General features: G+C 71.3%; 51 protein-coding genes and 1 tRNA gene (1 of these 52 running past the window's edge). 23 read left to right on the top strand and 29 right to left on the bottom strand.

Annotated features, from left to right (window positions below):
- Together eccCa and ACNTMW_RS20170 are read left to right on the top strand one after the other, a co-directional pair.
- On the top strand, positions 1–2013 hold the end of the coding sequence (gene eccCa, locus ACNTMW_RS20175) for a type VII secretion protein EccCa (RefSeq protein WP_426635241.1). The gene continues 2028 nt to the left of window position 1, outside the view; the window shows 2013 of its 4041 coding nt (coding positions 2029–4041); the start codon falls outside the window, past its left edge; the stop codon is at positions 2011–2013.
- A 16-nt stretch (positions 2014–2029) separates the two neighbouring features.
- Positions 2030–3115, top strand: a complete 1086-nt coding sequence (locus ACNTMW_RS20170) for a hypothetical protein (protein ID WP_426635240.1) — start codon at positions 2030–2032, stop codon at positions 3113–3115.
- Positions 3116–3298: 183 nt separating this feature from the next.
- On the opposite strand, the gene ACNTMW_RS20165 is transcribed toward ACNTMW_RS20170, so the two are convergent.
- Positions 3299–3514, bottom strand: a complete 216-nt coding sequence (locus ACNTMW_RS20165; protein WP_426634264.1) for a winged helix-turn-helix domain-containing protein — start codon at positions 3512–3514, stop codon at positions 3299–3301.
- Between the two features lie 246 nt (positions 3515–3760).
- On the opposite strand from ACNTMW_RS20165, the gene ACNTMW_RS20160 reads away from it, so the two are divergent.
- Positions 3761–3976 (top strand): hypothetical protein, encoded by a 216-nt coding sequence (locus ACNTMW_RS20160; protein ID WP_426635239.1) that lies wholly within the window; start codon positions 3761–3763, stop codon positions 3974–3976.
- Positions 3973–4275, top strand: coding sequence for a hypothetical protein (locus ACNTMW_RS20155; protein ID WP_426635238.1), 303 nt, complete (start codon positions 3973–3975; stop codon positions 4273–4275). Before ACNTMW_RS20160 ends, ACNTMW_RS20155 begins: the two co-directional genes overlap by 4 nt.
- A gap of 222 nt (positions 4276–4497) precedes the next feature.
- On the opposite strand, the gene ACNTMW_RS20150 is transcribed toward ACNTMW_RS20155, so the two are convergent.
- Positions 4498–4824, bottom strand: coding sequence for a hypothetical protein (locus ACNTMW_RS20150; protein WP_426635237.1), 327 nt, complete (start codon positions 4822–4824; stop codon positions 4498–4500).
- Between the two features lie 795 nt (positions 4825–5619).
- On the opposite strand from ACNTMW_RS20150, the gene ACNTMW_RS20145 reads away from it, so the two are divergent.
- On the top strand, positions 5620–6651 hold the full coding sequence (locus ACNTMW_RS20145) for a hypothetical protein (RefSeq protein WP_426635236.1): 1032 nt from the start codon (positions 5620–5622) through the stop codon (positions 6649–6651).
- Positions 6652–7048: 397 nt separating this feature from the next.
- Here ACNTMW_RS20145 and ACNTMW_RS20140 read toward each other — a convergent pair whose 3' ends face one another.
- On the bottom strand, positions 7049–8137 hold the full coding sequence (locus ACNTMW_RS20140) for a hypothetical protein (protein ID WP_426635235.1): 1089 nt from the start codon (positions 8135–8137) through the stop codon (positions 7049–7051).
- A gap of 365 nt (positions 8138–8502) precedes the next feature.
- Here ACNTMW_RS20140 and ACNTMW_RS20135 point away from each other — a divergent pair, with 365 nt between their 5' ends.
- From ACNTMW_RS20135 to ACNTMW_RS20125, 3 genes are all read left to right on the top strand, one after another.
- Positions 8503–8745: a hypothetical protein gene (locus tag ACNTMW_RS20135; protein ID WP_426635234.1), complete on the top strand. Its 243-nt coding sequence runs from the start codon at positions 8503–8505 to the stop codon at positions 8743–8745.
- Positions 8746–8935: 190 nt separating this feature from the next.
- The gene (locus ACNTMW_RS20130) at positions 8936–9859 is read left to right on the top strand and encodes a tyrosine-type recombinase/integrase (protein ID WP_426635233.1); all 924 of its coding nucleotides are present in this window, start codon (positions 8936–8938) and stop codon (positions 9857–9859) included.
- Positions 9860–10271: 412 nt separating this feature from the next.
- Positions 10272–10421, top strand: coding sequence for a hypothetical protein (locus tag ACNTMW_RS20125; protein WP_426635232.1), 150 nt, complete (start codon positions 10272–10274; stop codon positions 10419–10421).
- Between the two features lie 139 nt (positions 10422–10560).
- On the opposite strand, the gene ACNTMW_RS20120 is transcribed toward ACNTMW_RS20125, so the two are convergent.
- From ACNTMW_RS20120 to ACNTMW_RS20110, 3 genes are all read right to left on the bottom strand, one after another.
- Positions 10561–10637 (bottom strand) — tRNA-Met (locus ACNTMW_RS20120).
- 138 nt (positions 10638–10775) lie between these two features.
- On the bottom strand, positions 10776–13766 hold the full coding sequence (locus ACNTMW_RS20115) for a UPF0182 family membrane protein (protein ID WP_426635231.1): 2991 nt from the start codon (positions 13764–13766) through the stop codon (positions 10776–10778).
- Between the two features lie 181 nt (positions 13767–13947).
- Entirely contained in the window at positions 13948–14970 is a 1023-nt protein-coding gene (locus ACNTMW_RS20110) for a YlbL family protein (RefSeq protein ID WP_426635230.1), read from the bottom strand.
- Between the two features lie 138 nt (positions 14971–15108).
- On the opposite strand from ACNTMW_RS20110, the gene ACNTMW_RS20105 reads away from it, so the two are divergent.
- The gene (locus ACNTMW_RS20105; RefSeq protein WP_426635365.1) at positions 15109–16365 is read left to right on the top strand and encodes a zinc-dependent metalloprotease; all 1257 of its coding nucleotides are present in this window, start codon (positions 15109–15111) and stop codon (positions 16363–16365) included.
- Positions 16366–16445: 80 nt separating this feature from the next.
- Here the strand turns inward: ACNTMW_RS20105 and ACNTMW_RS20100 are convergent, their stop codons facing one another.
- Together ACNTMW_RS20100 and ACNTMW_RS20095 are read right to left on the bottom strand one after the other, a co-directional pair.
- Positions 16446–17066 carry a hypothetical protein gene (locus ACNTMW_RS20100; RefSeq protein ID WP_426635229.1) on the bottom strand — a complete coding sequence of 207 codons (621 nt, stop codon included), beginning with the start codon at positions 17064–17066 and terminating at the stop codon, positions 16446–16448.
- A 22-nt stretch (positions 17067–17088) separates the two neighbouring features.
- On the bottom strand, positions 17089–17649 hold the full coding sequence (locus ACNTMW_RS20095; RefSeq protein WP_426635228.1) for a M48 metallopeptidase family protein: 561 nt from the start codon (positions 17647–17649) through the stop codon (positions 17089–17091).
- 416 nt (positions 17650–18065) lie between these two features.
- Here ACNTMW_RS20095 and ACNTMW_RS20090 point away from each other — a divergent pair, with 416 nt between their 5' ends.
- The 3 genes from ACNTMW_RS20090 to ACNTMW_RS20080 all read left to right on the top strand — a co-directional run bounded on the left by ACNTMW_RS20090 (position 18066) and on the right by ACNTMW_RS20080 (position 20895).
- Entirely contained in the window at positions 18066–18221 is a 156-nt protein-coding gene (locus ACNTMW_RS20090; RefSeq protein WP_426635364.1) for a DUF5679 domain-containing protein, read from the top strand.
- Positions 18222–18503: 282 nt separating this feature from the next.
- Positions 18504–19574 (top strand): hypothetical protein, encoded by a 1071-nt coding sequence (locus tag ACNTMW_RS20085; RefSeq protein WP_426635227.1) that lies wholly within the window; start codon positions 18504–18506, stop codon positions 19572–19574.
- 4 nt (positions 19575–19578) lie between these two features.
- A complete protein-coding gene (locus tag ACNTMW_RS20080; RefSeq protein WP_426635226.1) occupies positions 19579–20895 on the top strand; it encodes an ABC1 kinase family protein in 1317 nt (438 codons plus the stop codon).
- Between the two features lie 225 nt (positions 20896–21120).
- On the opposite strand, the gene ACNTMW_RS20075 is transcribed toward ACNTMW_RS20080, so the two are convergent.
- The 4 genes from ACNTMW_RS20075 to ACNTMW_RS20060 all read right to left on the bottom strand — a co-directional run bounded on the left by ACNTMW_RS20075 (position 21121) and on the right by ACNTMW_RS20060 (position 24487).
- Positions 21121–21276 (bottom strand): hypothetical protein, encoded by a 156-nt coding sequence (locus tag ACNTMW_RS20075; RefSeq protein WP_426635225.1) that lies wholly within the window; start codon positions 21274–21276, stop codon positions 21121–21123.
- 97 nt (positions 21277–21373) lie between these two features.
- Complete coding sequence (locus tag ACNTMW_RS20070; protein WP_426635224.1) at positions 21374–21754, bottom strand: WhiB family transcriptional regulator; 381 nt, start codon at positions 21752–21754, stop codon at positions 21374–21376.
- A 118-nt stretch (positions 21755–21872) separates the two neighbouring features.
- Complete coding sequence (locus ACNTMW_RS20065) at positions 21873–22178, bottom strand: hypothetical protein (RefSeq protein ID WP_426635223.1); 306 nt, start codon at positions 22176–22178, stop codon at positions 21873–21875.
- Between the two features lie 167 nt (positions 22179–22345).
- Positions 22346–24487, bottom strand: coding sequence for an ATP-dependent DNA helicase UvrD2 (locus ACNTMW_RS20060; protein WP_426635222.1), 2142 nt, complete (start codon positions 24485–24487; stop codon positions 22346–22348).
- Positions 24488–24564: 77 nt separating this feature from the next.
- On the opposite strand from ACNTMW_RS20060, the gene ACNTMW_RS20055 reads away from it, so the two are divergent.
- Complete coding sequence (locus ACNTMW_RS20055; protein WP_426635221.1) at positions 24565–24810, top strand: mycoredoxin; 246 nt, start codon at positions 24565–24567, stop codon at positions 24808–24810.
- 11 nt (positions 24811–24821) lie between these two features.
- On the opposite strand, the gene nudC is transcribed toward ACNTMW_RS20055, so the two are convergent.
- From nudC to dapE, 10 genes are all read right to left on the bottom strand, one after another.
- A complete protein-coding gene (gene nudC, locus ACNTMW_RS20050; RefSeq protein WP_426635220.1) occupies positions 24822–25817 on the bottom strand; it encodes an NAD(+) diphosphatase in 996 nt (331 codons plus the stop codon).
- A gap of 10 nt (positions 25818–25827) precedes the next feature.
- Positions 25828–27150 (bottom strand): M16 family metallopeptidase, encoded by a 1323-nt coding sequence (locus ACNTMW_RS20045; protein WP_426635219.1) that lies wholly within the window; start codon positions 27148–27150, stop codon positions 25828–25830.
- Positions 27147–28466, bottom strand: coding sequence for a M16 family metallopeptidase (locus ACNTMW_RS20040; RefSeq protein ID WP_426635218.1), 1320 nt, complete (start codon positions 28464–28466; stop codon positions 27147–27149). Before ACNTMW_RS20040 ends, ACNTMW_RS20045 begins: the two co-directional genes overlap by 4 nt.
- A gap of 160 nt (positions 28467–28626) precedes the next feature.
- Positions 28627–29361 (bottom strand): hypothetical protein, encoded by a 735-nt coding sequence (locus ACNTMW_RS20035; protein ID WP_426635217.1) that lies wholly within the window; start codon positions 29359–29361, stop codon positions 28627–28629.
- Between the two features lie 619 nt (positions 29362–29980).
- Positions 29981–30172, bottom strand: coding sequence for a hypothetical protein (locus ACNTMW_RS20030; RefSeq protein ID WP_426635216.1), 192 nt, complete (start codon positions 30170–30172; stop codon positions 29981–29983).
- Between the two features lie 96 nt (positions 30173–30268).
- The gene (locus tag ACNTMW_RS20025; RefSeq protein WP_426635215.1) at positions 30269–33601 is read right to left on the bottom strand and encodes an ATP-dependent helicase; all 3333 of its coding nucleotides are present in this window, start codon (positions 33599–33601) and stop codon (positions 30269–30271) included.
- Positions 33602–33884: 283 nt separating this feature from the next.
- Entirely contained in the window at positions 33885–37022 is a 3138-nt protein-coding gene (locus ACNTMW_RS20020) for an ATP-dependent helicase (RefSeq protein WP_426635363.1), read from the bottom strand.
- 91 nt (positions 37023–37113) lie between these two features.
- On the bottom strand, positions 37114–37659 hold the full coding sequence (locus ACNTMW_RS20015; protein WP_426635214.1) for an LOG family protein: 546 nt from the start codon (positions 37657–37659) through the stop codon (positions 37114–37116).
- On the bottom strand, positions 37659–38558 hold the full coding sequence (locus tag ACNTMW_RS20010; RefSeq protein ID WP_426635213.1) for an LOG family protein: 900 nt from the start codon (positions 38556–38558) through the stop codon (positions 37659–37661). The genes ACNTMW_RS20015 and ACNTMW_RS20010 overlap by 1 nt, the downstream gene beginning before the upstream one ends.
- 38 nt (positions 38559–38596) lie before the next feature.
- Positions 38597–39658, bottom strand: coding sequence for a succinyl-diaminopimelate desuccinylase (dapE, locus tag ACNTMW_RS20005; RefSeq protein ID WP_426635212.1), 1062 nt, complete (start codon positions 39656–39658; stop codon positions 38597–38599).
- 116 nt (positions 39659–39774) lie between these two features.
- Here dapE and dapD point away from each other — a divergent pair, with 116 nt between their 5' ends.
- Positions 39775–40740 carry a 2,3,4,5-tetrahydropyridine-2,6-dicarboxylate N-succinyltransferase gene (dapD, locus tag ACNTMW_RS20000; protein ID WP_426635211.1) on the top strand — a complete coding sequence of 322 codons (966 nt, stop codon included), beginning with the start codon at positions 39775–39777 and terminating at the stop codon, positions 40738–40740.
- Positions 40741–40761: 21 nt separating this feature from the next.
- Here dapD and ACNTMW_RS19995 read toward each other — a convergent pair whose 3' ends face one another.
- The gene (locus ACNTMW_RS19995) at positions 40762–41193 is read right to left on the bottom strand and encodes a hypothetical protein (protein WP_426635210.1); all 432 of its coding nucleotides are present in this window, start codon (positions 41191–41193) and stop codon (positions 40762–40764) included.
- A gap of 55 nt (positions 41194–41248) precedes the next feature.
- Positions 41249–41893: an SIMPL domain-containing protein gene (locus ACNTMW_RS19990; RefSeq protein ID WP_426635209.1), complete on the bottom strand. Its 645-nt coding sequence runs from the start codon at positions 41891–41893 to the stop codon at positions 41249–41251.
- 119 nt (positions 41894–42012) lie between these two features.
- Here ACNTMW_RS19990 and ACNTMW_RS19985 point away from each other — a divergent pair, with 119 nt between their 5' ends.
- Positions 42013–43029 carry a prephenate dehydrogenase gene (locus ACNTMW_RS19985; protein WP_426635208.1) on the top strand — a complete coding sequence of 339 codons (1017 nt, stop codon included), beginning with the start codon at positions 42013–42015 and terminating at the stop codon, positions 43027–43029.
- Between the two features lie 21 nt (positions 43030–43050).
- On the opposite strand, the gene dapC is transcribed toward ACNTMW_RS19985, so the two are convergent.
- Together dapC and fdxA are read right to left on the bottom strand one after the other, a co-directional pair.
- The gene (dapC, locus tag ACNTMW_RS19980) at positions 43051–44214 is read right to left on the bottom strand and encodes a succinyldiaminopimelate transaminase (protein ID WP_426635207.1); all 1164 of its coding nucleotides are present in this window, start codon (positions 44212–44214) and stop codon (positions 43051–43053) included.
- Between the two features lie 5 nt (positions 44215–44219).
- Positions 44220–44546 carry a ferredoxin gene (gene fdxA, locus ACNTMW_RS19975; protein WP_426635206.1) on the bottom strand — a complete coding sequence of 109 codons (327 nt, stop codon included), beginning with the start codon at positions 44544–44546 and terminating at the stop codon, positions 44220–44222.
- An 88-nt stretch (positions 44547–44634) separates the two neighbouring features.
- Here fdxA and ACNTMW_RS19970 point away from each other — a divergent pair, with 88 nt between their 5' ends.
- Complete coding sequence (locus tag ACNTMW_RS19970) at positions 44635–45594, top strand: GNAT family N-acetyltransferase (RefSeq protein WP_426635205.1); 960 nt, start codon at positions 44635–44637, stop codon at positions 45592–45594.
- An 8-nt stretch (positions 45595–45602) separates the two neighbouring features.
- On the opposite strand, the gene ACNTMW_RS19965 is transcribed toward ACNTMW_RS19970, so the two are convergent.
- From ACNTMW_RS19965 to mshB, 3 genes are all read right to left on the bottom strand, one after another.
- Positions 45603–46067, bottom strand: a complete 465-nt coding sequence (locus tag ACNTMW_RS19965) for a hypothetical protein (RefSeq protein WP_426635204.1) — start codon at positions 46065–46067, stop codon at positions 45603–45605.
- Between the two features lie 202 nt (positions 46068–46269).
- Complete coding sequence (locus ACNTMW_RS19960; RefSeq protein WP_426635203.1) at positions 46270–46725, bottom strand: hypothetical protein; 456 nt, start codon at positions 46723–46725, stop codon at positions 46270–46272.
- Entirely contained in the window at positions 46722–47582 is an 861-nt protein-coding gene (mshB, locus tag ACNTMW_RS19955; RefSeq protein ID WP_426635362.1) for an N-acetyl-1-D-myo-inositol-2-amino-2-deoxy-alpha-D-glucopyranoside deacetylase, read from the bottom strand. The genes ACNTMW_RS19960 and mshB overlap by 4 nt, the downstream gene beginning before the upstream one ends.
- Positions 47583–47809: 227 nt before the next feature.
- Here mshB and ACNTMW_RS19950 point away from each other — a divergent pair, with 227 nt between their 5' ends.
- The 7 genes from ACNTMW_RS19950 (at position 47810) to ACNTMW_RS19920 (ending at position 57619) form a co-directional block, all read left to right on the top strand.
- A complete protein-coding gene (locus ACNTMW_RS19950) occupies positions 47810–49912 on the top strand; it encodes a S9 family peptidase (RefSeq protein WP_426635361.1) in 2103 nt (700 codons plus the stop codon).
- Between the two features lie 144 nt (positions 49913–50056).
- Positions 50057–50356 carry a 4a-hydroxytetrahydrobiopterin dehydratase gene (locus ACNTMW_RS19945; protein ID WP_426635202.1) on the top strand — a complete coding sequence of 100 codons (300 nt, stop codon included), beginning with the start codon at positions 50057–50059 and terminating at the stop codon, positions 50354–50356.
- A 155-nt stretch (positions 50357–50511) separates the two neighbouring features.
- A complete protein-coding gene (locus tag ACNTMW_RS19940) occupies positions 50512–51948 on the top strand; it encodes a TldD/PmbA family protein (protein WP_426635201.1) in 1437 nt (478 codons plus the stop codon).
- A gap of 67 nt (positions 51949–52015) precedes the next feature.
- Entirely contained in the window at positions 52016–53410 is a 1395-nt protein-coding gene (locus ACNTMW_RS19935; RefSeq protein WP_426635200.1) for a TldD/PmbA family protein, read from the top strand.
- 419 nt (positions 53411–53829) lie between these two features.
- Positions 53830–54636 (top strand): hypothetical protein, encoded by an 807-nt coding sequence (locus tag ACNTMW_RS19930; protein WP_426635199.1) that lies wholly within the window; start codon positions 53830–53832, stop codon positions 54634–54636.
- An 8-nt stretch (positions 54637–54644) separates the two neighbouring features.
- Positions 54645–56546, top strand: a complete 1902-nt coding sequence (locus tag ACNTMW_RS19925; protein ID WP_426635198.1) for a fumarate reductase/succinate dehydrogenase flavoprotein subunit — start codon at positions 54645–54647, stop codon at positions 56544–56546.
- Positions 56546–57619 (top strand): succinate dehydrogenase/fumarate reductase iron-sulfur subunit, encoded by a 1074-nt coding sequence (locus ACNTMW_RS19920; RefSeq protein WP_426635197.1) that lies wholly within the window; start codon positions 56546–56548, stop codon positions 57617–57619. Before ACNTMW_RS19925 ends, ACNTMW_RS19920 begins: the two co-directional genes overlap by 1 nt.
- Positions 57620–57671 lie beyond the last annotated feature (52 nt).

Raw genomic sequence — 57671 nt, 5'->3', positions numbered from 1 at the left:
CAGGAGAGCCGCACCGTGCTGGGCGTGCCCGACGCGTACACGCTGCCGCCACTGCCCGGTTCGGGGTACCTGAAGGTTGACACGACCGTCTTCGAGCGGTTCAAGGCGGCGTACGTGTCCGGCCCGTACAAGCCGCCCGCGGGCGCGGAAGCCGTCGACGCCGCACCCCGAGCCTCGCCCTTCTACCTGTACAACGACGTGCAGCAGTGGCTGGACCGGGCCGCGGGTGAGCCGCGGCCGGCCGCCGACGGCGACGAAGGTCCCGTCGTCGCGTCCACCCTGGACGTCGTGGTACGGCGGCTGCGGGAGAACGGCAGCCGGGCACACCAGATCTGGCTGCCGCCGCTGCCCGCCGCCCTGCCGTTGGACGCCGTCACCGGTCCGCTGGTCACCGATCCGACGTATGGGCTGACCGTGGCCGACCCCGAGCGGCGGGGTACCCTGCGCGTCCCGCTGGGCCTGCTCGACCGGCCGACCGAGCAGAAGCAGGAGCCGTTCGTCCTGGACCTGTCCGGCAGCGGCGGGCACCTGTGCGTCCTCGGCGCACCGCAGACCGGCAAGTCGACCCTGCTGCGGACGCTCATCACCTCGGCCGCGCTGACCCATACCCCGCAGGACCTGGCCTTCTACTGCGTCGACTTCGGTGGCGGCACGCTCGGCTCACTGGCCGGCCTCCCGCACGTGGCCGGGGTCGCCGGGCGGCTGGACGCCGACCGGGTACGCCGTACGGTGGCCGAGGTCAGCGTCCTGATGGGCGAACGCGAGCGGCTCTTCGCCGAACAGGGCATCGACTCCACCGAGATGATGCGGCGCAGGCACCGCGAGGGCCGGCTACCCGAACTCGCCACCGCCGACATCGTCCTGGTGATCGACAACTACCCGGTGCTGAAGGCCGACTACGAGGACCTGGCCGAGATCGTCCAGGACATCGGCTCGCGCGGTCTCGGCTACGGCGTACACCTCGTCCTGACCTCCGGCCGCTGGGCCGACCTGCGGATGCAGCTCCAGGCCGTCATCGGCAGCCGGATCGAACTGCGCCTCAACGACCCGCTCGACACCACGATAAAGAAGAAGGCCGCCGAGAGCCTGCGCGCCGACACCCCCGGCCGCTGTATCAACACCGACGCGTTGTTCGCGCACGTCGCCCTGCCCCGCATCGACGGTAAGGGCGACCCCGCCACCCTGCAGGCCGGCCTCGACGGCCTGGTCCAGCGGGTCGCGGGCGCGTGGACCGGCGACCGCGCCCCGGCCATCCGGATGCTGCCGACCATGGTCACCTACAACGAGGTGGCCAAACAGGTCGGCGCCGACGACGACCGGATCCGCCTCGGCGTCGACGAAACCGAACTGCGGCCGGTCCTGCTCGACCTCTTCCGCGGCGACCAGCACCTGCTGGCCTTCGGCGACGCGGCCAGCGGCAAGACGTCCCTGCTACGACTGCTCGTACACGACCTCGTCAGCCGGTACACCGACGACCAGGTGGTCTTCGCCGTCGTCGACATCCGTCGCACCCTGCTCGACGTCGTTCCCGAGCCCTACCTCGGCGCGTACGCCGGCACCGCCAACACGGCCGCCGGGCTGGTCAACGGCGTCGCCGGCGAGCTGCGCACACGCCTGCCCCCGGACGACGTGAGCGTCCGGCAACTGCGCGACCGGTCCTGGTGGAAGGGGCCCGAAGTGGTCGTGCTCGTCGACGACTACGACCTGCTCCCCGGCGGGTCGCCCGGCATCCTCGCGCCGTTCCTGGAATTCCTCCCCCAGTCCCGCGACGTCGGTTTCCACCTCGTCGTGGCCCGGCGCAGCGGCGGCGCCGGGCGGGCCGCGTTCGAACCCGTACCGCAGCGGATGCGCGAGGTCGGCTGCGCCGGACTGCTGATGTCCGGGGACCGGCAGGAGGGGCAGCTCTGGCCGCAGAGCTACCTGTCGGTACAACCGCCGGGGCGTGGCTACCTCGTCCGCAAGAACCGCAGGCCGACCCTGGTGCAACTCGCGTACGTCGAACCCACCGTCTGACAACGGAGAGGCTGCCGTGCAAACGATCGGTCCGTACCGGGTACTGAGACCCCTCGGTTCGTGTCAGGCCGGCAAGGTCTGGTTGGGAGCCGACGCCGCCGGCCGCGAGGCGACGATCGCCGTGCTCGACGCCGCCGTGGCCCGGGACGACCAGTGGCGGCAGGCGTTCGGCGCGACGGGCAGGTCGCTGGCGGCGGCGCGGGCGATCCGCGTCGTCAACGTGGACCTCGCCGCGCCGGCGCCGTGGCTGGCCTGCGCACCCGACGTCGGCCAGGGTGCCGTCGAGGTGTTCACCGCGCTCGGTCAGGAGTACCACCCGGTCACCGAGGACGCGCGGGGCGACAGCCCCTCCCCCGCGCCGACGGTGGGGTCAGCCACGGGACGGCCGGCCGCGCCGGGGTCGGGGTCGGGGTACCGGCCGCCCGGTGGCTGGGTCGGTGTCCTCGCCCTCCTGATCCTCCTGCCGGGCGTGGGGAGCGGAATCATCGCGAGCACGATCGAGCCGCGCGGAGTGGCTGCGACCTCGAGCGGTTCCCCGCCCACCCGCACGACGCCCACCCCGTTCGTGACCCCGAGCCCGACCCGGCCGGGCGTGGAGCCGCCCAGGGAGGGCACCTGGCCGGCGGCCTGGCCGACCTTCGGCAGCGCGGACACCGCCCGGACGCTGCCCAAGCTCCCCGGGCTCGACCGCTCGTTCCAGGTACCGGCCACCTGGCGGTGCGACCAGGCCGCGCGGGCCACCGGGTTCGCGCGGTACACCTGCACCGACACGTCCGACACGTCCGGCGCGGACAACCGGACCGGCGGGGAGCTGCTCGTCCGGGACTGCCCGCAGCCGTGCGACTCCAACCGGCGGGTCCAGCTCCGGCGGGCCGAGGAGGCGTGGGGGCTGCAGTGGGTACGCGCGGGCAGCTACACCAGCTGGGCGGAGACCGGCCAGCTCGACGGGGCGCCGCGGTACGGCCTGGTCTTCGTCGCGTACTGGCGCAGCGCGCCGGACGGGCCGATCGACCGTGAGGTCGTCCTCCGGATGTCGGGACCGCCCGACCGGGTCAACGACATCCGGAAGATCGCGAACTCCATCCGGCGCGAGATCACCTGAGCGGCCGCGACGTGGCCGAGCGGCTACCGGAGCCAATCGGCCGACGGGCGGTGGCGCCGGAGACCGTCCGCTTCGAACTCTGGCGGCCCGTTTTCCCTGGTACCGGGGAGGATGAGCCTCTGACCTCTAGGTACCAGCGCAGGGGCACTCCTCGTGCGGTCGAAGGTCGCCCGTGTCAGTGCGTCAGTGCTTCTTCACGTACACCGCCACGCCGGCCTGGGTCTCGGTCAGCCCCTCGGCGCGCAGCAGCATCATCGCCTTGCCGATGACCGTGTCCGAGCACTGATACTCGCGCATCAGCTCGGCCCGGCTCGGTAGGCGGGATCCGGGCGGATACTCGCCGTTCTTGATCTTTCCCCGGAGGTCGTCGGCGACCTCTTCGTAGCGCTGTTTGGGCATGGTGACACTCCCCGGTTGGCGGGGATATTCGATCACTGTGCCACCTTCTCCCGCAACCGCTACCGATCGATGGTTCGTCCTCCAACCGGTTGACCTCCAACCGGTACCAATCGTAGGTTGGTAGCGACCGCCCCGGTTGGCGCCGGGTGGTCAACCGGTCCAGGGCGGGAATCCCTCCCAAGACTCCCTGCCCTGGACCCCCGGCAACCCCTCACCTATCCCCCGGCGCACCGGGAAGGCCTGGCAATGGACCAGCGCACAGACATCGAACAGACGCTGCGCGAGCACCACCGCCGAGCGCTGCGACGGTGGCGCTGCCGCTGCGGTCGACTGTGGCCCTGCACCGCCTGGCAGCTCGCTGCCGAACAGCGCTTCGACCTCAACTGCCGCGCTCGGCTGAATGACGTCATTGCCCAGATGGGCAACGACGGTGGGCCACCACTCATGGAGGACAACCGGTGACCGCTGACTCTGCACCCTTTGAACACGTGCTGTCGACGGCGCTCGAGTACGTCCTCACGCTCGACGAAGGCGACGGCAAGCCCACCCTGGCCGTCCGCGACGGCCAGACCGTGGTCGCCCGAATCTCCGGGGCCGACGACCACGACGAGACGCTGGCCGGCATCCGCAAGCTAGTCAACGGCCTGTGGCTACTACAGACCACCGTCGTCGGACAGAAGTACCGGCAAGAGCGCCAGGCTCACCGGACAACCGCCGATTCTGCGGCCGTCGACAGCGACGGTCAGCCGGAAGACATGTAGGACACCGGCTCCCAAACCTCGGCCAAACCACAACGGTCTTGAGAACCGCCAGACGGTCCCCGTCCTCGCGAGTTCGAATCCCACGCCCTCCGCCCCATCTGCACCCCAGCCGCCTGGCCTCCTGGTATTCGTGTTCGTCGCTCACGCCGACGTCCCGTCGTGTCTCACCCGGTCCCGCGATCGACCAGGTACTCGGGGGTGCGACGGGGAGACACATGTGCCTCAGTCAGCTCTCTTGAGCCGGAAGCGTGCCGAGTCGCCCTCGATGACTAGGTTGAAGAGAGGAACTGGCGCGCCGTCAGGGTCGGTCAAGGTCAAGGTTTCCAGGATGATCCTGGACGCACGACCACTGCGCTCGAAGTCTCCAGTCCGCAGGCCTTCGGATGCGTCCTCAAACAGTGCACGGAGGTCCTGCTCGAAGAAGTCCCGAGGATGGAACTGGCCCTCGGTCCTGAACATGGCGTAGAAGTGTGCGCCGCGAATCTCGCCGACGAGCTCCTGGCCGCGGTACAGCCGCCAGACATCTCCATCGCGCTCCGCCTGGCCCATGTCTCCATACCCTATTGACTGCCTCCTTGCTGCCCACTACGCAGGTTGCGCGGAGGTACTGGCGAGGTTGGACCGGGCGATTGTGGTGGCAATCCTGGCAGCGATCCCGCACCGACCGCCCGCCTCAACGGTGTCGGCGCTGACCACTCACCACTACGTGAAACGGCCCGCCGGATGATCTCCGGCGGGCCGTCTTCCCTGGTAGCGGGGAGAGGATTTGAACCTCTGACCTCTGGGTTATGAGTAGCCCGCGAGCTATCTCATCCGTGCCGCGATAACCCACCTGAGCTGCACAAAGGCTCAGATCCGCCTCGAGTCGCCGCAGTCGTTCCGGCCGATAGCCGCTCGTCTTGGTCACACGTCTGGTCACGCTGCCGACGATCCCCTCACACACTTTCGAGGTCTGTGGGACGACCAGCCGGCGTACGCGCGGCGAGCCGGAGGTCCAGACGCGACGCGACGCGCTCATGCGACGCCTCGATTGCCACCAGCACACTCGGCACACATCCGTTCCCCACCTTGACCTCGAGGCGTTGCGATACGCACTTCTCCACGTCACGCCCACCTTCGCTCGCGCTCAGCCCCGCGCAGGGAGGCCGACCATGAGCGCACCCTGTCAAGAAATAGTCGTAGATCCGACAATTCATTATCCCGCGCGTCTCCACCAGCGCAAACAAGCACACATGTAGCGCTCCGCGTCGGCATCATCCCTGCGAGCCTTGTCAATCCGTACTCAGCCAGACACACTGAGCAAACTGAAGGCACCCGACTACTAAGTGGGACGGGGGTGGCGAGATGAGAACACACAACCTCGACAGCTGGCTCCACAACTTATTTGAGCAGAGCGCCAGCGAGGAATTCAACCAAGTTGCGAATGCCGAGCAGCAGGCGTTGGTCTGGCTCGAACATTTAGCACATGACATACAGTCAGCGCGCGATACACACTATCAGAGCGCCACGAACGAACCTCCGCCAGATACCAGGCAGAGGTTTCAAAACGAGAGGCAGTCAGATAATCCCCGCCCCAAGCATCAAAAGCGGGCCAGAATTTTCACCCCCACCGCCGAAGCGCTTGCGATAATTGCACGCCTGGTTGTTCACCTTACCCGCGTCAATGCTACGAGCATGCGCATTATTACGCTAACTAAAGTCGATCTCGCAAGCGGCCTGATCGTCCTCATGCTGGCCGCGTCCCTCACCGGATGGACACTCACGAACGACTTACAACACCTCCACATCGCCGTTGTCCTCCCCTCGGGAATGCTGACGGTGTGGTTTCTAGGGCGATGCGCATTAGTAGCAACCAGCCGGCTGTATAACCGCCGCGCCTTACGTCTAAACAAGCTGTATCTATACCGGGGCGCCCGATATGCAGTTGATGATCTGGTCGACAGAGAACTGCCACGACTACTCCGCTGGCAAAGGCTCTCTGAACGATTCGGCCAGACGGTCCTTGCGGACCGGATCATAACGGAGATTACGTCTCTTGACGCGTTACGTAGAGACGTCAGCACGCTCAGCGCCGATGATCTCGATTGGGCATTGCGCGCCGAACTGGAGCATCCAGAGTCGGTACCGAAAGCGCGGTACGGTCGTGACCTAGTTGTGGGCACACTGACGCCGTTCATAAGGCCGCTTTATCGAAAGTACAACGACTTGAAGACCCGGATCAGGGCAAGCGTTGTCTCGCTGGACACTGCGCGTGTGCTCGCATCAAGCGATACGACACTCGCGCTACAAGCCTGGCGGGAAATCGAAGATGAACTCGGGCGTTTCTATAGTGAACTTGGCCCACCACCAGGCTACCAGGACCGGGAAAATGTCTGATACAGCGGCCCCTCCATGGAGCGACCTGCCAAGCATAAAAAAGGCTGAAGCATGGGACAGGGCGGTTGAGGGATCAGGGAAGGTACTCTTCAAGGAAATACAAAGGAACATACGCCACAAACGAAATATGGCACGACTTGAGGTGGCTATACAAATCATACGGCTAATTATGTCGGTTGTTCCCATTGGCGCTGCGTTGGTTGCCACCCTCGCGCTAGTTTGGCTCGCAAGGTATTTTGTCGACCACAATGCACCTGCCGAAGGGGCCACAATTGTCGGGTCCAGCCTGGCTGCGGTCGTGACAGCATTCCTTGGAAATAAGATGATACAGCGCAAGGCGAAGAAGTAATCAGGTCTGCACCAGACAGCGACTACAGCAACGGCGGCTATGCTCTAGTTACTCGGGCCCATGAATGCCACTTTCCCTGCTGTCACCGTCGCCGCCGTCGAAAGCCGCTCTTGATGCGTCAGAACCAGCACGCTCACGCAACCACCTGCGCCTTTCCTCGCGTGCTTGCTTGCGTACCGCAAGCCGAAACAGCTCGTCCTTATCATCTCTCAGCTCAGCCGATACCTCTTCGGGGGAATCCGGATACTCCCGCACAAACTCGATGGCGACACTGAAATAGCTTCGCGGGTCAAAGACGGCATACGCATCCTGAGGCTTTACTCGACGGAGCGGCATACCCTCAGTGCGAATCCTAGCCCCACATTCTGGCTTGTCGGAATCAGCCGGATAGAACCAGAGAAGCGATTCGCAGAATTCGGCCTCACGCTTACGCTTACTAAGAATTTCGACCCACGTATCAACCTGCTTACTTGCCAAAACCTGAAAGATTGCATAGTCGCCAGGATAGAGGAGGTATGCGCCTTGGACATCCCGAGGGGGCACAGCTATCTCTTCATCCGTAAAGGGGTGCCGCCCAGCGTAGAACTGGACATCGTACGCGATAACTCGGGCGGGATCACTCCCAAAATTGTGCAGAAACCCATGCGACACAAAGAAGGCGTCCCAGGACCAGTGAGGCCAATGCTCTAGCAGAAGAGCATCCTCGTTTGGTGACGGCGTCAGCGGAACGGGTAAGTCGCCCCTACTTTCAGCTATTTCCGCGAATCCATTCTTGCGAAAGATCACTACCGCTATGCGCGGCAACGCCGCATCAATTCGAGCGCGCGCCACCTCTAACGCGGATAGCTGCGAGGTTTGATACGCCGTGCTAGCTTCCGCACCTGCCGTAGCCGCTTGCTCCATGGCCGCAATCGCTTGCTGCTCTGCGGATTCGGCCTGACGAGCAGCGTGATTGACTTGTAGCTCCGCAGCCGCTGCACTCCTCTCGCTAGCACGCATGCTCTTACGCGAGATAAAGGCCGCCCATAACGAGATAAGCATCGCCAAAACAGCTGACGTTACTGGCAGCGTTTGCTCATCTAAGAAGCCCCACAAGAATCGGAAAATCCGAGCGAGCTCACCCGATAGCGCAGGCATGGCTAGTGCTTTTCGCTCCGCCGCATGAGTCCAGTGTGCAGACACCCGCATATTAGTCAACCATACTGGTCCACGTTCATCAATCGATGTTAGCGTGGTAGTCAGTTCCACTCGTGGTCGAACTACGCGGCTGGTTGGTTCGGCAACCAGCGCCTTGCGAAAGCGGGGGGCCTCAGCCTGCCCTCATCACCAGGCTGCCCAGGCATCCGTGATGATGCGCCGCATGTCTGACCTGACGGGCCGCCAACCGAGGTTGAGATGCCCCGCCGCTGCTCGCCGCCTGCCGACCACCCGAGCCGGCCGCCGCCCCGATCGGCACGCCAACCCCCACCTGCGGGGGGCGGGGCATCTCAGATCCGGTCGCGTTGCTCCCCGCGCACCTGGGCGCCGTCGCCCGCGCCCCCGAGGGCCGGCGCCGCACCACGCTCTACGGCGCGGCCCGCGGCGTCGCCCGCATGGTCGCCGCCGGAGCACTGACCTGCGCCGACGCGCACGCCACCCTCTATGCCGCCGGGCGCGCGGCCGGACAGAACGACCGGGACACCCGCGCCGCCATCGCCGGCGGATTCCGCGCCGAGTCCGTCGCCACTGAAGGGATCGCCGCATGACCCGACCACACCGGATTATCGAGGGCACCGCCATCCTCGTGAACTACGTCGACTACCGGGACGCGTACGTGCTGCCGAACATCGGCAAGCGGCGGCTGCAGGATATCGACGTACCGGCGCTCGACGCCCTATACCGGCACCTGCTCAGCGCAGGTCGCCGCAAACGGGATACCAACACGATCATGTACGAGTGCTGGTCGGCCGCCGCCGGGCCGGCGTGGATCCCAAGCCAAAGGAGATCGCCGGCAACTGCAAGTTATCGGTCTACGCGGCGCAACATGCGGTGTATCGGTACCGGTACCGGCGCGGCCGAGTGCCGGTAGCGACGACACCCGACCTGGCACCCAAGACGGTCAAGAACGTGCACCGGATGCTGCACCGGGCACTGAGCGACGCGGTGGCCTGGCGATATCTGGACTACAACCTGGCCGCGCACGCGAGCCTGCCCCGCGAGAGCAGACGCAGCAAACGCAGGCGGGGCACGACCTGGGCGCCCGATCAACTGGCAGCTTGGTTGAAGGTGGCCGTCGACGACCGGGACGCCGCCATGTGGGTACTCGTCGCGACCACGGGCATGCGACGGTCGGAGCTGGCGGGTGCCGAACGCGCTTTACTCAACCTCGACGCGGGAACGCTGGAGCTGGGCGACACGCGAGTCGTGGTCGACGGCAAGGCAATCGACTCGGACGGCAAGACCGAGATCGGCAACCGCACTATCTCGCTCGACGCGTTCACCGTCGCTTACCTGCGTCGGCACCTGACCATGCTGGACGAAGAACGGCAGGGATTCGGCGCAGGCTATCAAGACCACGGCAAGCTGTTCTGCCACCCGGATGGCCGACTGCTACACCCGGCCGCGTCGACCAGTCGGTTGAACCGCCTGGTCGACGCGGCCGGAGTGCCGTCCATCCGGCTCCACGACGTGCGGCACACGTACGCGACGCTGGCGCTCGGCGCAGGCGTGGATATCAAGATCGCCAGCGACCGGATCGGCCACGCCTGGATCGACGTGACGGGGCGGATCTATGGCCATCGGAGCAGCGGTCATGACCGGCAGGTGGCGGAGCTGATGGCACGGCTCATCTTTGGGAAGCAGCGAGATTCGCACTTATAGCAAGAACTCACAAATGACAGCGAATGGCACCCGGGAGCGCCCGGGTGCCATTCAATTTCCCGTAGCCCATCCAGCTCTGAACAAGACAGCTCGGGAGCATATTGGCTGGTCATTGAGTTGATCACGACTCTACCCGATTCCCTCTAACGAGTCGCGACTTGATCCGTTACCGGGAATCGCGTCAAGTTTAACCTTGACAGCCTCGCCGGATCAGCATTCAGGCGGGATCGGCGTGTCGTGCGTGGACGGTCGGCTGCAACACGTAGCTTCGGGCGTGCGCCAGATGTGATCCGTAAATGCGCACGAACCGTTAGCCCATCCAGCTCTAAACGCAGAAAGGAGACCGATGTCTCTAACGATCGTCCCCGCAGACCCCCACGTCCCATCACGGCCCCTTGACGGACAGCCGACTGTGCTGGTGATCGTGATCGTCCTGTGCTTCGCGATCGCGTACCCGGTGGTAACCGACTGGTCGGGGGTCAGCACGAGCGTCGTGGAGATGACGCTAGCCGCAATCCCCGGGATCCTGCTCGCCGCCTACGGCCGGCGGCACCGCAGGTGACGTAGCGCAGGCCGCCCCGCTCGGCACGGGTCATCCGCTCTCCGGGTGGGGCGGCCTGGTAGCAGAGCCGCTGGCTACAGGCTGGCTACACGAGACGCGAAAACGCCCCCTCAGATGATCTCTGAGGGGGCGTTTTCCCTGGTAGCGGGGAGAGGATTTGAACCTCTGACCTCTGGGTTATGAGCCCAGCGAGCTACCGAGCTGCTCCACCCCGCGTCGCTTCGTAAACGTTAGCGCACCCGGCTCGCGATCACCAAATCGGATTCCGGTGGCCCCGCCCACACCTTCGGATCTTGGTAAGTCCCGACCTCCGAGCGGGGTGGAACTTACCAAGATCCGAAGGGCGTGACACCGCTACGGGCTCGTGGACGGCGACGCGCCGGCCGACGGGGTCGGCGTCGGGGACCCCGCCGCCGGGGCGGTCGTCCCACCGGCCGCCTGCTGCGCCGCCTGGTACTGCTTCACCGCGTCGTCGAGCGCCTTCAACGCCTGCCCGTACTTGTCGAAGTCGCCGCTCTGCTGCGCGGCCCGCAGGTCGGTGATCGCCTGCTGGATCTTGGCAGCCGCCTCGGACACCGCACCGGAAGCCGGCGACGGGGACGTGGGCGTGGGCGTGGACGGCTGCCCGGTCGCCGGCGGGGTCGTCGACGGCGGCGCCTGGCCGCTCGCCTGCCTGATCAGACTGTCGATCGCGGCCTGCAGGGTGTCCTCGTACGCCACGTACTTGCCGAAAGTGACGAGCACCTTGCGCATCGACGGGTACGAGTTCTCGTTCGTACTGCGGATATAGAGCGGTTCGACGTACAGCATGCCGCCGTTGACCGGAAGCGACAGCAGATTGCCGTAGACCGGCTTGGAGTTCTGGTTGCGGAACTGCGTCAGGTCCTTGGTCACTTCCGGCGTGCTGGTCATGTTCTGCTGCACCTGGACGGGGCCCGCGGTGGGCGCGCCCTCCGGCATCTGCAGGAGCTGGAGCTGCGGCTTCCCGTCCACGAGCGACGCCGACAGCAGCGCCGCCAGGTTGTTGGGCCGGCTCCTCGGGGTCATCACCGCGGTGAGCTGGAACCGGGGCTGTTCCTGCCCGGGGAACTGGGCAACCAGGTAGTACGGCGGCTGCTTCTGCCCGCGCTGCGCGCTGTCCGGCGACGGGTCGTCCGGCACCTGCCAGAAGTTCGGCCCGGAGAAGAACTGGTCGGGCGCGGTCACGTGGTACCGGGCCAGCAGGTCACGCTGCACCTTGAACTGGTCCTCCGGGTACCGGAAGTGCTTCTCCAGCTCCGCCGGGATGTTCTTGCGGGGTTCGACCAGCTTGCCGCCGAACGCCTGGTTCCACGCCTTGAGGACCGGGTCGGACTCGTCGTAGGCGTACAGCTTCACCGTGCCGTCGTAGGCGTCCACCGTGGCCTTGACCGAGTTACGCAGGTAACTGATCTCCTCGCGGGCCTGCGCGAAGGTGCCGGTGCCGGTCTGCGCGTCGCTGGTGGCGTCGCGCAGGTCGACCCGCTGCGAGTACGGGTACGTCGACGAGGTGGTGTAGCCGTCGAGGATCCAGACCACCCGCCCGTTCACCACAGCCGGGTACGGATCGCCGTCCATCTTCAAAAACGGCGCCACCTTCTCGACCCGCTCGCGCGGGGTGCGCACGTACATCAGCTTCGAGTCCTCGTTGAACACGCTCGACAGCATGAAGTTCGTCTCGCGGTACTTGGCGGCGTAGAGCAGGCGGCGCCAGTAGGCGCCGATGGCGACCCCGCCCTTGCCGTCGTAGGTGAAGTACTGGTCGTCACCGCTGGTCGGCCGGTCGAACTCGGTGTTCTTCCCGGCGCCACCGACGACGGCGTACTCGCTCATCCGCTCGCCGTAGTAGATGCGCGGCTGGGCCGTGCTGATCTGCTCGGTCGGCGTCGAGCACGCCTCGCTGCCGCCACCGGCCGCCGGCTTCTTGTCGTCCTTGGTGCCGTCGTTGAGGAAGCCGGAGACGAACAGCGGCTGCCCGCTACAGACCACCCTGTTGGCCGGTGCGGCCACGAACCCGTACCCGTGCGTGTAGACGGTGTGCTTGTTCTGCCAGTTGCTCTGCTGCGCGCTCAACTTGCCGTAGTTGATCTCCCGGACGCCCACCACGTAGTCCTGGGTGGCGCCCTCGAACGGGTACCGGTCGATGTCGAGCTTCTCGCCGAAGTCGTAGAAGCCGCGTGCCTGCTGCAACTGGGTGTACGTGTCGGAGACGACCGCCGGGTCGAGCAGCCGGATGTTGGGCACGGTCCCCTTGTCCGCGGCGAGCTCGGCCGACGGCGTGGTGTTCGCCGAGTCGTAGCCGTTCACCGTCACGTCGGTGAGCCCGTACGCGCGTCGGGTCGCGTCGATGCTGTGCTGGATGTACGGCGGTTCCTTGCTCAGCGGGCTCGGCTTCACGGTGAACGACTGCACCGCGTACGGGTAGATGCCGCCGATCGCGACCGCCGAGATGACGAGCAGGCCCATCGCCACGCCCGGCCACAGCAGGCTGCGCATCCAGGCGTTGGAGAACACGATGATCGCGACGGCGACGACCACCGAGATCCAGGCGAGGATCTCCTTGGCCGGCAGCAGCGCGTTGATGTCGGTGTACCCGGCGCCGGACACGTCGGCGCTGTCGTTGTGGCCGAGCAGCAGGCCGCGCCGGTCGAGGAAGTACGCGACGGCCTTCAGCAGCACGAACACCGCGACGAGCGTGGTCAGGTGGGCGCGGGCGACCGCCGTCATCCGGTCGCCGGCGCCCTGCAACCGGACGCCGCCGAACAGGTAGTGCATCGCCAGCGCACCGAGCACCGAGACGACCACCGCGGTGAAGGCGGCGCCGAGCAGGTAGCGCCAGAACGGGTACTCGAAGACGTAGAAGCCCACGTCGACTCCGAACACCGGGTCGGTGACCCCGAACTTCTGCGCGTTGGCGAACAGCATCCACTGCTGCCAGCGCCCCTGGGCCGACAGGCCGGCGAACAACCCGACCAGCGCGGAGAACCCGGCGATCCAGGTGCCGACGCGGGGCGCCAGCAGCAGCCGGTACCGGTCGAGGGTCTGCTGTTCGAGCGAGTGCGGGCGCAGCAGCGGGCGCAACCGGTAGGCCAGGTACAGGTTCAGCGCGACGATCGCGGCCATGCCGACGCCGAACAGCACGAACAGCACCAGTCGCGTGGTCAGGATCCCGGCGAAGATCTGCCGGTAGCGCACCTCGTCGAACCAGAGCCAGTCCGTCCACGTGTTGATCACGCGATCGAACAGCGCGAACAGGATGAACAGCGCGGCCAGCACGACGACCGTGACCCGGCCCCGGCGGTTCACTCTCGACAAGGGGGTACGCATTACCACGGTTGACTCCGCACGCTCGCGTCATGAAACGCCACCAGCGTACGCACTCCTGTCACGATCAGCGCCCGCCCCGCGCCGGTCGGGTCGCGCGAGCCGGCCTCATCCGGGCGCGAACCGCCCCCAACCGGGCACAAGCCACCCGCGACATGCCGCTCTCGCCCGGGATGTGACCCGCTCAGCGCGTGCAGAGCGCCGGCTGCCGGTGCTCCCGTACGGCCTGGAGCGCGGCGAGCGCGTCGTCCACAGTGGCGACCTTCGCCAGCGGCAGCCCGGGTACCGCGTTGGCCATCGCCTCCGCGCAGTTGCCCGCGGGGGTGAGGAAGACGGTGGCGCCGTCGCGCTTGGCGGCGACGAGCTTCTGCGGGATGCCGCCGATCGAGCCGACCTTGCCGGCGTCGTCGATCGTCCCGGTACCGGCGATCACCTTGCCGCCGGTGAGGTCGGTCGGATCGAGCTTGTCGATGATGCCGAGGGTGAACATCAGCCCGGCGGACGGACCGCCGATCTTGTCCAGGTCGATCTTCAACTGGAACGGGTGCGGCTGCTTCGACTCGACGGTGACCCCGATGCGCGGGTTGCCGTCCTCGGCACGCGGCGTGATCGTCGCCGTACCGGCCGCACCGGCGCGGGTGTAGGCGACGGTACGGGCCGTGCCCGCCGGCTTCGCCCGGATCAGCTCGGTCAACGTGGCCGCCGTGGTCACCGGCGAGCCGTCCACCGCCGTGATGACGTCACCCGTCTGGAGTACGCCGGCGGCCGGCGTGTCGGGCCTGACCTCGGCGACGGTGACCTGCACCGGGTACCCGAGCTTGGTCAGCGCGGCCGTCTCGGCGCTGGTCTGTGAGTCTTTGAACTCCTGTGCGTTCTGCTGGTCGACCTGCTGCTCGGTCTGGTCCGGCGGGTAGATCAGCTCGCGCGGCACCACCGCGTAGTCGTGCTGGATCCATCCCTTGACCGCTTCGAACAGCGTCAGGTTCGAGGTGACGCTCACCGTGGTCAGGCGTAGCTGCCCGGTCGAACTGCTGACCGGGGCGCCGGTGACGCTGATGACGTCGTGCTTGTCGGCCTGCCCCAGGGTGTTCACCGTCGGACCCGGCCCCAGCGCCACGTAGGGTACCTGGATCGCGAAGAATGCCTGCCAGAGCAGCAGGACCAGCAGGACACCGCCGAGCAGGACGGTGGCACCACGACGTCTCATGGCGGCGAGCCTATCCGGCACGCTCTGCGGTGACCGCGAGCAGGCGTCGCGTACCGTGGAACCGTGCCCGCAGATACCCCGTTCGGATTCGGCCTGCCCGGCGGTGGCGACCTCCCGGATCCCAACGACCCGCAGCAGATGCAGCGATTCCTCAGCCAGCTGCAACAGCTCTTCGCCACGCCCGGTGGCGGGCCGGTCAACTGGGACCTCGCCCGCCAGGTCGCCCAGGCTTACCTCACCGGCGTGCCCGGCGGCGGCGCCGGACAGTTGCCGTTCGGGATGACCCTACCGGCGGGCACCGGCGCGCCCACCCCGCCCGCGTCCGGAGAGGGACCGGTGGGCGACCCCGCCGTCAGCCCGGCCGAGCGCGGCGCCGTCGCGGAGGCGCTCCGGCTGGCCGATCTGTGGCTGGAGCCCGAGTCGGCGCTGCCGTCGGGCATCGCCGCGACCGCCGCGTGGACCCGCTCGGAGTGGATCGGCGCGACCCTCGACGTGTGGCGCAAGCTGTGCGACCCGGTCGCGGAGCGCATGGTCGCCGCGATGGCCGACCTGATCCCCGAGGAGGTGCGCGGCCAGCTCAGCCCGATGACCTCGATGGTGACGTCGCTGGGCGGCGCGCTGTTCGGCGGCCAGCTGGGCACCGCACTCGGCTCGCTCGCCGCCGAGGTGCTCTCCGCCGGCGACATCGGGCTTCCGCTCGGACCGGCCGGCACGGCCGCGCTGGTCCCGGCCAACATCGAGCGGTACGGCGAGGGCCTGGAGATCAACGCCGACCAGGTACGGCTGTACGTGGCCCTGCGCGAGGCGGCCCACCAGCGGCTGTTCGGGCACGTCCCGTGGCTGCGCGGGCACGTGCTCGCCGCGGTCGAGGCGTACGCGGCCGGCATCCGGGTCAACCGGGAGGCCATCGAGGAGGCCATGAACCGGTTCGACCCGACCAACCCGGAGGGCATGCAGGAGATCGCACTCGAAGGCGTGTTCGCGCCGGCCGACAGCCCGCAGCAGAAGGCGGCGCTGGCCCGGCTGGAGACCGCCCTCGCCCTGATCGAGGGCTGGGTCAGCCACGTCGTCGAGCGGGCCGCCGGCGACCGGTTGCCCGACGTCGTCCGCCTCGCCGAGGCCTTCCGCCGCCGGCGGGCCGCCGGTGGGCCGGCCGAGCAGACCTTCGCCGCCCTGGTCGGCCTCGAACTGCGGCCGCGCCGGCTGCGCGAGGCCACCGCGCTGTGGGCGGCGCTGACCGAGCACCGGGGGGTGTCCGGCCGGGACGCGCTGTGGGGCCACCCCGACCTGCTGCCCGACGAGGAGGCGTTCGCCGACCCCGACACGTACGCCCGGTCGCCGCTGGACCTCAGCGATCTGGAGAACGAATTCGGCGACGACGCGCCCGATTCCTGACCTCCGCGATCGTGGACAACGACCGGTCTGGCCCGCGGTGCGACCTGTCGCCGGCGGCCCGGACCGGTCGCCCGTGGGGCCTATGACCCCGTCAGGTGTCCACGATCTCCGGCGGAGAGCAGGGTCCGGGTCGCCTCCCAGCCTTCGAGCGCCGGGTCGAGCCGGGCGAGGTCGGCCGGCGTGCGCAGCCGGTGCCAACCGGGCGTGACCGCCACCACCGCCCGGCGCGGCGCCACCTCGCGGAGGTCCTCGGGCCGGCCGGTGTCCAGGTCCACCGCGGGCAGCCAGTCGGGCACCGGCAACCGGCTCGCCACGCCCAGCAGCCCGCCGCCGGCCGCCGGCGCCACCGCGACCGTCCGGCTGGTCAGCGGCTGGAGCAGCTTGCCGATCAGCATCCCGGGCAGATCGGGGGCGTCCGCCACGAGAACCGCGCCCAGCTCATAGCCGTCGGCGGCGGCCGCTCGCAGGGCGTGGGCCGGGGTGGCCGCGGGGAGTTCGTACACCGGCGTGCCGGGCCAGGACACCTCCGCCGCCAGGGACCGGTCGCCCGGACCCACCGCGATCGCCGGTTCGGCCGCGGCGAGCGTACTGAGCAGGTCGACCACGTCCTCCGCCAGCGCCCGCCGCCACGTCGCCCGGTCGATGCCCGGCGGGGCCCAGCTCACGTCGTGGAGCAGGGCGATCACGACCCGGCGGCTCATGCCGCCACCCATTGTCGTCCGGTCATTCGTCGTCACTCATCCCGAGGCAGGCGGCGGCGGACACCCCCTCAAGATAGCCGCGGGCCCGCTCGGTCCTGGGGTACCGGGCGACCAGCGCCCAGAAGCCGGTGCTGTGGCTGGGCACCACCAGGTGGGCGAGTTCGTGCAGCAGCACGTAGTCGACCACCCAGTCGGGCATCTCCTGCACCCGGTGCGAGATGCGGATCGTGCCGTCGGCCGGGGTGCACGAACCCCACCGGCCGTTCTGGTTGGTCACCCACCGCACGCTCACCGGCCGCGCCGCGGCGGGGTGGTCGCCGAGGTAGCGGGCGGCCAGCCGCTCCGCCCGCGTCTGGAGGGCCGCATCGGTACGCCGGCTGCGCTGCTCGCGCGCGTCCAGGCGCTCCAGCATCCGGTCGACCCACTCGCGCTCCTCGGCGCGGGAGAACTGGGCGGGGATCAGGACGACGACCCGCTCACCCTCGCGGTACGCGGACACGGTCCGCCGGCGGCGCTGGCTGCGTCGCACTTCGACAACCGGCTTGCGCAGGACGTTCTCGCGCAGCCCGGGGGTAGTGCCCACGTGGGCACGCTAGCCGGCCTCTGCCCATGGGGCGCAAGAGTCAATTCTCCGGCAGCTGCCCGGATGAGGACGTTTACAGCTATCTTGCCGGAAAGATTCCTAGGGAGCGACTCGCCGTGCGGCACGCCTGATTCACCGGCGCGTCACCGGTTGTCCACTGCCACCCACACCCTTACCCACAGAGTTATCCACAAGCTGTGGACAATAATCAGTCGGCGTGTCTCGCATAACCACACTTTCCACGGGACTCCGACAAGGCAGACTCACGTGGTCGACTCGCTCATCGGGGGTCGACGTGGTACCGCTGCCCACCGCTGAGCCGGTGGGGGTGGCGGAACCCCGTCGACGGGTCCGAGCGGGCGGTTCGGCGGACAAGACCGTCGGCGAACCGTGCCGGCGGGAACAATGAGGAGGGCATCGTGGCCGAGACCTACAACGGCTACTGCGTCAAGTGCAAGGAAAAGCGTGACTTCCAGGGCGAGGTCGCCGTATCCAAGACCGGCATGAAGATGGCGAAGGGCGCCTGCCCGGTTTGCGGTACGACCGTCAACCGGATCCTGGGCAAGGCCTGACGCTTCCGGTAGCCGGACGGGGGGGCTACGACTGGTCCGGCCCGCGTACCAGCGGGTCCGGACCGGTCCCCGGCCGGCCGACGACAGAAACGACCCGGCCCGGTCCCCCGCCGGCCGGTGACGCAAACCGCCGGGAGCCTCCCGGCCGATGATTGAAATCCGACACCTCGTCTCACCCCGTGTGGACAACCCGCGGTCCCGCTGTGGACCACGCCCCCACGCCGCCACCCGGCTGTGGACAACCACCCCGGCCCGGCCGCCCGCGCCACCACCATCAGGCGCATGGACCGACCGACGCTGCTGCCGCACCTGCGCCCGCTCTGGCGCGACCGCACCACGCTCCAACTCGGCACCGACCCCGACCGCGCGGTCGTCGTCGAGTTCTCCCCACCCGTCTCCGCCCGGATCCTCGGCCTGCTCGACGGCGCCCGCACCGAACGGGCGGTCCTCGCCGACGCCGCCACCCTCGGCATCCCGCCCGAGCAGGTCACCGCGGTACTCACGGCGCTGCGCCAGGCCGGTGTCCTGATCGGCGCCCGGGCGCTGCTGCCGACCGGGCTGCCGGACGCCCAGCGCCGCCGACTGGCCGGCGAGGCGGCGGCACTGGCCATGCGCGGCCCCGCCGCGGGCACCGGTACCCCTGCCCAACTGCTCCGCCGGCGCCTCGCCGCCCGGGTCCTCGTCACCGGGCAGGCCCGACTGGCCGCCCCGATCGCCGCGACCCTGGCCGCGTCCGGCGTGGGCCACGTCGGGGTACGGGTACCCGGCCCGGTCACCGTCCACGACGTGATACCCGGTGGCCTGTCCCCGTCCGACGTCGGCCGGCCCGCCGCCGAGGCGGTCACGGCCGCGGTCGTGCGTGCCGCACCGGACGTCGACGTGACGGCGCTGCGCCCCGGGGAGGCAACCTTCGTCGTCCGGGTCGGCTTCGACGCCACCCCGGCCGCGCTGGTCGCCCGCGGCTACGCCCGGCGCCGCCTACCGCACCTCGCGGTGGCCGTACGTGACGGTGCGGTGGTGATCGGACCGTTCGTACCCCCGGCCGGGTCACCCTGTCTGGCCTGCCTCGACCTGCACCGCGGGGACCGGGACCCGGCCTGGGAAACGCTCGCGGCCCAGTTGGCCACCGAACCGCCGGCGGCCGGGGCCTGCGCCGCGACGACCGCCCTGATCGGCGCCGGGTACGCGGTCGCCGAGGTGCTCGCGTACCTGGACGGGGACGCACCGCGCACCCGGGGAGCTACCATCGAGATCGCCGGTGCCGGCGGCGAGAAGCGGCGCAGTTGGCCCCCGCATCCCCGGTGTGATTGCCGACAAACTCGCCGATCGTTGTCAAGACCAGGTAAGAATTGACGCAATGACCGACATCCCCCGCCGCGCCGTCAGCCGTTCGGCCAAGTTGGCGTCACTCCCGATCGGATTCGCCGGCCGAGCCGCCCTGGGCCTGGGCAAGCGCGTCACCGGCCTGGCCACCGAAGTGATCTCCGCCGAGGTGCAGCAGCGCACCGCCGAGCACCTGTTCAGCGTGTTAGGACAGCTCAAGGGCGGGGCGATGAAGTTCGGCCAGGCGCTGTCGGTCTTCGAGGCCGCACTGCCCGAGGAGATGGCCGGCCCGTACCGGGCCGCGCTCACGAAGCTGCAGGAGGCCGCGCCGCCGCTGCCGGCGACCAGCGTCCACAAGGCGATCGCCGCGGAGTTGGGCGCCGACTGGCGGGAGCGGTTCCGCGAGTTCGACGACAAGCCGGCCGCCGCCGCGAGCATCGGGCAGGTGCACCGCGGGGTGTGGTCCGACGGGCGCGCCGTGGCGGTCAAGGTGCAGTACCCCGGCGCCGGCGACGCCCTCGTCTCCGACCTCAACCAGCTCGGCCGGCTGGCGAACCTGTTCCGCGTGATCCAGCCCGGCCTGGACGTGAAGCCGCTGGTCAGCGAGTTGAAGGCGCGGATCGTGGAGGAGCTCGACTACGAGCTCGAAGCCGAGGCGCAGCGGGCGTTCGCGGCCGCGTACGCCGACGACGACATGATCTACGTTCCGTCGGTGGTGGCGTCCTCGCCCCGGGTGCTGGTCACCGAGTGGGTGGACGGCACCCCCCTGTCGTCGCTGATCGCCGACGGCACGGAGCCCGACCGGGACGCCGCCGGTGAACGGCTGGCGCTGCTGCACTTCTCCGCGCCGCACCTGACCGAAGGGCTGCTGCACGCCGACCCGCACCCGGGCAACTTCCGCGTCCTCCCCGACGGCCGGCTCGCCGCGCTCGACTTCGGCGCGGTCGCCCGGATCCCCGACGGCCTGCTCGAACAGGTCGGGCGGTTGACCCGGCTGGCGCTGGAGGGCGACGCCGACGCGGTCCTCGCCGGGCTGCGCGAGGAGGGCTTCGTCAAGCCCGACCTGGAGATCGACGCGCAGGCCGTCCTCGACTACCTGGTGCCCATCCTGGAGCCGCTCGCGGCGGACGAGTTCCGGTTCAGCCGGGCGTGGCTGCGCGCCGAGGCGATCCGGCTGGCGAATCCGCGCAGCGCCGCCTACCAGCTCGGCCGCAACCTGAACCTGCCGCCGTCGTACCTGCTGGTGCACCGGGTGACGCTCGGCTCGATCGGCGTGCTGTGCCAGTTGGAGGCGCGGGCCCGGTACCGGGAGGTCGTCGAGGAGTGGCTGCCGGGATTCCGCCCCTCCTGACCCGGCCACCGCCGTGATCGTCACCACTTCCGGGTAGTTGTGGCCCCGGAGGCACCCGGAGACGACGGCTTCCCGGACGTTGCGGTGATCATGGGGGGGGTACGGCGACGGCGCCCCCACCCCCCGTCGAGGGTGAGGGCGCCGTTGATGGTGGTCGCCCGGTGAGCGGGCCTCATTCGCCCGGTGAGCGGGCCTCGGTCGCGCGGTGAGTGAACTCGCCGGCGACTATTCGCCCAGCAGGCGGGTCTGCTCGCGGCGCGCGTGCATCGCGATCTGCCGGGCGGGACGGTGAGCCTCAGAAATCCCCATTTCCTGAGGCCGACGCATTCGCGCCCGGGACAGCGCTTCGTTGATGAGTTGGATACCGGTACCAATCTTCACGGTGGTGCTCCTCTGTCGCATCGTGACGCGTACTTCATGGGGCCGGACCGACCGCGACGGTCGCGATCGACGGCTGGCGGGCTTACGGATCGTCATGTCAGGCCGCCACTCCCGCGACGACGGCCGCGGTACGAGCCGCGACCTCGGTGCGCAGAACAGCGTCCCGGGCGACATCCTCCTTACGCGGGCGGCCACGGGGCCGCTTGCGCGGCACCACCGCGCCCCGCTCGAAGATCTCGCCGCCCCACACGCCCCAGGGCTCGGCTCGCTCCAGGGCGCCGGCCAGGCACTCCGCGCGGAGCGGACACTCCACGCACAGGGACTTGGCCAGTTCCAGTTCGGCGGGGGCGTCGGAGAACCACAGGTCCGGGTCGAACGTGCGGCAGGGCAGCTCCGACTTCAGGCCGGACGCCGAAACGGGTGGACGGTCCGTACCCAGCTCGACACTCAGGTCGAGGGGTGCCGTCGCCAGACTCATTCCGGTCACCTCTCTTTCTGCTCGGGGGTCTTGATTACTCGTGGCAAAAGACTGAGGCCGCGGATCCCGGTTGCGGGTTCCGCGGCCTCGAGGTGAGCCGGTGGTCTAGGTGATCTACCTAGACCGGCCTTCCTCGAGGTGGAACTCCGCGGACATCGCCGAAGATCATTTCGATCGTGGCGGTGTCCTTGGCCTTACGCCCGTACGTGGAGGCACTGCGCCCCTCGACACGGACCTGCTGCTGAGCCTGGATCTGCGACGTGCCGGCGACCTGTCCCGCCCACCGGACAGCCGGCTGGCCCACCGCTACGAGGGCGGGGACGCTGGCAGCGAGAGCGACATGCGCACCGGGCACCTGAGCGTGGACGGCAGGCAGCGCAGCGGGCAGCGTGGACGGTCGCCCGTTGATGGTCATGAGCTCCATGTCGTCCACCTCCCTGTCTGCTGTCGTCGCGACTCGGTACGCGCCGTGGTGGTTGGCGTGAATGATCTACCGTCCACCCGCGCCCGGCAAGAATCGCTGCCGTCCGCGTGGCGTGTCAGCAGGCTATTCCCGGCCGCCACGACGGGGCAAACGATTTTTCGAAGAAGTTACCCAAGATTTTTTGGCGCAAGATCATCGATGTCCGCGCCGGCGATCAACGCGAGCACCGCCTCACCGTACAGGCCGAGCTTGCGGGGGCCGATGCCGGCGATCGTGGCCAGCTCCTCCAACCGCTCCGGCCGGCGTTCGGCCAGCGCGGTCAGCGTCGCGTCGGTGAACACCACGTACGCGGGAACTTTCTGCTCCGACGCGACCCGGATGCGCCACTCCCGCAGCCGCTCGAACAGTTCCTCGTCGATGGACGAGGGGCAGGTCGAGCACCGGCCGAGCTTGCGGTCGGCACCGCTGACCAGCGTGCTGCCGCACACCCGGCAGAGCACGACCGCGATCCGGCGGCGCGTACCGTCGGATTTCTGACTCTGGCGCACCGGGGCGCGCCCGGCCTCGGGGTCCAGCGACGGCAGGAACCGGCACGGCCGGCGGTGCCGGCCACCGGGCGCGCGGGAGCCGCCGTACGACAGCCACAGCCACGTCCGGGCCCGGGTCACACCGACATAGAGCAGCCGGCGCTCCTCCTCGACCGCCTCGGGCGTCCGCGCGTACACCGTCGGCAGCGTGCCCTCCGCGAGCCCGACCAGGAAGACGGCATCCCATTCGAGCCCCTTCGCCGCGTGCAGCGACGCCAGCGTGACCCCCTCGACGGTCGGGACGTGCTGCACCGCCGCCCGGCGGGCCAGCTCCTCCCCGAACGCCTCCAGCGTGGCCGGCCTGGGCTCCGCGCCGGGCAGCGGGATCGCGGCCGCCGTGGCGTACTCCTCGGCGAGGTTGACCAGGGCGGCGAGCGCCTCCCACTGCTCGCGCGCGTGACCTCCGCCGGGCGGGGCGTCCGGCCGCCAGCCGACCGCCTCCAGCGCCGCGACGACGGCCTCCCGCAGCGGGGTGTCCGCCGGCGTGGTGCGCGTCGCGGCCCGCAGCGCCACCATCGCCTGCCGGATCTCGGCGCGCTCGAAGAAGCGCTCCGCGCCCCGGACGACGACCGGTACGCCGGCCTCGGCCAGCGCCTCCTCGTAGCTCTGGGACTGCGCGTTGGTGCGGAACAGCACGGCGATCCCGCTCGCCGGGGTGCCGGCGGCGATCAGCTCGGCACAGCGCTTCGCCACGGCCGCCGCCTCCGCCGGCTCGTCGGGGAAGACCCGCAGCTCCGGCTCCGGGCCGGCGGGGCGCTGGCCCACCAGTTCCAGGCGCAGCCGGGCGAGGTCACCGCGGGCCTGCGAGATCACGGCGTTGGCCAGGCCGACCACCTGCGGGGTGGACCGGTAGTCGCGCACCAGGCGGACCACGGTCGCCCCCGGGTACTTCCGGGGGAAGTCGACCAGGTAGTTCGAGGTGGCCCCGGTGAACGAGTAGATCGTCTGACTGGCGTCACCGACCACCGTCACGTCGTCGCGGTCCCCCAGCCACGTCTCCAACAGCTTCTGCTGCACCGGGTTGACGTCCTGGTACTCGTCGACCACGAAGTGCCGGTACTGCGCGCGGATCTGCTCGCCGACGTCGGAGTGCTCCTCCATCGCCCACACCGCCGTGCGGAGCAGGTCCTCGAAGTCGATCACACCGCTGGAGCGCTTGACCCGCTCGTACGCCGCGTAGACCTCCGCCACCCGGGCCGGATCGACCGGTGGCTCGCGGTTGGCCTTCGCCGCGGCCACCGCGTACTCCGCGGGCTCCACCATCGACGACTTCGCCCACTCGATCTCGCTGGCGAGGTCACGGGCGGCCGTACGGTCGGCGCGCAGGCCCGCCCGGGCCGCCGCCAGCGCCACCAGCCGGGCCTTGCTGTCGACCACCTCCGGCAACTCGCGCCCGTTGAACAGCCGGGGCGCGAAGAAGCGCAACTGGCGCATCGCCGCGGCGTGGAACGTCCGCGCCTGCACGCCGCCGACCCCGAGGTCGGACAGCCGGGCCCGCATCTCGGCGGCCGCCCGCGCGGTGAACGTCACCGCCAGCACGTGCTGCGGTCGGACCTGCCCGGTCAGCACCCGGTGCGCGATGCGGTGGGTGATCGCCCTGGTCTTGCCGGTGCCCGCGCCGGCCAGGATGCACACCGGCCCGGCCTCGGCCACCACCGCCGCGCGCTGCTCGTCGTCCAGGCCCGCGAGTACCCGCCCGGTGGTTGTCGAAGATTGCGCCACAACGAGGAATCATCTCAGGTCCGTCCGACGTTCTCCCCGTTGCACGAGCCAAGGTCCAGCTTTCGGAGGCGACCAGCATGATCACTATGTACTCGACGCCGTGGTGCGGCTACTGCCACCGGCTCAAGAGCCAGCTCGACCGGGAGGGAATCGGGTACACGGTCGTCGACATCGAACAGGACGAGGCCGCGGCCCAGTTCGTGATGAGCGCCAACGGCGGCAACCAGACCGTGCCGACGCTGCGGTTCGCCGACGACTCGACGCTCACCAACCCGACGATCGTGCAGGTCAAGGCCCATCTCGAGGCACTGGCCACGCGCTGAGCGGCGACGGTCTACGCGTGGAGCCAGACGCGTACCAGATAGTGCGCGATCGACGAGGCCATCGGTAGGCCGAAGTCGGTCTCGTCCCCGGCGAGACTGCGGGCCACCTCCGCACGGGTGAACCAGCGCGCATCCGCGATCTCGTCCGCGTCGACCCGGATCGGCTGGTCCGGGTCGGCGACGGCGAGGTAACCCAGCATCAGCGAGCCCGGGAACGGCCAGGCCTGGCTGGCGACGTACGTCACGTCCCGGACAGCCACCCCGACCTCCTCGGCGATCTCGCGCGCCACGGTGGCCTCGGCCGGCTCACCCGGCTCGACGAATCCCGCCAGGCAGGAGTACCGCCGGGTCCAGTCGGGCGCCGTCCACGCGCGGTTGTGGCCGAGCAGGCAACGGCCGTCCGGACCGGCGACGCCGTCGTGCACCAGCACGATCACCGCCGGATCGGTACGCGGGAACAGCATCTCGCCGTCGTCGGTCACCCGGGTCCAGCCCGCCTGGGCGGGCGTGGTCGGCTTGCCGGTACGCGGCGAGTACCGGTGCCGGTCGTGCCAGTTGACCAGCGCCACGGTGGTGACGAACAGGCTCGCGTCGGGCTCGGGCAGCACGTGGCCGACCTCCCGCACGTTCGCGGCACGGGTACCCGTCGGCGGAGTGATCGGCCCCGGAACCGCGAAGTACACCCGCCCGTCCGGGCCCTCGCCCAGGAAGTACCGCTCGGCGGCCGGATCCACCTCGGCGGCTGGGGTGAGCACCAGCCCCGGGGGTTCGTCACGGATCAGCGCGCGGCCGGCGTGGACCCGGACGACCAGCGCGTCGGCCCACGCCCGCGCCAGCCAGTCCGGGTCGGTACGGCGGTGTGCCGCCCGGTCGATCGCGGCGCCGAGCGGCGGGCCCGGCCGGCTGCCGGGCGGCAGCGACAGCGCCTCCGCCCGGACCGACCCGGACTGGCCCACCCCGTTCGCCCGACTCAACTCGCTCTGGTTCACTCCGCTGACCAGCCTCATTCGCTCGGGTTCACTCCGTTTCGCTCCCCACCCGGGCCACCGGGGTCAACGCCGACAGCGCCGGCTCGATCCGGTCGGCGTCGCCGAGCACCAGGCTGACCGCCCGGGCCGGCGCAAGGTAGCGGGCCGCGGCCTCGGCGACGTCGTCGACGGTCACCTTCGCCAGCCGCTCGGCGTGGTCGGCCAGGTAGTCCAGCCGCAGCCCGAACCCCGCGTACGTGACCGCGAGCCCGGCGAGCCCGGCCTGGGTCGACATGCCCAGCTGGAGCGTGCCCAGCGCGTACTGGCGGGCCTGCTCCAGCTCGTCGGAGCGCGGCGGCAGGCTGGCCAGGCGGCCCAGCTCGTACAGGGTCTCCAGCAGCGCCGGGGCGGTCACCTCGGTCGCCACCTCGGCGGCCACGACCAGCGACGAACCGGCGACGGCGTGCTCGATCATCGAGTGCGGCCCGTACGTGTAGCCCTTGTCCTCGCGGATGTTCTCCACCCAGCGCGACGAGAAGTACCCGCCGAAGACCAGGTTGGCCAGTTGCAGCGCGGCGTGGTCGGGGTGGGTACGGGGTACGGCCGGCAGCGCCAGCCGCAGCGACGACTGCACCGCCTCCGGCCGGTCGACCAGCGTCAGCGGTCCGGGCTCCAGTTCCGGCGCCTTCGGCAGGCTGGCCTCCTTGCCGGCGCCGTCCCAGCCGGACAGCGCCCGCTCGGCGGCGTCGATGGCCTTCTGCGGCGCGACGTCACCGACGATGACCAGGATCGCGCCGGCCGGGTGTACCCGGTCGGCGTGCAGCGTGCGCAGCCCGCCCGGCGTCACCGCCCGTACCTGCTCCGGGGTGGGCGTCTGGACCGCGTACGGGTGCTTGCCGTAGACCCGCCGCAGCAGCGCCTCCCGGGCCAGGTGCGCGGGCTGGCTCAGCGCGACCCGGATCCGGTCGGCCAGCCGCCCCCGCTCGGTGGCGACCTCGTCGGCCGGGTAGGCCGCGCCGGTCAGTACCGAGGCCATGATCTCCAGTAGCCGGTCCAGCCCGCCGGCCAGCGCGTTGCCCGACACGAGCAGCCGGTCGGGGTCGGCGCCGGCGTTCAGGCCGCCACCCACCTTCTGCAGCTCGGCGGCGATCTCGATCCCGCTGTGCTCCGCGGTACCCGACAGCATGGTCTGGGTCAGCACGGCCGCCCTGCCCAGGTTGGCGCGGGCGAACGGTACCCGCAGCCGGACCTCGACCAGCGGTACGGCCGGCCGGCGGATCGCCAGCACGGTCAGGCCGTTCGGCAGCGTCTGCTCGACGACCTTGGGCAGCTTCAGCGGGCGGTTCGGCCCGAGCGCGGGTAGCTCCCTCACTTGTTACCTCCCCCGGGGATGACCTCGACGGACGCCCGCCGCTGCGTGGTGAGGCTCGCCGCTGCGGCCAGGACCTGCTCCTCGGTCACCTCGGCGATCAGCCTCGGCAGGTCGTTGACCAGTTCGGGCGCGCCGCGCTGCTGTTCGAGCACGGCCATCTGCAGGCACCGGCCGAGTACCGCGTCCACGTCCCGCAGCAGGTGCGTGGCCATCCTGGCCTGGGTACGCGCCAGCTCGCCGGCCGCGAGGCCGTCGTTGGCGAGCCGCTGGCACTCCTCGTCGATCGTCGCCATGACCTTGCCGACGTCACCGCCGGGCGGCAGGTGGGCCTGGAGCACGAACGCCGTGGGGTCGCGCACCGCGAACGGCTCGCCCATGAACCCCAGGTACCCGCCGACGCTGGTGACGCTGCGGTCGCGTAGCACCATCCGCTCGACCAGGCGGGAGGCGTCGCCGTCGGTGAGCACCTCGGCGAGCACCACGTACGGCAGGTAGCCGGCCAGGTCGTCGATCGGGTCCGGTACCCGCCAGGCCGCGGCGACGGCGGGCAGCGGCGCCAGCCGGTCGGTGTACGACTCGCGCCGCTCGGCGGTGAGGTCCGGCTCGGTGAAGTCCGGCCGGACCGGGGCCTTGCGGGCGGGTACGTCCCCGAAGTGCCGCTCGACCAGCGCGGTCGCCTCCGCGACGTCGAAGTCGCCGGAGACCGCCAGGACCGCGTTGCCGGCGGCGTAGTAGCGCTGGAAGAACTCCGCGGCGTCGGAGACGGTCGCCGCCTCCAGGTCGTCGAACGAGCCGTACCCGTCGTGGGCGTTGGGGTACGTGTCGAACATGACCGGCGGCAGCTTCAGCCACGGGAACCCGCCGTACGGCCGGTTGAGCACGTTGACCCGGATCTCCTCCTTGACCACGTCGACCTGGTTGCGGAGGTTCTCACTCGTCAGTCGGGGCCCGCGCATGCGGTCGGCCTCCAGGAACAGCGCCCGTTCCAGCGCGTTCGACGGCAGCGTCTCGAAGTAGTCGGTGTAGTCCAGGTGGGTCGACCCGTTGAACGTGCCACCGGAGCCCTGGACATGTCGGAAGTGGGCGAGCTTCTCGAGATTCTCCGAGCCCTGGAACATCAGGTGCTCGAACAGGTGCGCGAACCCCGTGCGCCCCTCCGGTTCGGAGCGGATGCCGACGTCGTAGACGACGGCGACGCCCACAACCGGGGCGCTACGGTCGGGTGCGAGCACGACGCGCAGGCCGTTGGGCAGCGTCAGGCGCTCGACGGGGTACTTGGTGGCCGGTATCCGGACGGCGGACCTACGTGCAGACACCCTTGCGACACTAACCGGTCCGGCGCTGCTCCGATCATCCCACCGGGCGTACCACGCCTTATCGCCTCGGGCGACGGCTCATCGCAACGGGCAAAGTCCCATGCACCGGGCTCATCGCACCGGCGCTCGTCTCACACCGGCGCTCGTCGCGTCGGGCTCATCACGTCGGGCGGACCGAGTTCAGGACGGTGTCGACGACCGAGTCGTAGTCGCGATGGGTACCCGGAATGGACACGTACAGGACGGCGGCCCGGGGCCGGCCGACGTCGACGAGCGCCACCCCGACGAGCTCGTCAGTGGCCTTGAGTCCCTTTTCGTGGAAATGCATCCGGAACGTGGTCACCCAGGCCGGCCGGCCGCCGAGGGTGGTCTGCTCGTCCCGGATCATGTCGGCCCGGTTGGGCTGGGGGTAGTACTCGGCCCGCACGTCCGCGGCCACCTGCCGCCCGGTGCACTCCAGATCAAGGGAGAGTGAGTCGTTGGTGGCCGCCGGCACCGAACCGGACAGGATCGACGCCAGGTACGTGTTGTGGGAGCCATTGTGGTCCACGTACGTTTCGGTGACGAAGTACTGGCCGGTCTGGTATGAGACGCCCAGCGTCCCCTTGGTCCACACGTCGCGCCAGGGCAGCCACGGGTCGCCGAACGCCGCGTACGAGATGCCCGAGTTGCTGTCGGTGGTACGGGGACCGGGCGGCGGTGGCGGTGCCGGCGCACCGCTGGCGGTGTCCCCGGACGGTGGCGGGCACAGCTTCGCCAGGTCCGGCCGGGTGTCGGACGGGCCGGCCAGTCGGCGGCCGAACGGCGAACCGCCGCCGGTCAGCACCATCGCGAGGACCACGACCACCCCGACCGCGACCACGCCGATGGCGGCCCCGCCGAACCAGCGCAGCATCAGTCGGTCATGCCGTGCCGGGTCGACCGGCGGTGGTGCCGGTGTACCCGGGAAGGGGGCACCCGGGAGCGGAGCCGGTGCCGGGGTGGAACGGGTGACCGCGCCGGCCCGGTAGCCGACGGCTCCGGCCCGATACCGGTCCGCGCCGGCCGACGGTGCGGCGGGCGTGGCGGGCGGCGCCGGGACGGGCGTCGTGGGGACGGGCGTGACGGGCGTGACGGGCGTCGTGGGGACGGGCGTCGTGGGCGGCGCGGCGGGCGTCGGCGGTGGGTACACGAAACCGCCGGGCGGCTCACTCGAACCGGCCGGCGGTCGTTCCCACGGCGAACGCTGCTCGGTCATCTCCCCGCAAGTGTGGCAGGCCGCCCGGCCGCGTTTCACGTACACCGCACCAACTTCCATGATCATGAAGAGTTGGTGGGGCTCTGACCCGAGGGCGGTGGAGGCTGCCATCAAGGGGTGGGCCGGTTCGGGCAGGGTGCGGCGGGCGGAGGTCGCCGGCGGGGCGGCCGGGGTAGCAGTAGGAGGTTGCGGCTTTTACCTTGCGGACGCTGGTACGTCCCCGGCGGGACGCACACTCTTCACGATCATGAAAAGCGGAACGGCCGGCGTCGCAGAGTCAGCCGCGCGGCGCGGTCACGGCCGGCGGGTCGAACCGGACGACCGGAGGCTGCCCACCGGTCGCCAGCCACGGACCGAGCGCGAACACGGCCGCGGACACCACGCCGGCCAGCGCGACGGCGACGACGACCAGCAACTCCCCCACACCGGCCGCCCGTCGACCCATCACGACGCGCGCATCGACCCCCATCGCAGCCCTCCCCGATACCGCCACCGGACTCAGCATCCTTTAGACGTATCGAGGGGGCCAGAAAGTTGCCGGATACCGGTCAGAAATTCTTTTCCGTCAATTCTCTTCGTCGGCGTTCCCTGGACCGTCTCCGCGCCCGGCGCCATCGCCGCTCCCGATACCACCGGCACCCTCGGCCTTCCCGGCACCGGGCACGGCCGGGATCGCGGTGACGAGCGCGACCAGTCCCGCCTCGTCGAGCAGGTGCGACGGGCGGACCGTAACGCCGTCCCGGACGTAGACGAACGCCGCGCGTACCCGGTCGACCGGTACCCCGGCCAGCTCGGCCCAGGCCAGCCGGTAGGCGGCAAGCTGCACCTCGCCCTCCACCGCGGCGGCCGTCGGCGGCGGGGCGCCGGTCTTCCAGTGGACGACGTCGTAACCGCCGTCGGGGCATTCGAACACGGCGTCGATGCGTCCCCGGATCACCACGTCCTCGACGACGGTAGCGAACGGCACGGCCGTCCGTACCAGCGTCCGGTCGGCCCACTCCGTCGCCAGGAACCCCTCGCGCAGCAGTTCCAGGGCATCGTCATCGGCCTCGTCGGCGTCGGCGGCGCCCGGTAGCTCGTCGAGGTCGAGCAGCCCGTCGGCATGGAAGTGGCGCTCCAGCCACCGGTGGAAGGCGGTACCGCGCCTGGCGTACGGGGCGGGCCGCATCGGCAGCGGGCGGCGCAGCGCACCGGCCAGCCGCTCCGGGTCCCGGCGCAGCGTGGACAGTTGGGTGACGGTCAGATGCGGCGGCAGGACGACGTCGACCGGCGCGTCCGGGTCGGACGTGAGCCGGGCCCGCTCCGCCAGGAGCAGGTCCACCTCGTACGCCCAGAAGGGATCGTCCTCGACCGTCCCGTCCCGGCCGGCCATCGCGGCGCGGACCAGGTCGGCGGCCTCTTCGAGCGCCTGGCGGCGCGGGCCGAGCGGGTCGGCCGGCCAGCTCACCTTCGGCAGGTTCGCGATCATGGGATTGGTCGCGCCCTCGGCGGGGGCGTCGGCCCACCGGTCCACCTCACCGGCCCCGGCCAGGCACCGGTCCCGGATCTCCACCAGGAACGGCGACGGTCCTCGCGGCCGCTTGGTCGACTCGCCCCACCAGTACCCGCTGGCCAGCAGCAGCCGGCGCGGCCGGGTGACCGCGACGTACGCCAGCCGCCGCTCCTCGCGCTCGTCGTGCGCCTCCCAGGCCGCCTCGAACGCGTCGATCGCACGGGCCACCCCGCGCTGGTCGGTCGCCGTGGACAGGTCCAGCTCCGGCAGGCCGGCCCGGTCGCCGCGCAGCGCGAACGGCAGGGTTCCCAGGCCGTGCAGCCAGTGGTCACCGGAGTTGGGTCGACCGGGGAACATCCCCGCGGTCAGGCCGGCGACCGCCACCACGTCCCACTCCAGGCCCTTCGCCGCGTGCGCGGTGAGGATCTGCACCGCACCCTCGACCACGGCCACCTCGCCGGGTGCCAGCCCGCGCTCCTCGGTCTCGGCCGCCGCCAGGTACGCCAGGAAGGCAGACAGCGTCGGCGCCTCCGACTCGCCGGCGAACCGGGCCGCGATGTCGCCGAGCGTGTCGAGGTGGCCCCGGGCCAGGCCGGCGTCGCCGGGGCGGACCGCGACCTCGACGTCGAGGCCGATGGTGTGCTCCACGTCGTGGATCAGGTCGGGTAGTTGCTGGTCGAGGCGGCGGCGCAGGCCCCGCAGCTCCGCGGCGAACGCGGCGAACCGGCGGTACCCCTCCGGCGAGTACCGCTCCTCCGCCCCCAGGTCGTCGAGCGCCTCGACCAGCGCCGCCTCGTCGTCGCGGGTGGAGTACACCAGCGGCTCGTCCGGCACGCGCGACGCCGCCAGCTCGCGGGCCCGCCGGTGCAGTGCCACCAGGTCGCGCGGGCCGATCCGCCAGCGGGGACCGGTGAGCAGCCGCAGCAGGGCAGCCCCCTCGGCGGGGTCGGCGAGCACCCGCAGCGTGCTCACCACGTCACGGACCTCCGGCGTGTCGAGCAGGCCGCCCAGGCCGACGACCTCGACCGGTACGCCCCGCGTCCGCAGCGCCGTCTCCACGGCTGCGATCTGTGCCCGGGTACGCACCAGCACTGCCGTGGTGGGGCGGCGTTCGACCGCGATATCCGCGGGGTCGACGTCGTGACCGGCGCCGGCCGCGGTGCGCCAGGCCGCCACGATCCGGTCGCCGATCCAGGCCGCTTCCTCGGCGTAGGTCTCCAGGAGCGCACAGTGGACACCTCCGGTGGACAGCCGGGGCGCCACCGTGGGCGCGGCCATCAACCTGGCCACCCGGTGGCCGAGCGGCTCGGACAGCGCGTTGGCCACGTCGAGGATCTCGGGGCGGTTGCGCCAACTGGTCGTGAGCGTCAGCTCCCGCGCGGGCTTCCCGTCGGCCGCGGGGAACTCGGACGGGAACCGTTCGAGGGTTCCCGCGCTCGCCCCCCGCCAGCCGTAGATGGACTGGGCGGGGTCGCCGACCGCCGTCACCGGGTGCCCACCGCCGAACAGCCCCCGCAGCAGCACGATCTGGGCGTGGCTGGTGTCCTGGTACTCGTCGAGCAGCACCACCCGGTACCGGTCCCGCTCTACGCGGGCGACCTCCGGGTGGGCGGTCGCCACGGTCGCCGCCCGCGCGAGCTGGTCACCGAAGTCCATGGTCTCCAGCAGGAGCTTGCGGTCGGCATACCCACGCACCAGCGGCAACAGTTGCAGGCGGGCCTTCTGGCGGTCGAGGATCTCGCGTACCGACTTGAGCATCTTGCCCGGCCGGGACTCCACCTCGGCGAAGAACCGTCCCGTCCAGGCGGCGAGGTCGGCGGGGGTACGCAGGTGCTCGGACAGGTCGGCGGACAGCTTCAGGACCGCCTCGGTCACGGTCGTCGGCGCGACCAGTACGTGCGACATGTCGCCGTCGTAGGAGACGACGACGCCGTCGGCGAGCTGCCAGCAGGCCGCCTCGCTCAGCAGCCGGTGGGACGGCTCGTACCCGGCGCGCAGGCCGTGCTCGGCGACCACACGGGCGGCGTACGAGTGGTAGGTGGCGACCGTCGGCTCGCCGGTGATGAGGTCGTCACGGCCGAGCCGGCGGACGAGCTGCGACAGCCGCTGGCGCAACCGGTGCGCCAACTCACCGGCCGCCTTGCGGGTGAATGTGAGGCCGAGGACCTGCTCCGGCCGTACGTGCCCGTTGGCGACGAGCCAGACCACCCGGGCGGCCATCGTCTCGGTCTTGCCGGAGCCGGCGCCGGCGACCACGAGCAGCGGTTCGACCGGCGCCGCGATGACCTCGGTCTGCTGGGGCGTGGGTGGCGGTTGGCCGAGCAGCCGGGCCAGCTCCAGCGGGGTGAAGCGGGGGCCGGCGGTCGCCCGGGTTCTCGCGACCTCGAACAGCGCGTCCTGGGTCACCGCACCGCCTCCGAGGTCCTCACACCGCCGTCGCCGGACTCCAAGATCCACGCGCCGCCGCAGGGCTCCAAGATCCGCGCAATGTTTGAGATATTGCGGCTACCGACGTGGGGGTAGCCGCAAAGATTGCGACATTGCGCGGATCTTGGGGCGCAGGCGGGGACGGCGCGCCCGCGAGCGGGGACAGCGCGCCCGCGAGCGGGGACAGCGCGCCCGCGAGCGGGGACAGCGCGGCGCCCGCGCGTGCGGACAGCACGGCGCCCGCGCGTGAACGGTCGCGCGCTCACGAGGCGTCGCCGTCGGTCACCTGGCGACCGTTGCCGGAGATCGGGCAGGACGTACGCACCGGGCAGACCCGGCACCTGTTGTTGAGGACGGCGTGGAACGTCGACGCCGCCATGGCCTGCGCGGTCCGGGTAACCATCTCGCGGGCCCAGTCCGGGTCCTCGGCGTCCCCCAGCGCGCCCTGGCCCTGCACCTTGGCGCCGGCCCGGGCGCCGCCGAGGTGGACCAGGGCCGCCCCGCCGGCCTCGGTCGACTCCTCGAACGCCCCGGCCTCGACGGCGACCTGGTAGGCGGCCAGCTGGGGATGGTCGGCCACCTCGGCCTCGGTCGGTGTACTCCGGCCGGTCTTCAGGTCGACCACGACCAACCGGCCGGCGTCGTCCAGCTCCAACCGGTCCACCCGGCCCCTGATCTGCAGGTTGTCGCCGAGCCGGACCAGGAAGTCGCGCTCGATCGCGATGAGCCGACGCGGGTTGTCGGTCAGCCATGCCAGCAGCTTGTCCAGCATCGCCTCGGCGCGCTGCCGCTCCCGCCCCGCCAGCCAGCGCGCGGACAGTTCGATGGCGTCGAACCGGCCGGCGACGTAGTCGACGAGCGCGGCCCGGTCGACGCTCGCGTCCGAGGCCAGCAGCGCGGCCGCGTGGACCAGATTGCCGATGCTCTGCTCCGGCGACGACCGGCCCTTTCCGCCGTGGCGCTCCAGCAGCCACCGCAGGCTGCACCGCTGCACGGTCTCCACGGTGGACGGCGTGACGGTCACCGGCTCACCGGGATCCACGATGGGCCGTTGGTCGGACAGCTCCGGCAGCCCCCACCAGTCGTCCGGGTCGGCACCGGGCACCCCGGCGGCGGCGAGCCGGGCGAGCTGCGCGGCGGCGGCCCGGCGGCGCGCGGGCTCCGCGTTCGGCGCGGTCAGGACGCCGCGAAGTTCGGCCACCAGCGCCGGCAGGGTGAGCGCGCGCGGCGGCGCGGCCTCCGGCCGGATCTCCTCGGCCAGCTCGGTGAGGAACCGGCTGGGCTGTTCCTCCGCGTCCCCACCCGCCACGGCGGTGACCAGCAGGTGCCGCCGGGCCCGGGTGGTGGCGACGTAGAACAGCCGGCGCTCCTCGTCGAGCAGGGCGGCCAGCCGGCCGGCGGTGTTCATCTCGCGGCCGGCCGCGAGGTCGACCAGGACCTCCGAGCCGAGCACGCTGCCGCGCAGCCGCAGGTCGGGCCAGGCACCCTCCTGTACGCCGACGACCGCGACGAACTCCCACTCCCGGCCCTTGGCCGCGTGCGCCGTGAGGATCCGGACCGCCGGGCCACGGTCGGCGGTCGGCGCGTTCACGTCACCGGGCAGGTCCTGGCCGAGTACATGGTCGAGGAACGCCTCGGTGCGGGCGCCGGGCAGCCGGTCGACGAAGCGCGCGGCGGTGTCGAACAGCGCCACGACCGCGTCGAGGTCACGGTCGGCCGCCGCACCCCGGTGCCCGCCCTGCGCGCTGGCGGCACCCCACCGGTCGGCCAGGCCGCTGGCGCTCCACACCGCCCACAGCACGTCCTCGACGCTAGATCCATCCCGGGCCGCGGTCTCCCGCGCGGCAGCGAGCAGGCCGGCGACGGCCCTGGCCGGGGCGGCCCAGCGCCGGTCGACGCCGGCGAGTACGCCAGGGTCCTGCAACGCCTCGACGAGCAGCACCCCGGACGGGCGCCGGTCACCGGCGGCGAAGGCGAGGGTGCGCAGCCCCTGCCGCAGCCGGCGCTCGGCGAGCGGGTCGGCCCCGCCCAGCGGCGAGTGCAGCAGCGCCACCGCCGCCTCCTCGTCGAGCCGCTCGGGCGTCAGCGCGCAGCGCAGCAGGAGCAGCAGCGGCGCGACGGCCGCCTGGGCCGGCAGCGGAAGGTCCTCGGCCGCCGTCGTGGTCGGGATCCCGGCCTGCTGCAGCGCCCGGCGCAGCGGGGCGAGCTGGCGGGCGGTCGACCGGACCACCACGGCCATGTCCGACCAGGACAGTCCGTGCAGCAGGTGCGCCTCGCGCAGCCGGTGCACCAGGTAGGCGGACTCGCTGGTGACCGTGCGGAAGACCCGTACCTCGACGGCACCTTGCGGCGCCGCCGGTGCGGGGGCGAGCACCCGGTGCCGGGACGGCCCGCGCAGCCGGACGGCCACCCGGCGGGTCGCCGCGAGCAGCTCCGCGCCGCACCGGTACGACCGGGTGAGCGTCACCGTCGGCGCTTTGCCCCCGTCGGCGGTCAGGAACCGGTACGGGAAATCGGCGACGCCGGAGGGGTCGGCACCGCGGAACGCGAACGTCGACGAGTCGGGATCGGCGAACCCGACCAGGTGCTTGCCGCCGCTGGCCAGCGCGGCGAGCAGGTCGCGGTGCGCGGGATCGGTGTCGGCGAACTCGTCGACGTAGACGGCCGCCAACCGCCGGCGCTCGGCCGCCAGCAGCTCGGGGTCGTCGAGCAGCAGGGCGGTGGCCGCGCGGACCAGCTCGGCACCGTCGTAGCCCACCGAGCCCTGGCCGGTCGCGTCGCGCAGGGCGAGGACCTGCCGGTACTGCCGGTAGAAGCGGGCGGCGGCCGCCCAGTCCGGCCGGCGCAGCGCCCGGGCGTGCGCGGCCAGCTCCTCCGGGCCGATCCCCCGCTCCACCGCTCGCAGCAGCAGGTCACGCAGCTCGGCGGCGAACGCGCGGGTACGCAGTGCCGGACGCAGCGCCTCGGGCCACGCCGCCTGCTCCTCTTCGGACTCCAACAACTCCCGGATCACCAGGTCCTGCTCGGGCGCGGTGAGCAGTCGCGGCGGCGGGTCGCCGGCGACCGTCGCGGCCCGACCCAGCAGGCCGAACGCGTACCCCGGGAAGGTGCGCACCAGCGGTTGGGCGAGGGTGCGCCGGCCGGTCACGGCGGCCAGCCGGGCCTCGATGCGGTCCCGCAGGCGCAGGGCGTCACGTCGGCTGTGGGTGAGTGCGAGCACGGCTTGCGGGTCGGCCCCTTCGGCGACCCGGGCCGCGACCGCCTCGACCAGGGTCGACGTCTTGCCGGTGCCCGGCCCGCCGATGACCAGCAGCGGGCCGGCGCGGTGCGCGATGACCTGCCGCTGCCCGGCGTCGTCGGGCGGCACCGGGGAGCCGGCACCGGCACCGGCCGGGCGCACGAGTCGGTAGGCCCGGCGGGTGGCGCCGGGCGCTGCGGAGGCGATGGTCACCGGGGCATCAGATCAGCCGGGTACGACACATCGACGCAGGTCACGCCAGGGTACCTTCGATCGCGTCGAACGCGGCCGGTACCGAGTCGACCACGACGGCCAGGTCGAGCGCCTCGGTACGGACGAACCCCCCGGGCGCGAGCCGGCGCAGCCAGTCCAGCAGGCCGTCGTAGAAGCCGTCCACGTTGAGCACCACGACCGGCTTGGCGTGCAGCGCCAGCGTCGCGGTCGTCCACACCTCGAACAGCTCGTCGAGCGTGCCCAGGCCGCCCGGCAGGGTGAGGAACGCGTCCGACTTCTCGATCATCAGCGTCTTGCGGGTCGACATCGCGTCGGTGACCAGCAACTCGTCGGCGGCGACGTCGGCCACCTCGAGGTCGACCAGCGACTGCGGGATCACGCCGAGGGTGTGCGCACCGGCGGAGCGGGCGCCCGCGGCGACCGTACCCATCATGCCGACCCGGCCGCCCCCGGAGACCAGGGTGTGCCCGCGCCGGCCGAGTTCGGCGCCGACGCCGTACGCGAGGTCGAGCCAGCGCTGGTCGATCGTGATCGAGGAGGCGCAGAAGACACCGACGGCGGCCACTAGACCTCCCCGTCGATCCGGGTCGGCCCGCTCTGGGAGTTGAGCCGTTCCGCGTCGGCGGCGGTGGCCCGCTCCGCGGCCTCGGCGGCGCGCTGCTGCTCGGCGGCGGCCCGGGCGAAGGCCGCCTCCTGCTCGGCGTTCAGCTCGGCGTCGGCGTTGACGATGTGGCGTACCGCCTCGTCGACGTCGTCGGTCAGGCAGAACAGCTTCAGGTCCGCCGGACCGATCTTGCCGTCGGCGGCCATCGTGTCCCGCATCCAGTCGAGCAGGCCACCCCAGTACGCGGTGCCCATCAGCACGACCGGGAACCGGGTCACCTTCTTCGTCTGGACCAGGGTCAGCGCCTCGAACATCTCGTCGAGGGTGCCGAAGCCGCCCGGCAGGACCACGAAGGCCTGGGCGTACTTGACGAACATGGTCTTGCGCGCGAAGAAGTACCGGAAGTCGATACCGATGTCGACCCACTCGTTGAGCCCCTGCTCGAACGGCAGCTCGATGCCGAGCCCGACGGACAGCCCGCCGGCCTCGACGCTGCCCTTGTTGGCCGCCTCCATCACGCCGGGGCCACCGCCGGTGATCACCGCGTACCCGGCCCGGGCGAGGGCGGCGCCGAGCCGCTCGGCCAGGTCCCACTCGGGGCTGTCGGGCTTGCTGCGCGCCGACCCGAAGACGCAGACCGCGGGCGGCAGGTCGGCGAGGGTGTCGAAGCCCTCCACGAACTCGCTGAGGATGCGCAGCGCCCGCCAGGCGTCCCGGGTCTTCCAGTCCGCGCGCCCCCAGGAGTCGAGCAGCCGCTGGTCAGCGGTGCTCGGTGGGATGGCCTCCCGGCGCAGCGTCACCGGCCCGCGGTGCCGCTCCCGTGCGCCCCTGCCCTTGCCCTTGCCATTGCCGTCGACCATCCGACCACGGTAACCAATGTCGTCGCGGCCGCGGCGGATCACGGCGCGAGCCACCGACGCAGCGTCGCCGCGCCGTCCCGGATCTTGGGGATCTCCACCCGCTCGTCGCGCTTGTGCGCCAGGTTGGGGTCGCCGGGGCCGAAGTTCAGCGCGGGTACGCCCAGAGCCGCGAACCGGGCCACGTCGGTCCAGCCCAGCTTCGCCTGCGGCGGCGCGCCCACCACGTCGAGGAACTCCTTGGCGATGGCGGCGGACAGGCCGGGCATCGCCGCCGGCGCCGAGTCGGTGATCCGCACCGGGAAGCCGGCGAACACCTCGCGCAGGTGCGCCGCCGCCTCGTCCTCGGTACGGTCCGGCGCGAACCGGTAGTTGATCTCGACCTCGCACTCGTCCGGGATCACGTTGCCGGCCACCCCGCCGGCGATGCGCACCGCGTTGAGCCCCTCCCGGTACGTGCACCCGTCGATGGTCACGGTGCGTGGCTGGTACGCCTGCAGGGTGGTGAGGATTGCGGCGGCGGCGTGGATCGCGTTGACCCCCAGCCACGAGCGGGCCGCGTGGGCGCGCCGCCCCTCGGTGCCGACCAGCGCCCGCATGGTCCCCTGGCAACCGGCCTCGACCAGGCCGTACGTGGGTTCGAGCAAGATCGCGAAGTCGGCCGCGAGGGCCTGCGGGTGGTTCTGCGACAGCACGTTGAGCCCGTTGCGGGCGGCCTCGATCTCCTCGCAGTCGTAGAAGACGTACGTCACGTCGTAGCGGGGCTCCTCCAGCGTCGCGGCCAGGTGCAGGGCGAGCGCCACCCCGGACTTCATGTCGGAGGTGCCGCAGCCGTGGATCACGTCGCCGTCGACGCGGGCCGGCAGGTTGTCGGCGACCGGCACGGTGTCGAGGTGACCGGCGAGGATCACCCGCTGGGGTCGGTTCAGGTGGGTACCGGCGAGCACGACGTTGCCGTGGCGCTCCACGGTCAGCCACGGCGTACCCCGCAGCGCCGCCTCGACCTGGTCGGCGAGGTGGGCCTCGTTGCCGGACACGGACTCGACGTCGACCAGGGCGCGGGTCAGCGCGACCGGGTCGGCCAGGATCTCAGGGGTCAGCACGCACCGACCCTAACGCTCCGCCGCGGCGGCCGGGACGATAGCGTGACAGGCCGTGAGGGAGGGTGGCGCCGGCGGCCTGTCAGGCCGGCGCCCGAGCGTACGAACCGGGAGACGACGTGAGTAGCGATTCGCCCGCGTGGGGCCTGGGACTTGCCACCATCACCGCCGAGGGGCAGGTGCTCGACACCTGGTACCCGGCCGGCAAGCTGGGCTTCGGCACTCCCGATGTGGACGCCAAGGCCGGTGAGCCGCTGCCGGTGGCCGAACTGTTCGACGCGGGCGTGGCCGAGAACGGCCCGATCCCGGGCCTGCGTACCGCCGCCGTCCTCACCATGATCGGCTCGCTGGCCGACCCGCCGAAGGACACCTACGACGTGTACCTGCGGCTGCACCTGCTCTCCCACCGCATGATCAGGCCGCACCAGGTCAACCTCGACGGCATCTTCGGCCTGCTCGCCAACGTCGCGTGGACCTCGGCCGGGCCGTGCCCGCCGGACCGCGTCGACGAGCTGCGCTGGGCGCTGCGCGCCCGCGGCGAGCGGCTGGCCGTGTACGGGATCGACAAGTTCCCGCGGATGATCGACTACGTGACGCCGCCCGGCGTGCGGATCGCCGACGCCGACCGGGTCCGGCTGGGCGCCCACCTGGCGAGCGGCACCACCGTCATGCACGAGGGCTTCGTCAACTTCAACGCCGGCACCCTCGGCTCCTCCATGGTCGAGGGGCGCATCTCGGCCGGGGTGGTCGTCGGCGACGGCACCGACGTCGGCGGCGGCGCCTCGATCATGGGTACCCTCTCCGGCGGCGGCAAAGAGGTCATCTCGCTCGGCGAGCGCTGCCTGATCGGCGCGAACGGCGGCGTCGGCATCTCGCTCGGCGACGACTGCGTCGTGGAGGCCGGTACCTACGTCACCGCCGGTTCGAAGGTGAAGCTGCCCTCCGGCGAGATCGTCAAGGCACGCGAGTTGTCCGGCCAGAGCGGGCTGCTGTTCCTGCGCAACTCGGTGACCGGCGCGCTGGAGGTACGCCCGCGCACCGGCCGGGGCATCGAGCTGAACGCGGCGCTGCACGCCAACGACTGAGCCCACCGGGGCCGCCGGCGGTCAGGCCGGCCGGGGGTGCCGTCGCTCCTCCTGGAGTTTCGCCACGTCGGCGACCGTGTCCGGCTCGCCCGGAGTGAGTTTCAGCTCCTCCGGGCTGAGCCGCGCCTCGGCGGGGTCCACGGCGGGGACCGCCGTGTCCTCGCTGCCCTCGCCCATCGGCGAGCCGTAACAGCAGCCCCACGGCGCCTCACCGCTGATTCGCGGGTAGATGTAGAGGTGGCGGAGCACCGGTGGCTCCGGCGCCTGCGGCGCGGGGTGCAACGCGCGCCAGTCGCGGGCCGGCCGGGGTGGCTCCAGGGGGTGGGCCGGCCGATAGGACACCAGGTCGGCGCCGGCCCGGCCCATGCCCTCGAAGAAGTCGTCCACGAGGTTCCACTGCGGTACGGCGATCTCCTCTGCCGTCACCCGCCGCGGCCGTCTCGGTCTGGTCATGGCCGCCGCCTCCTGCGCGTTGCCGAGAGGTCGGTACTACCCCGGCCCGGATCCGCTAACCCAGGACGGCCGGCTCGCTGATACCGAAGCGCGCCTCGACCACCGCCCGGACGGTCTGGCGTACCGGGTCCAGGTCGAGCCGTGGCGCCCCGCCGAACTCGGCGCGCGCCGCCATCATCATCGGCTGCGGACCCTGGTCGCCGATCAGGCCCGCGTCTGCCAGTTCGATCAGCCGTACCAGCCGGGCGCCGAGCGCGTCGGCGTACTCGCGGGCCCGGACGAGCGCGTCGGCGATCGCCGCCCGCCGCGCCTCGCCGTAGGCGGCGCTGTCCGGGCGCAACGACCAGTACGGCCCGTGCACCGTCGTGAGGTCCTGGTCGGCCAGGGCGAGGACGACCTCGCCGAGGTCGGAGAAGTCGGAGAACGTGATCAGAGTGGAGACCGAGCCCACGTACGCGCGGACCCGCTCCCCCATCCTGATCTCCGGGTACACGGTGACGCCGCCGGTCTCCCGCCGCTCGATCGCCCCGGCGTACCGGTCGAGCAGGTCACGCAGCGCCTCGGTCCGCTCGGCCAGCCGCCGCAGCGTCCGCTCCCGGTCGGCGTCGCGGGCCTCGACAGCGACGGTCAGGCGGGCGAGCTCCGGCTCGACCTCTCGGACCGCCTCACCGCGTACGGCCACGGTCGGGGTGTCGGTCATACCGACCACATTAACCAACATCGTTCCACCGGCAATCGGTGCGGCGGTGGCACACCGGCGGCCCCGCCGCGGCCGCGGGCCGTGCCGTAACCTACTCGCATCCGTACCGAGGAGCGCAGATGGCGGACAAACACCCGGCGGACCTGCGGGTGGCGGTGCTCGGCACCGGCCTGATCGGCGGCTCCATCCTGGTCCGGTTACGGCAGCTCGGCGTCGACGTCGCCGGCTGGGACCCGGATCCGCATGCCGCGACCCACGCCCGGCAGCACGACGTACCGTTCTTCCCGGACCTCGCCGACGCCGTCGCGGGCCGGGACGTCGTCTTCCTCGGCGGCCCGCTGTCGGCGCTGCCCGACAACCTCGCCGCGGCGGTCAAGCACACCGACCCCGGCTGCGTCATCACCGACGTCGGCAGCGTGAAGGCGCCGATCGCGGCGTACGCGCGGGAGAACGGGTGGGCGCACCGGTTCGTCCCCGGCCATCCGATGGCCGGCAAGGAGCACTCCGGGCTGCTGGCCGCGGATCCCACGCTCTTCACCGGCGCCGCCTGGGTGCTGTGCCCGCAGCCCGGCGTGGCGCTGCAGGCGTTCCGGCTGCTGGCCGGGCTGGTCACCACCGCGCTGGAGGCGAAGGTCGTGCCGCTGGAGTCGGCGCCGCACGACGCGATCGTCGCGCTGTCGTCGCACATCCCGCACCTGCTGGCCGGCAGCCTGGCCGGCGGGGCGGGCCGGTCGGCGCTGCGGCAGGGCGTCCTGAGCCTCGCCGCCGGCAGTTTCCGCGACGGCACCCGGGTGGCGGGCACGCCGAGCGCCCGGACCGTCGACATGCTGCGGCACAACCGCGAGGCGATCAGCCACAGCATCGACCTGGTACGGGGCTTCCTCGACGAGCTGACCGGCGCGCTCGACCGGGCCGACGAGGCGGCGCTCACCGGCGCCTTCGAGGAGGCGCGCGGCCTGCGGCAGGAGCTGACCGGCCGCACGCTGACCCGGTCGGCCGAGCGGTTCCGGCTCGACACCGACGGCGCCGGGGAGTTCGACTTCCTGATCGGGCTGGGCGCCGCGGGCGGCCACCTCGCATCGTGCACGGTGGACGGTACGACCGTCACCTACACCGCGCTCCGGCCGCCCGCCTGACGGCGCCCGTCTCCTGGAGATCTACTTGGTCAAGCGCGCCACGGCGGCGTCGATCCGCTCGTCCGACGCGGTCAGCGCGACCCGGACGTACCGTGCGCCGGCCGGACCGTAGAAGTCGCCGGGAGCCACCAGGATGCCGCGGGCGGCCAGCCAGTCGACGGTGGCCCAGCCATCCTCCCCGCGGGTGCACCACAGGTAGAGACCGGCCTCGGAGTGTTCGATGGTGAACCCGGCCGCGACCAGCGCGTCGCGCAGCCGCGCGCGCCGCTGGCCGTACCGTTCGCGCTGCTCCGCCACGTGGGACTCGTCGCGCAACGCCGCCACCATCGCGGCCTGCACCGGCGCCGGGACGATCATGCCGGCGTGCTTGCGGACCCCCAGCAGCTCCGCCACCAGGGCCGGGTCACCGGCGACGAAGCCGGCCCGGTAGCCGGCCAGGTTGGAGCGCTTGGACAGTGAGTGCACCGCCAGGACGCCGGTCAGGTCGCCGTCGCACACCGACAGCACCGACACCGGCTCCGCCTCCCAGGGCAGCGGCAGGTAGCACTCGTCGCTGGCCACCACGGCCCCGCGCTCGCGCGCCCAGTCGACGACCTTGCGCAGGTGTTCGGCCGGCAGCACCCGGCCGGTCGGGTTGGCCGGCGAGTTGACCCACACCAGCTTCACCCGCGCCGGGCCGACCGACAGCAGCGAGTCCGACCGCACGACGGTGGCGCCGGCGAGCCGGGCGCCGACCTCGTACGTCGGGTAGCACACCGACGGGATGACCACGACGTCACCGGGGCCGAGGCCCAGCAGCGTCGGCAGCCACGCCACCAGCTCCTTGGAGCCGATCGTCGGCAGTACGCCGACCTCACCGGCCGCACCGCAGGTGCGCGCCACCCAGTCGCTGATCGCGGCGCGCAGTTGCGGGGTGCCGGCGGTCAGCGGGTAGCCGGGGGCGTCGGACGCCTCGGCCAGGGCCGCGCGGATCACCGGCGGCACCGGGTCGACCGGCGTACCGATGGAGAGGTCGACCAGCCCGTCGGGGTGCCCGGTGGCCACCGCCTTCGCGGGCGCCAGCCGGTCCCACGGGAAGTCGGGCAGCCGGGCGGACACGGCCGCCGGCGCCGCGGTCGCGCGGTCGCCGGCAGCCTGCGGGCCGGACCGGCCCGAGGATGCGCCCGACCCGGTCTGCGTCGACATGGGCGTCAGTGCTCAGCCGCTCGCGGCGGCTGAGCGGCGACGAACGAGGCGTCCTTGTTGATCTTTCCGACCTTGGAGGCGCCACCCGGGGACCCGAGGTCCTCGAAGAACTCGTAGTTCGCGCCCGTGTAGTCCTTCCACTGCTCCGGCACGTCGTCTTCGTAGAAGATCGCCTCGACCGGGCAGACCGGCTCGCAGGCGCCGCAGTCGACGCACTCGTCCGGGTGGATGTAGAGCATCCGGTTGCCCTCGTAGATGCAGTCGACCGGGCACTCCTCGATGCACGCCTTGTCGAGCACATCGACGCACGGCTCGGCGATTATGTAGGTCACGGTTCGTCCCCTCCGCACTGAACTCACCGCACCGGCCCCCGGTCGCGGCGCGTACGAGCCTAGTATCCCGCCCGGGAGGTGGTCGATCGTGCTGGGGCCACACGATGTCGGGCACCGTGTCGTGGTGCGTCGCCGGGCCGGCCAGCGAGCCGACCGACCGGTCTTTTCGGATGTTTTGGGGGAACTCGTCGGCCTGACCGAGACCGAACTCACAGTCCGAACCGTGGAACACCTGGTCCGGATACCGCGCGCCGAGATCACCCATGTCAAGCGGGTGCCGGACCGGCGCCGCCCGACCGCGACCGAGGCACTCGAACGGGTCGCGGCGGCCGGCTGGCCGGCACCGGAGCAGGCGCACCTCGGCGAGTGGCTGCTGCGGGCGGCGGACGGCTGGACCGCGCGCGGCAACTCGGCCCTGCCGATCGGCGACCCGGGCAGCACGCTCAGCCGCGCCGTCGACGCCGTGGAGGACTGGTACCGCAGCCGGAACCTGCCGCCCCGGATCACCGTGCCGGAGCCGGTCGGCGGCCGGATCACCGCCGAGCTGACCCGCCGCCGGTGGCTGCCGGCGCCGATCACGCTCGTGCAGACCGCCGCGCTGTCCGACGTGGTCGCCGCGACCGACCCCGGACCCGGTACCCGGCTGGACACCACGCCCGGCGACGCCTGGTTCGCCGCCGTCGCCGGACACAAGGGCGCCCTGCCGGAGGCGGCGCGGTGGATCCTCACCGGGGTCCCACTGACCCGTTACGCCGGGGTGTACACCGCCGAGGGCGCCCCGGCCGCGGTCGGCCGGGGCGTCGTCGCCGAGACCGGCTCACCCGACCGCTGGCTGGGGATCTCCCTGGTCTCGGTCGACCCGGCACAGCGGCGGCACGGCCTGGGCCGCACGATCGTCGGCGCGCTGGCCCGCTGGGCCGTCGAGGTCGGCGCGACCCGGGCGTACCTGCAGGTCGAGGCGCACAACGAGGCGGCCGTCGCGATGTACGCCCGGCTCGGGTTCCGCACCCACCACCCGTACGTGACCTGGACCGCCCCGGCCGCCTGACTCCGCGATCACCGGCGGACGACCCGGCGCGGCCGGGACCGCAACTGCTCCTCGTACCGCTTCCAGGACTGCGCCTTGTGGTCCCGGCCCAGCGCCATCACCACGAGCAGCCCGAACACGGTGCCGGCGGCGGCGATGCCCAGGAAGTACAGGATCTGGTTGATGAAGAAGTCCACGCCGTCCCGCAGCGGTGTGGTGCCCACCAGCAGCGGGCCGACCAGGACCGACAGCAGGCAGCCGACGAGCGCGCCGAGCGCGAGGTCACCGAGGACCCGCGCCATCGGCTGCCGGCGGGCCCACCAGAACGCCGCGACCGCCATCACGACGGCGACCGTGGCCAGCGCGACCATACCGATCCGCGTGGTGAACCCGTCGTTGTTGCTACCGAACAGCCGCACCACCCAGCGCGCGATCACGTTCGCCGCGAGGAGGGCGCCACCGAGAACCCCCACCGGCAACCACCGTTGCTTCACCGGATGCCTCCCGTGCCGACCATCGTGGCCCGACCGGCCACTCCTGACGTTCTCTTACCGTGTCAGGGCCGCCCGGCGCCAGAGCCTGAGGATAACGGGACGGTCACCGCGGGCGGCACCGTGAACCGCGCAGCGGTCACCCCGGGCGGCACCGTGAACCGCGCAGCGGTCACCCCGGGCGGCACCGTGAACCGCGCAGCGGTCACCCCGGGCGGCGCAGCGACCGCATGGTGAGCCAGTAGGCCGCGACCGCGAACGACATCGCCCCGGCGAACATGGTCACCAGCCCGACCCAGTTCCTGTCGGTCAGGATCAGGTCGCCCTCGCGGGTACGGCCGGCGGCGAGCAGCATCGGTACCGTCCACGCGGCGAACGGGGCCAGCACGGCGAGCGTCTTGCCGGTCACCTGACGGGTGAACCAGGCCAGCGCGGCGTTGCCCACGATCGCGGCGACGAGCGCGACCGGTACCCGGACGAAGTGGGCGTGCCCACCGCTGGTCCACTGAACGGCCAGCGGGGTCAGGAACGCCTCCCAGACCGACGATACGAAGGCGAGCCCGACGGCGACCAGGACGCCGACCCACGCCAGCCAGGCCGACTCTCGGGTGGCCGGCCGGGCCGGCTCGGTGTCGACGGGCAGCGGTGTGTCCATGGTCATGCGATCGGTGCGGTGGTCGCGACGTCCAGGCCGGCGAACAGGTCGTCCTCCCAGCCGTACGGGCCGCTGCCGGGGCCCTTCTCCCCCGCCGCGAGCCGGTAGTACTCCATGCCCATGAACTCGCCGCCGGCGGTGCCCGCGAGCGTGTGCAGCCACGACGTCGGCGGGATCTGGGTGGCGTGCGCCCGGACCGCGGCGAGCTTGGCCGCGGCGAACCCGTTGCCGTCCACCCGGGCGGCGATCTCCGGGTCGGGGGTGCCGAACGGCAGGTCCTCGACGTTCTCGACGCCGGCGAACGGGTTGTCGCTGGACTCGCGGAACGCCTGCATGCCGGCCTCGAGCACGCTGCGGGGCACGGCCGTCCAGTACACCTTGCGCGGCGCCAGGTCGCCGGCCAGCTCGCACGCCCGCATCGCGACCCGGTGCGCCTGGATGTGGTCGGGGTGGCCGTAGAGGCCGTTCGGGTCGTACGTCACCAGCACCTGCGGGCGCATCTCGCGGATGACGTCGAGCAGCAGACCGGCCGCGAGATCCAGGTCGGCGCGCCAGAACGCGCGCGGATGGTCGTTGGTGGGCCATCCCATCATCCCGGAGTCACGGAACCGGCCCGCCCCGCCGAGGAACCGGTGGTCGGTCACGCCGAGGGCCTTCATCGCCGCCGCCAGCTCCGCGAGACGGTACCCGCCGAGCTGGTCGGCCTCGGCGGCGGCGAGACCGGCCAGCGCGGGTACGTGGATCTCGCCCTCTTCACCGAGGGTGCAGGTCACGAGCGTGACGTGCGCCCCGGACGCGGCGTAACGGGCCATCGTGGCGCCCGTGCCGATGGTCTCGTCGTCGGGGTGCGCGTGCACGAACATGATCCGGCGGCCGGCGGCGGTGTCGGCGACCGCGTCGGCATCAGGGGAGATCTCACCCGGAAGGCTCACGGATGCCACTGTACGCACCGCCGATGACGGCCCACGCCACGGCGAGAGTACGCACCGCCGACGATGACGGCCCACGCCACGGCGGGCACCGCGACCGGTTCACGCTCGATACGGGCAACGGCATGACAATCGACGGCCGGGCGAGAGAACATTTCCGGGTGGATTACCCGGAGCTGGCCGCACGTACCCGTCGATTCTCCCTTGGCGCCCCCCGGGCGGTGACCGTCACGCCGGACGGCGCCCGCGTCCTGTTCCTGCGGTCGGCGGGGCCGCACGACCCCGCCGACCAACTGTGGTCGTTCGAGGTCGGTACCGGCCAGGAGCGCCTGCTGGCCGACCCGGCGCGGCTGCTGGCCGACGCCGACGACCTGCCGGCGGCCGAGCGGGCACTGCGCGAGCGGCTGCGGCTGTCGGCCGGCGGGATCGGGTCGTTCGCGGTCGCCCCGGACAGCGGCAGTGTCGTCTTCTCCCTCGCCGGCCGCCTCTTCCTGGTCGACCTGGCCGGCGACGGGGTGCGGGAGATCGGTTGCGCCGGCGCCGTCGTCGACCCCCGGCCCGACCCGACCGGGCAGCGCATCGGCTACGTGTCGGGCGGCGCCCTGCACGTGGTGGACCTCGCCGGCAACGACCAGGTCCTCGCCGCCGAGGACGGGGTGACCTGGGGGCTGGCCGAGTTCGTCGCGGCCGAGGAGTTCAGGCGCTTCCGCGGGTACTGGTGGTCGCCGGACGGCCGGACGGTGCTGGCCGCCCGGGTCGACGAGTCCCGGGTACCGCGCTGGCACCTGCACGACCCGGCCCAGCCGGACCAGCCGCCGACCACCGTCGCGTACCCGCACGCCGGCGGCCCCAACGCCGAGGTGACGCTGCACCTGCTCGACCTCGACGGCGGCTGGGTGGACGTGCACTGGGACCGCGAGACCTACCCCTACCTGGTGTCGGTGTCGTGGAGCGAGCACGGCGGGCCGCTGATCACGGTGCTGCGCCGGCTCCAGCAGCACGGCCTGGTGCTGTCGGTCGACCCACGCACCGGCGAGACCCAGGTGCACGCCGAGCTGACCGACCCGCGCTGGGTCGAGCCGGTACCCGGCACCCCGGTGAGCCTGCCCGACGGCCGGGTGCTGATCGGCGGCGAGCTGGCCCACGACGGGTACGACTCACGGTGCCTGTTCGCCGACGGCAGCCTGCTCACCCCGCCGGACCTGTACGTGCGCCGGGTCAGCGGCCGGGCCGGCGACGACCTGATCGTCGAGGCGACCGGCGGCGAGCCCAGCGAGCAGCACGTCTACCGGGTACGGGTGGCGACCCCCGGCGCGGCCCTCGACGCGCGGCGGATCACCACCACGGCGGGCTGGCACGTCGCGTACACCGCCGGGGACACCCTGGTCGTCGGCGAGCTGTCGCTGGAGCATTCCGGCACCCGGTACCGCGTCTTCCGCGGCGACGAGCCGGTCGGCACGCTCGCCTCGCTGGCGGCGGAGCCGCCGTACGCGCCCCGGCCGGTGCTGGAGCGGGTCACCGACCGGCGGCTGCCCACGGGTGTGCTGTACCCGCGCAGCCACGTCGCCGGCCGCCGGTTGCCGGTGCTGGTCGACATCTACGGCGGGCCGGGCCACCAGGAGGTGGTGTCGGTGCGCTCGCGCTGGGTGGAGCGGCAGTGGTGGGCCGACGCCGGGTTCGCCGTGGTCGTCGTCGACAACCGGGGTACCCCCGGCGTGTCGCCCAGCTTCGACAAGGCGATCCACCGGCGCTTCGCCGACGTGATCCTCGCCGACCAGGTGGACGCGCTGGCCGCGCTGGCCGACAAGCACACCGACCTGGACCTGTCCCGGGTGGCGATCCGGGGCTGGTCGTTCGGCGGGTACCTGTCGGCGCTGGCCGTGCTGCGCCGGCCGGACGTGTACCACTGCGCGGTGGTCGGCGCGCCGGTCACCGACTGGGCGCTGTATGACACCGCGTACACCGAGCGGTACCTGGGCCTGCCCGACGACGCCCATGACGTGTACGCCCACAACTCGCTGCTGGAGCTGGCGGCCGAGCCGCCGCTCGCGCCGGACGAGGCGCGGCCGATGCTGCTCATCCACGGGATGGTCGACGACAACGTGGTCGCCGCGCACACGCTGCGACTGTCGGCGGCCCTGCTCACCGCGGGGCGCCCGCACTCGATGATCCCGCTGACCGGCGCGACCCACATGGCGGCCGGGGGTCTGAGCGAACGCCTGCTGCGCCTGGAGCTGGACTTCATCCGCCGCTCGCTGCCCTGACGCCGCCTATCAAGATCCACACAACGTCCCGGAAGTTGTGGCCATGACCCGGTGCCGAGGCCACAACATCCGGGAAGTTGTGACGATCATGGACGCGAACGATCATGTGCACGATCGTGGGCCGACCATGGGTACGGTGAGCGCATGGCAGACCTGCTCTCCTCCGACGAGGTGGCCGGCGCCCTGGCCGGCCTGGACGGCTGGACCGGCGACACCGGCGCGATCAGCCGTACCGTCACCGCGCCCAGCTTCGCCGCCGCGATCCGCCTCGTGGTCGAGGTGGCGGAGGCGGCCGAGGACGCCGACCACCACCCCGACATCGACATCCGGTGGCGGAGCGTGACGTTTACCCTCAGTACCCACTCGGCGGGCGGCGTGACCGCCAAGGACACCGCGCTGGCCCGGCGGATCGACGAACTGGCCCAGGCGCACGAGGCCCGCTGACCCGATCCTCCGTGGTCCTGAAGGATCCCCGGGTCCCGACCCGGAAGGACCCTTCGGGACCACGGTGCAGGGGTGATCACGAAGGGGTGATCAAGGGGGGTGGGATCACCATTTCGGGTCGCTGCCCACGTGAGCCCGCGCATAGGGTCGAATTCATGACCCACTTCGACGCAGCGACCGCGGCGGTGGAGGCGGCACTCGCCGCCGGCGCCCGGTACGCGGACGCGCGGGTGATGCATCGGCGGTACGAGTCGATGAACGCCCGCAACGGCGAGATAGAGGAACTTACCCAGGACGAGGACGCCGGCATCGGGGTCCGGGCGCTGGTCGGGTCGAGTTGGGGATTCTTCGCGGCCCCCGACCTGACGGACGCCGCGGCGCGGCACGCCGGTACCCGCGCGACCGCCATCGCGAAGGCCAGCGCCGGCGTGCCCGGTCCGGCCATCGACCTGACCGCGGTCACCGCGAGCGTGGACTCGTGGGCGAGTACCTGCGAGATCGATCCGCTCGGCGTCGCCCTGTCGGACAAGGGCGACCTGCTCGCGAACGCGACCGCCGAGTCGCACCGGCAGGGCGCCGACGTGGCCGAGGGCATCTACCAGATCTGGGACACCCGCAAGTGGTTCGTCTCGTCCGAGGGCCACCGCATCGACCAGCGATTGCGCGAGTGCGGTGCGGGCATCGCGGCGACGGTGGTCGGCGACGGGGAGACCCAGCGGCGGTCGTACCCGTCCTACCGCGGCCAGTACGGCACCCGGGGCTGGGAGCTGGTCAACGAGATCGACCTGGGCGCGCACGCGGCCCGCATCGCCGACGAGGCGAAGGCCCTGCTCACCGCGCCGCTGTGCCCGCAGGGCGAGACGAACCTGATCCTCGGCGGCGAGCAGCTCGCGCTGCAGATCCACGAGTCGGTCGGCCACGCCATCGAGCTGGACCGCATCCTCGGCTGGGAGGCCGCGTTCGCCGGTACGTCCTGGCTGGACCTGGCACAGCTCGGCAGCCTGCGGTACGGCTCCGAGCTGATGAACATCACGATCGACCCGACGATCCCCGGCGCGCTGGGCTCGTTCGGCTACGACGACGAGGGCACCCCGGCCGCGCCGCGGCACGCGGTACGCGACGGCATCTGGGTCGGCGTGCTCGCCGGCCGGGACTCGGCCGCCGTCGCGGGCCTGGACTACGCCGGCAGCGTACGGGCCGACGGCTGGTCCCGGCTGCCGATGGTGCGCATGACCAACGTGGGCCTCCAGCCCGGCCCGCACACCCTCGAAGAGATCATCGCCGCGACCGACGAGGGCGTGTTCATGGACATCAACCGCTCCTGGTCGATCGACGACAAGCGGCTGAACTTCCAGTTCGGCTGCGAGGTCGGGTACGAGGTCAAGAACGGCCGGCTGGGCCGCATGCTGCGCAACCCCACGTACACCGGCATCGGACCACAGTTCTGGCAGTCCATGGACATGCTCTCGTCGGAGATCGTCGCGTGGGGCACGCCCAACTGCGGCAAGGGCCAGCCGGGCCAGACCGGCCACACCGGTCACCCGGCCGCGCCGGCACGGTTCACGAACGTACGAGTGGGGGTCCGGGGATGAGCGAGCGAATCAACAGGCTCCGTCCGTGCACGCCTCGTGTCGGCGCCGGGCGAAGCGAGGTGGCGGCATGAGCGTCCAGGTGGAACCGCAGCTCGACATCGCCGGTCGGGTGCTCGACCTGGTCCGGAACGTGGCCGGGCCGGCCGCCGAGGCCGAGGTACTGGTGGAGCGCCAGGAGCTGGCGCTGACCCGGTTCGCCAACTCGTACATCCATCAGAACGTGGCCGACGCCGTCACCCACGTACGGCTGCGGCTGCACACCGACGGCCGTACCGCGGCCGGCTCCTCGACCCAGCTCGGTGACGGCCTGCGCGACCTGGTCGAACGGACCGTCGCCGCGACCCGGCTGAGCCCGCTCGATCCGACCTGGCCGGGGCTGACCCCGCCGATCCCGGCCGTGGGCGCGGGCAACGTCGACGAGGCGACGGTCGCCGCCACGCCTGCGGACCGGGCGGTACGGGTACGCCGCTTCGTCGAGGCGGCGGAAGGCCTGACCACCGCCGGGTACTTCCGGACCAACCACGTCAGCTCCGCGTTCGCCAACTCGGCCGGCCAGTCGCTGACGGGCGCCACGACCGAGGCGGCGATGGACGGCATCGCCCGGACCGCGACCTCCGACGGCGTCGCGCGACTGGCCTCGCCCCGGCTGGCCGACATCGACGGCGGCGTGCTCGGCGCGCGCGCCGCGGCCAAGGCCCTCGCGAGCCAGGACCCGGTCGAGCTGCCGCCCGGACGGTACGAGGTGGTGCTGGAGTCCGACGCGGTCGTCGACATCCTGCGCAACTTCGCGGTATGGGGACTCAACGGCAAGGCGTACCTGGAGCGCCGCTCGTTCGCGCAGCTCGGCGAGCAGCAGTTCGACCCGGCCGTGACGTTCGTGGAGGATGTGACGACGCCGCGGGCGATCGGGCTGCCGTTCGACACCGAGGGCACCCCCAAGCGCCCCGTCGAGTTCGTCGCGGCCGGGGTGACCAGGACCGTCGCCCACGACCGGCGTACCGCCGCGCAGGCCGGCACCGAGTCGACCGGCAACGCCCACCCCGGCTCGGGCTCCTTCGGCCCGTTCCCCCAGGGGATGACCATGCTGCCGGCGGGGCCGGGCGCGCCGTCCGGCGAGGTGGCCGGCCCGGCCGCCGACCTGTCGGTGACGGCCCTGGTCGCCGGCGTACGGCGCGGGCTGCTGGTGACGGATTTCTGGTACACCCGGGTCCTCGACCCACGCCCGCTGGTCGTCACCGGCCTGACCCGCAACGGGGTGTGGCTGATCGAGGACGGCGAGATCACGTCGCCGGTGAAGAACTTCCGGTTCACCCAGGCCTACCCGCAGGCGCTCGCCCCCGGGGCGGTGCTGGGCGTGGGCACCCACCTGGTGGCGCAGCCCGGTGACTGGGGCAGCGAGTCGTTCGTGGCACCGGCGGTCCGCCTGGCGTCATGGAATTTCACCGGCGGTGCCTCCGGCTGAGCGCTGGCCGGACCGGCTCTCCGGCCGAGCGATGACCGGACCGGGTCGCCGGCCGCGCCGTCACCACCACGACAAGATCCGCGCAGGGTGCTCGCCAGCCTGCGCGGATCTTGCGTTTGGGCAGGTCGGGCGCTTACCACATGATGATCCACAACGGCACCGCCGATCGGACCCGATCGAGTGATCTTCAACACAGCGGGCATCGATTACGGCGCCCGTTCTTCCGTAACGGCGCCTTCGCGGGCAAGACTTCTTCCGCCGACGTGTTCTCGGTCACACCCGGCGTAACGTGTGCACCGATGGATACGTGGCGGGGTGGGTTGGTGCTCGTCTTCGCAGTTCAGCCACCCAGCCCCGTGCGGTACGGCAACTGACGACAGCGACACCCCTCACCCACCCCGTCCAGGGAGCGAAGCCAGATGACGACGACGGCAACGACGCCGGCCGGTCAGCGGCCGCGCGCCGCGATAGCGGCGAAGACGTTGCGTACCGACCGGTGGTGGCTCGCGCCGCTGCTCACGGTGTCCCTACTGACCCTGTGGGTGGCCTACGCCACCGTGCGCGCCTTCATGCAGAAGTGGTACTACGTCAGCGACTACCACTACCTCACGCCGTTCTACTCCCCCTGCGTATCGACGGGGTGCGACCCCGAGTCCGCGGAGTTCGGTCGCTTCCTGCCGAACTGGCCGATCATCCCGTTCGCGGCGGTGACGCTGCCGTTCCTGCTGCTGTTCCGGCTCACCTGCTACTACTACCGCCGGGCGTACTACCGCTCGTTCTGGGCGTCGCCGCCGGCCTGCGCGGTGCCGGACGGGCATCGGAGCTACTCCGGCGAGACCCGGTTCCCGTTGATCTTCCAGAACGCCCACCGGTACTTCTTCTACGCGGCCGTGCTGATCTCGCTGATCAACACCTGGGACGCGATCCGTGCCTTCCACAGCCCGCAGGGCTTCGGCTTCGGCCTGGGCAACGTGATCCTGCTGGCCAACGTCGTCCTGCTGTGGGCGTACACGCTGTCGTGCCACTCCTGCCGGCACATCGTCGGCGGCCGGCTCAAGCACTTCTCCAGGCATCCGGTGCGCTACCGGGCCTGGATGTTCGTCTCGAAGCTCAACACCAAGCACATGCAGCTCGCCTGGATCACGCTCGGCACGCTGATGCTGACCGACGCGTACATCATGGCGGTCTCCGCCGAATGGATCCCCGACCTGCGCTTCATCCACTGAGGGACGCAATGACCAACATCGAGCGACACAACTACGACGTCGTCGTGATCGGTGCCGGCGGCGCGGGCCTGCGGGCGGCCATCGAGGCCCGGCTGGCCGGCAAGCGGACCGCGATCATCTCGAAGTCCCTGTTCGGCAAGGCGCACACGGTCATGGCCGAGGGCGGCGCCGCCGCCGCGATGGGCAACATGAACGCGAACGACAACTGGATGGTCCACTTCCGCGACACGATGCGGGGCGGCAAGTTCCTCAACAACGTCCGGATGGCCGAGCTGCACGCCAAGGAGGCCCCGGACCGGATCTGGGAACTGGAGACCTACGGCGCGCTGTTCGACCGTACCCCCGACGGCCGGATCAGCCAGCGCAACTTCGGTGGCCACGAGTACCCGCGGCTGGCGCACGTCGGTGACCGCACCGGCCTGGAGCTGATCCGCACCCTCCAACAGAAGATCGTCTCGCTCCAGCAGGAGGACTTCGCCGCCACCGGCAACTACGAGTCGCGGATCCGGGTGTTCGCCGAGACCACGATCACCGAGCTGTTCGTCGAGGACGGCCGGATCGCGGGCTGCTTCGGGTATTACCGGGAGAACGGCGAGTTCCTGCTGTTCGAGGCGCCGGCGATCGTGCTGGCCACCGGCGGCGTGGGCAAGTCGTACAAGGTCACGTCGAACTCGTGGGAGTACACCGGCGACGGCCACGCGCTCGCCCTGCGGGCCGGCGCGACGCTGCTCAACATGGAGTTCCTCCAGTTCCACCCGACCGGCATGGTCTGGCCGCCGTCGGTCAAGGGCATCCTGGTGACCGAGTCGGTCCGCGGTGACGGCGGCGTGCTGCGCAACTCCGAGGGCAAGCGGTTCATGTTCGACTACGTGCCGGATGTGTTCCGCAAGCAGTACGCGGAGACCGAGGAGGAGGCCGACCGCTGGTACACCGACCCGGACAACAACCGGCGCCCGCCGGAGCTGCTGCCGCGGGACGAGGTGGCCCGGGCGATCAACTCCGAGGTCAAGGCCGGCCGGGGTACCCCGGCCGGGGGCGTCTACCTCGACATCGCCTCCCGGCGCCCGGCCGAGTTCATCCTCAAGCGACTGCCGTCGATGTACCACCAGTTCAAGGAGCTGGCCGACGTCGACATCACCGCTTCTCCGATGGAGATCGGGCCGACCTGTCACTACGTGATGGGTGGCGTCGAGGTCGACCCCGACACGGCCGCGGCGACGGTACCCGGCCTGTTCGCCGCCGGCGAGGTCTCCGGCGGCATGCACGGCTCCAACCGCCTCGGCGGCAACTCCCTGTCCGACCTGCTGGTGTTCGGCAAGCGGGCGGGCGAGTACGCGGCCCGCCACGCCGACGCCACGAAGCCGGCCAAGGTCTCGACCGCCACGGTCAACGCCGCGGTGGAGACCGCGCTCGCGCCGCTGGGCCGCGGCGAGGGCGGCGAGAACCCGTACACCCTGCACAGCGAGTTGCAGCAGGTGATGAACGACCTGGTCGGCATCATCCGGCGCAGGGGCGAGCTGGAGGAGTCGCTCGGGCGGCTGGCCGACCTCAAAGAGCGGATCAAGAAGGTCGGCGTCGGTGGCGGCCGCCGGTACAACCCGGGCTGGCACCTCGCGCTCGACCTGCGCAACATGGTCACCGTCTCGGAGTGCACGGCCAGGGCAGCGCTGGAGCGGGAGGAGTCGCGCGGCGGCCACACCCGCGAGGACTTCCCGAAGATGGACCCGGCCTGGCGGCGGGTGAACCTGGTCTGCTCGCTGCGCGGCGAGGACGTCCACCTCGAACGCAAGCCGCTGCCGGCGATGCGTCCGGAGCTGCTCGCCCTGTTCGACCGGGCGGAGCTTTCGAAGTACCTGACCGACGAGGAGCTGGCGGAGCTGACCGAGACCGCCGGAAAGGCCGGTGCCTGATGGGCGAGAAGCGTCACTTCCGGGTTTGGCGCGGTGACGACACCGGCGGCCAGCTCGAGGACTTCCAGGTCGAGGTCAACGACGGCGAGGTGGTCCTCGACATCATCCACCGGCTCCAGGCCACCCAGGCGCCCGACCTCGCGGTCCGCTGGAACTGCAAGGCCGGCAAGTGCGGCTCCTGCTCGATGGAGATCAACGGCAAGCCCCGGCTGGGCTGCATGACCCGGATGTCGACGTTCGAGCCGACCGAGACGGTCACGGTCACCCCGCTGCGGACCTTCCCCGTCATCCGCGACCTGGTCACGGACGTGTCCTTCAACTACCGGAAGGCGCGCGAACTGCCGGCGTTCGCGCCGCCGGCCGACCTCGCCCCCGGCGAGTACCGGATGCAGCAGGTCGACGTGGAGCGCTCGCAGGAGTTCCGCAAGTGCATCGAGTGCTTCCTCTGTCAGAACGTCTGCCACGTCATCCGTGACCACGAGGACAACAAGCCGGCGTTCTCCGGCCCGCGCTTCTTCATCCGCGCCGCTGAGCTGGACATGCACCCGCTCGACGCCCGCACCGACCGCAAAGATACGGCGGTTGAGGAACAAGGCATCGGGTACTGCAACATCACGAAGTGTTGCACCGAGGTGTGTCCGGAGCACATCAAGATCACGGACAACGCGATCATTCCGATGAAGGAGCGCGCGGTGGACCGCCGGTACGACCCGCTTACCTGGCTGGGTCGCAAGATCTTCCGCCGGGACCAGCTCGACCCGCCCGGGTCACGCGGCAACCCCGGTACGTACGGCCACACGGATGGCCGGGTATACCAGTCAGAGGCGGGTACCGCTCGGACACCGACCGAGCGGGCCGCCGCGACCGGCGCCCAGGGTGACATCAGCATGGCCTGGCACCGCGAGTCACGCGCCGGAGAGGCCGCACCGGTCGGCCCGAACGGCAGGCTGCCCGTCACCGAGTTCACCGGTCAGCTCGCCGGTGCCCAGTCGCCGTTCGGCGAGGACGTGCAGTTCCCGATGCCGGTCGACGAGCTCAACTACCAGCACCCGTCGCGCCGCGACGAGCGCTGAGCCCGCGCCTCCTGGATCGTGGTCGTGCCCGCACCCGGCGGAGGTGCGGGCA

Origin of the sequence: Planosporangium spinosum (assembly GCF_049999945.1) — a bacterium.
GTDB lineage: Bacteria > Actinomycetota > Actinomycetes > Mycobacteriales > Micromonosporaceae > Planosporangium > Planosporangium spinosum.
The sequence above is the reverse complement of the archived record's forward strand: the minus strand, read 5'-3'. Positions and strand labels throughout refer to the sequence as shown.

Excerpts from the sequence above, each read along its gene's own strand:
- ACNTMW_RS19940 (WP_426635201.1), top strand. The coding sequence starts at position 50,512 with ATGACCCACTTCGACGCAGCGACCGCGGCGGTGGAGGCGGCACTCGCC.
- ACNTMW_RS20145 (WP_426635236.1), top strand. The coding sequence starts at position 5,620 with ATGAGAACACACAACCTCGACAGCTGGCTCCACAACTTATTTGAGCAG.
- ACNTMW_RS20160 (WP_426635239.1), top strand. The coding sequence starts at position 3,761 with ATGGACCAGCGCACAGACATCGAACAGACGCTGCGCGAGCACCACCGC.
- ACNTMW_RS20140 (WP_426635235.1), bottom strand. The coding sequence starts at position 8,137 with ATGCCTGCGCTATCGGGTGAGCTCGCTCGGATTTTCCGATTCTTGTGG.
- ACNTMW_RS20030 (WP_426635216.1), bottom strand. The coding sequence starts at position 30,172 with ATGGGGGTCGATGCGCGCGTCGTGATGGGTCGACGGGCGGCCGGTGTG.
- ACNTMW_RS19930 (WP_426635199.1), top strand. The coding sequence starts at position 53,830 with ATGACGACGACGGCAACGACGCCGGCCGGTCAGCGGCCGCGCGCCGCG.
- ACNTMW_RS20035 (WP_426635217.1), bottom strand. The coding sequence starts at position 29,361 with ATGCTGCGCTGGTTCGGCGGGGCCGCCATCGGCGTGGTCGCGGTCGGG.
- ACNTMW_RS19990 (WP_426635209.1), bottom strand. The coding sequence starts at position 41,893 with ATGACCGACACCCCGACCGTGGCCGTACGCGGTGAGGCGGTCCGAGAG.
- ACNTMW_RS20115 (WP_426635231.1), bottom strand. The coding sequence starts at position 13,766 with ATGCGTACCCCCTTGTCGAGAGTGAACCGCCGGGGCCGGGTCACGGTC.
- ACNTMW_RS19945 (WP_426635202.1), top strand. The coding sequence starts at position 50,057 with ATGGCAGACCTGCTCTCCTCCGACGAGGTGGCCGGCGCCCTGGCCGGC.
- ACNTMW_RS20070 (WP_426635224.1), bottom strand. The coding sequence starts at position 21,754 with ATGAGTCTGGCGACGGCACCCCTCGACCTGAGTGTCGAGCTGGGTACG.
- ACNTMW_RS19920 (WP_426635197.1), top strand. The coding sequence starts at position 56,546 with ATGGGCGAGAAGCGTCACTTCCGGGTTTGGCGCGGTGACGACACCGGC.
- ACNTMW_RS20100 (WP_426635229.1), bottom strand. The coding sequence starts at position 17,066 with ATGAGCCGCCGGGTCGTGATCGCCCTGCTCCACGACGTGAGCTGGGCC.
- ACNTMW_RS19985 (WP_426635208.1), top strand. The coding sequence starts at position 42,013 with ATGGCGGACAAACACCCGGCGGACCTGCGGGTGGCGGTGCTCGGCACC.
- ACNTMW_RS20110 (WP_426635230.1), bottom strand. The coding sequence starts at position 14,970 with ATGAGACGTCGTGGTGCCACCGTCCTGCTCGGCGGTGTCCTGCTGGTC.
- ACNTMW_RS20055 (WP_426635221.1), top strand. The coding sequence starts at position 24,565 with ATGATCACTATGTACTCGACGCCGTGGTGCGGCTACTGCCACCGGCTC.
- ACNTMW_RS20165 (WP_426634264.1), bottom strand. The coding sequence starts at position 3,514 with ATGCCCAAACAGCGCTACGAAGAGGTCGCCGACGACCTCCGGGGAAAG.
- mshB (WP_426635362.1), bottom strand. The coding sequence starts at position 47,582 with ATGTTCGTGCACGCGCACCCCGACGACGAGACCATCGGCACGGGCGCC.
- ACNTMW_RS20080 (WP_426635226.1), top strand. The coding sequence starts at position 19,579 with ATGACCGACATCCCCCGCCGCGCCGTCAGCCGTTCGGCCAAGTTGGCG.
- ACNTMW_RS19995 (WP_426635210.1), bottom strand. The coding sequence starts at position 41,193 with ATGACCAGACCGAGACGGCCGCGGCGGGTGACGGCAGAGGAGATCGCC.
- nudC (WP_426635220.1), bottom strand. The coding sequence starts at position 25,817 with ATGAGGCTGGTCAGCGGAGTGAACCAGAGCGAGTTGAGTCGGGCGAAC.
- ACNTMW_RS20065 (WP_426635223.1), bottom strand. The coding sequence starts at position 22,178 with ATGGAGCTCATGACCATCAACGGGCGACCGTCCACGCTGCCCGCTGCG.
- ACNTMW_RS20150 (WP_426635237.1), bottom strand. The coding sequence starts at position 4,824 with ATGGGCCAGGCGGAGCGCGATGGAGATGTCTGGCGGCTGTACCGCGGC.
- ACNTMW_RS20010 (WP_426635213.1), bottom strand. The coding sequence starts at position 38,558 with ATGGTCGACGGCAATGGCAAGGGCAAGGGCAGGGGCGCACGGGAGCGG.
- ACNTMW_RS19925 (WP_426635198.1), top strand. The coding sequence starts at position 54,645 with ATGACCAACATCGAGCGACACAACTACGACGTCGTCGTGATCGGTGCC.
- ACNTMW_RS20105 (WP_426635365.1), top strand. The coding sequence starts at position 15,109 with ATGCAGCGATTCCTCAGCCAGCTGCAACAGCTCTTCGCCACGCCCGGT.
- dapC (WP_426635207.1), bottom strand. The coding sequence starts at position 44,214 with ATGTCGACGCAGACCGGGTCGGGCGCATCCTCGGGCCGGTCCGGCCCG.
- ACNTMW_RS20085 (WP_426635227.1), top strand. The coding sequence starts at position 18,504 with ATGGACCGACCGACGCTGCTGCCGCACCTGCGCCCGCTCTGGCGCGAC.
- ACNTMW_RS19960 (WP_426635203.1), bottom strand. The coding sequence starts at position 46,725 with ATGACCATGGACACACCGCTGCCCGTCGACACCGAGCCGGCCCGGCCG.
- ACNTMW_RS19935 (WP_426635200.1), top strand. The coding sequence starts at position 52,016 with ATGAGCGTCCAGGTGGAACCGCAGCTCGACATCGCCGGTCGGGTGCTC.